Annotated in this window: 49 protein-coding genes and 3 tRNA genes (2 of these 52 only partly in view); 23 read left to right on the top strand and 29 right to left on the bottom strand. The window is 67.2% G+C overall.

Annotated elements, in window-relative coordinates:
• Nucleotides 1-571 carry the 5' portion of a molecular chaperone gene (locus tag POS15_RS10800; RefSeq protein ID WP_284128147.1) on the bottom strand. The gene continues 176 nt to the left of window position 1, outside the view, so 571 of the gene's 747 nt are visible here — the first part of the coding sequence; the start codon lies at nt 569-571; its stop codon lies off the left edge, out of view.
• 8 nt (nt 572-579) lie between these two features.
• On the bottom strand, nt 580-1,104 hold the full coding sequence (locus tag POS15_RS10795; RefSeq protein WP_026069973.1) for a spore coat U domain-containing protein: 525 nt from the start codon (nt 1,102-1,104) through the stop codon (nt 580-582).
• A 273-nt stretch (nt 1,105-1,377) separates the two neighbouring features.
• On the opposite strand from POS15_RS10795, the gene map reads away from it, so the two are divergent.
• Genes map through dapE form a run of 5 tightly spaced genes read left to right on the top strand, consistent with a single transcriptional unit; the run spans nt 1,378 to nt 7,371 of the window.
• Nucleotides 1,378-2,151, top strand: coding sequence for a type I methionyl aminopeptidase (gene map, locus POS15_RS10790; RefSeq protein ID WP_026069972.1), 774 nt, complete (start codon nt 1,378-1,380; stop codon nt 2,149-2,151).
• A 2-nt stretch (nt 2,152-2,153) separates the two neighbouring features.
• A complete protein-coding gene (locus POS15_RS10785; RefSeq protein WP_284128146.1) occupies nt 2,154-4,793 on the top strand; it encodes a [protein-PII] uridylyltransferase in 2,640 nt (879 codons plus the stop codon).
• Nucleotides 4,793-5,872 (top strand): 2,3,4,5-tetrahydropyridine-2,6-dicarboxylate N-succinyltransferase, encoded by a 1,080-nt coding sequence (gene dapD / locus POS15_RS10780; RefSeq protein WP_019184386.1) that lies wholly within the window; start codon nt 4,793-4,795, stop codon nt 5,870-5,872. Before POS15_RS10785 ends, dapD begins: the two co-directional genes overlap by 1 nt.
• 12 nt (nt 5,873-5,884) lie before the next feature.
• Nucleotides 5,885-6,247 (top strand): arsenate reductase, encoded by a 363-nt coding sequence (locus POS15_RS10775; protein ID WP_046272041.1) that lies wholly within the window; start codon nt 5,885-5,887, stop codon nt 6,245-6,247.
• Entirely contained in the window at nt 6,244-7,371 is a 1,128-nt protein-coding gene (gene dapE, locus POS15_RS10770) for a succinyl-diaminopimelate desuccinylase (RefSeq protein WP_046272040.1), read from the top strand. The genes POS15_RS10775 and dapE overlap by 4 nt, the downstream gene beginning before the upstream one ends.
• Before the next feature lie 172 nt (nt 7,372-7,543).
• Here dapE and POS15_RS10765 read toward each other — a convergent pair whose 3' ends face one another.
• Together POS15_RS10765 and POS15_RS10760 are read right to left on the bottom strand one after the other, a co-directional pair.
• The gene (locus POS15_RS10765) at nt 7,544-8,227 is read right to left on the bottom strand and encodes a pentapeptide repeat-containing protein (RefSeq protein WP_284128145.1); all 684 of its coding nucleotides are present in this window, start codon (nt 8,225-8,227) and stop codon (nt 7,544-7,546) included.
• A gap of 220 nt (nt 8,228-8,447) precedes the next feature.
• Nucleotides 8,448-9,326, bottom strand: coding sequence for a tetratricopeptide repeat protein (locus POS15_RS10760; protein ID WP_284128144.1), 879 nt, complete (start codon nt 9,324-9,326; stop codon nt 8,448-8,450).
• A 368-nt stretch (nt 9,327-9,694) separates the two neighbouring features.
• On the opposite strand from POS15_RS10760, the gene asnB reads away from it, so the two are divergent.
• Together asnB and POS15_RS10750 are read left to right on the top strand one after the other, a co-directional pair.
• Nucleotides 9,695-11,386, top strand: coding sequence for an asparagine synthase B (asnB, locus tag POS15_RS10755; protein ID WP_019184380.1), 1,692 nt, complete (start codon nt 9,695-9,697; stop codon nt 11,384-11,386).
• Between the two features lie 88 nt (nt 11,387-11,474).
• Nucleotides 11,475-12,854 carry a cation:proton antiporter gene (locus tag POS15_RS10750; RefSeq protein ID WP_284128143.1) on the top strand — a complete coding sequence of 460 codons (1,380 nt, stop codon included), beginning with the start codon at nt 11,475-11,477 and terminating at the stop codon, nt 12,852-12,854.
• Between the two features lie 97 nt (nt 12,855-12,951).
• Here the strand turns inward: POS15_RS10750 and POS15_RS10745 are convergent, their stop codons facing one another.
• Nucleotides 12,952-15,300: a penicillin acylase family protein gene (locus POS15_RS10745; protein WP_284128142.1), complete on the bottom strand. Its 2,349-nt coding sequence runs from the start codon at nt 15,298-15,300 to the stop codon at nt 12,952-12,954.
• Nucleotides 15,301-15,453: 153 nt separating this feature from the next.
• On the opposite strand from POS15_RS10745, the gene bfr reads away from it, so the two are divergent.
• A complete protein-coding gene (gene bfr, locus POS15_RS10740) occupies nt 15,454-15,942 on the top strand; it encodes a bacterioferritin (protein ID WP_019184377.1) in 489 nt (162 codons plus the stop codon).
• Nucleotides 15,943-16,175: 233 nt separating this feature from the next.
• Here bfr and parC read toward each other — a convergent pair whose 3' ends face one another.
• Together parC and POS15_RS10730 are read right to left on the bottom strand one after the other, a co-directional pair.
• The gene (gene parC / locus POS15_RS10735; protein WP_284128141.1) at nt 16,176-18,419 is read right to left on the bottom strand and encodes a DNA topoisomerase IV subunit A; all 2,244 of its coding nucleotides are present in this window, start codon (nt 18,417-18,419) and stop codon (nt 16,176-16,178) included.
• Nucleotides 18,420-18,477: 58 nt separating this feature from the next.
• The gene (locus POS15_RS10730; RefSeq protein ID WP_284128140.1) at nt 18,478-19,356 is read right to left on the bottom strand and encodes a helix-turn-helix transcriptional regulator; all 879 of its coding nucleotides are present in this window, start codon (nt 19,354-19,356) and stop codon (nt 18,478-18,480) included.
• Between the two features lie 143 nt (nt 19,357-19,499).
• On the opposite strand from POS15_RS10730, the gene POS15_RS10725 reads away from it, so the two are divergent.
• The 4 genes from POS15_RS10725 to POS15_RS10710 are packed head-to-tail and all read left to right on the top strand — an operon-like array spanning nt 19,500 to nt 24,205.
• The gene (locus POS15_RS10725) at nt 19,500-19,943 is read left to right on the top strand and encodes a MarR family transcriptional regulator (RefSeq protein ID WP_019184373.1); all 444 of its coding nucleotides are present in this window, start codon (nt 19,500-19,502) and stop codon (nt 19,941-19,943) included.
• Between the two features lie 5 nt (nt 19,944-19,948).
• On the top strand, nt 19,949-21,433 hold the full coding sequence (locus POS15_RS10720; RefSeq protein ID WP_284128139.1) for an efflux transporter outer membrane subunit: 1,485 nt from the start codon (nt 19,949-19,951) through the stop codon (nt 21,431-21,433).
• 11 nt (nt 21,434-21,444) lie between these two features.
• The gene (gene emrA, locus POS15_RS10715) at nt 21,445-22,626 is read left to right on the top strand and encodes a multidrug efflux MFS transporter periplasmic adaptor subunit EmrA (protein ID WP_046272032.1); all 1,182 of its coding nucleotides are present in this window, start codon (nt 21,445-21,447) and stop codon (nt 22,624-22,626) included.
• Between the two features lie 7 nt (nt 22,627-22,633).
• On the top strand, nt 22,634-24,205 hold the full coding sequence (locus POS15_RS10710; RefSeq protein WP_019184370.1) for a DHA2 family efflux MFS transporter permease subunit: 1,572 nt from the start codon (nt 22,634-22,636) through the stop codon (nt 24,203-24,205).
• 154 nt (nt 24,206-24,359) lie between these two features.
• On the opposite strand, the gene POS15_RS10705 is transcribed toward POS15_RS10710, so the two are convergent.
• The 3 genes from POS15_RS10705 to POS15_RS10695 all read right to left on the bottom strand — a co-directional run bounded on the left by POS15_RS10705 (nt 24,360) and on the right by POS15_RS10695 (nt 25,010).
• A tRNA-Leu gene (locus tag POS15_RS10705) sits at nt 24,360-24,446 on the bottom strand.
• 215 nt (nt 24,447-24,661) lie between these two features.
• A tRNA-Leu gene (locus tag POS15_RS10700) sits at nt 24,662-24,748 on the bottom strand.
• Between the two features lie 175 nt (nt 24,749-24,923).
• Nucleotides 24,924-25,010, bottom strand: a tRNA-Leu gene (locus POS15_RS10695).
• Between the two features lie 128 nt (nt 25,011-25,138).
• On the opposite strand from POS15_RS10695, the gene rnr reads away from it, so the two are divergent.
• The 3 genes from rnr to rlmB all read left to right on the top strand — a co-directional run bounded on the left by rnr (nt 25,139) and on the right by rlmB (nt 29,021).
• Entirely contained in the window at nt 25,139-27,607 is a 2,469-nt protein-coding gene (gene rnr / locus POS15_RS10690) for a ribonuclease R (RefSeq protein ID WP_046272031.1), read from the top strand.
• 94 nt (nt 27,608-27,701) lie between these two features.
• Nucleotides 27,702-28,178, top strand: coding sequence for a GFA family protein (locus POS15_RS10685; protein ID WP_284128138.1), 477 nt, complete (start codon nt 27,702-27,704; stop codon nt 28,176-28,178).
• Between the two features lie 96 nt (nt 28,179-28,274).
• Entirely contained in the window at nt 28,275-29,021 is a 747-nt protein-coding gene (gene rlmB / locus POS15_RS10680; protein WP_019184367.1) for a 23S rRNA (guanosine(2251)-2'-O)-methyltransferase RlmB, read from the top strand.
• Between the two features lie 129 nt (nt 29,022-29,150).
• Here the strand turns inward: rlmB and POS15_RS10675 are convergent, their stop codons facing one another.
• Genes POS15_RS10675 through POS15_RS10665 form a run of 3 tightly spaced genes read right to left on the bottom strand, consistent with a single transcriptional unit; the run spans nt 29,151 to nt 33,837 of the window.
• Nucleotides 29,151-30,590, bottom strand: a complete 1,440-nt coding sequence (locus POS15_RS10675) for a TolC family protein (protein ID WP_284128137.1) — start codon at nt 30,588-30,590, stop codon at nt 29,151-29,153.
• Nucleotides 30,587-32,557: a MacB family efflux pump subunit gene (locus tag POS15_RS10670; protein WP_019185904.1), complete on the bottom strand. Its 1,971-nt coding sequence runs from the start codon at nt 32,555-32,557 to the stop codon at nt 30,587-30,589. Before POS15_RS10670 ends, POS15_RS10675 begins: the two co-directional genes overlap by 4 nt.
• Nucleotides 32,554-33,837 (bottom strand): efflux RND transporter periplasmic adaptor subunit, encoded by a 1,284-nt coding sequence (locus tag POS15_RS10665; protein ID WP_284128136.1) that lies wholly within the window; start codon nt 33,835-33,837, stop codon nt 32,554-32,556. The genes POS15_RS10670 and POS15_RS10665 overlap by 4 nt, the downstream gene beginning before the upstream one ends.
• 157 nt (nt 33,838-33,994) lie before the next feature.
• Here POS15_RS10665 and POS15_RS10660 point away from each other — a divergent pair, with 157 nt between their 5' ends.
• The 3 genes from POS15_RS10660 to POS15_RS10650 all read left to right on the top strand — a co-directional run bounded on the left by POS15_RS10660 (nt 33,995) and on the right by POS15_RS10650 (nt 39,317).
• A complete protein-coding gene (locus POS15_RS10660) occupies nt 33,995-34,723 on the top strand; it encodes a response regulator transcription factor (RefSeq protein ID WP_019185902.1) in 729 nt (242 codons plus the stop codon).
• Entirely contained in the window at nt 34,720-36,135 is a 1,416-nt protein-coding gene (locus POS15_RS10655; protein WP_019185901.1) for an ATP-binding protein, read from the top strand. Before POS15_RS10660 ends, POS15_RS10655 begins: the two co-directional genes overlap by 4 nt.
• Nucleotides 36,136-36,344: 209 nt before the next feature.
• Nucleotides 36,345-39,317: a ligand-binding sensor domain-containing diguanylate cyclase gene (locus tag POS15_RS10650; protein WP_284128135.1), complete on the top strand. Its 2,973-nt coding sequence runs from the start codon at nt 36,345-36,347 to the stop codon at nt 39,315-39,317.
• 6 nt (nt 39,318-39,323) lie between these two features.
• Here POS15_RS10650 and rnt read toward each other — a convergent pair whose 3' ends face one another.
• The 15 genes from rnt to POS15_RS10575 form a co-directional block, all read right to left on the bottom strand.
• Nucleotides 39,324-39,911, bottom strand: a complete 588-nt coding sequence (gene rnt / locus POS15_RS10645; RefSeq protein ID WP_046272216.1) for a ribonuclease T — start codon at nt 39,909-39,911, stop codon at nt 39,324-39,326.
• Nucleotides 39,912-40,023: 112 nt separating this feature from the next.
• A complete protein-coding gene (locus POS15_RS10640; RefSeq protein ID WP_284128134.1) occupies nt 40,024-40,791 on the bottom strand; it encodes a putative DNA-binding domain-containing protein in 768 nt (255 codons plus the stop codon).
• Nucleotides 40,784-41,626: a DUF692 domain-containing protein gene (locus POS15_RS10635; protein WP_026070198.1), complete on the bottom strand. Its 843-nt coding sequence runs from the start codon at nt 41,624-41,626 to the stop codon at nt 40,784-40,786. The genes POS15_RS10640 and POS15_RS10635 overlap by 8 nt, the downstream gene beginning before the upstream one ends.
• Before the next feature lie 16 nt (nt 41,627-41,642).
• A complete protein-coding gene (locus tag POS15_RS10630; protein WP_284128133.1) occupies nt 41,643-42,017 on the bottom strand; it encodes a hypothetical protein in 375 nt (124 codons plus the stop codon).
• A 217-nt stretch (nt 42,018-42,234) separates the two neighbouring features.
• Nucleotides 42,235-42,942: a phosphate signaling complex protein PhoU gene (gene phoU / locus POS15_RS10625; RefSeq protein WP_019185895.1), complete on the bottom strand. Its 708-nt coding sequence runs from the start codon at nt 42,940-42,942 to the stop codon at nt 42,235-42,237.
• Between the two features lie 65 nt (nt 42,943-43,007).
• Entirely contained in the window at nt 43,008-43,838 is an 831-nt protein-coding gene (pstB, locus tag POS15_RS10620; protein ID WP_019185894.1) for a phosphate ABC transporter ATP-binding protein PstB, read from the bottom strand.
• A gap of 19 nt (nt 43,839-43,857) precedes the next feature.
• Complete coding sequence (pstA, locus tag POS15_RS10615; RefSeq protein WP_019185893.1) at nt 43,858-44,724, bottom strand: phosphate ABC transporter permease PstA; 867 nt, start codon at nt 44,722-44,724, stop codon at nt 43,858-43,860.
• The gene (gene pstC, locus POS15_RS10610; RefSeq protein WP_019185892.1) at nt 44,724-45,692 is read right to left on the bottom strand and encodes a phosphate ABC transporter permease subunit PstC; all 969 of its coding nucleotides are present in this window, start codon (nt 45,690-45,692) and stop codon (nt 44,724-44,726) included. The genes pstA and pstC overlap by 1 nt, the downstream gene beginning before the upstream one ends.
• Before the next feature lie 87 nt (nt 45,693-45,779).
• Entirely contained in the window at nt 45,780-46,871 is a 1,092-nt protein-coding gene (pstS, locus tag POS15_RS10605; RefSeq protein WP_284128132.1) for a phosphate ABC transporter substrate-binding protein PstS, read from the bottom strand.
• 302 nt (nt 46,872-47,173) lie between these two features.
• Nucleotides 47,174-48,193, bottom strand: a complete 1,020-nt coding sequence (pstS, locus tag POS15_RS10600) for a phosphate ABC transporter substrate-binding protein PstS (protein WP_046272026.1) — start codon at nt 48,191-48,193, stop codon at nt 47,174-47,176.
• A 123-nt stretch (nt 48,194-48,316) separates the two neighbouring features.
• Nucleotides 48,317-48,628: a hypothetical protein gene (locus POS15_RS10595; RefSeq protein ID WP_284128131.1), complete on the bottom strand. Its 312-nt coding sequence runs from the start codon at nt 48,626-48,628 to the stop codon at nt 48,317-48,319.
• A gap of 76 nt (nt 48,629-48,704) precedes the next feature.
• Complete coding sequence (locus POS15_RS10590; RefSeq protein WP_026070196.1) at nt 48,705-49,916, bottom strand: OprO/OprP family phosphate-selective porin; 1,212 nt, start codon at nt 49,914-49,916, stop codon at nt 48,705-48,707.
• A gap of 180 nt (nt 49,917-50,096) precedes the next feature.
• Complete coding sequence (gene nth / locus POS15_RS10585) at nt 50,097-50,771, bottom strand: endonuclease III (protein ID WP_026070195.1); 675 nt, start codon at nt 50,769-50,771, stop codon at nt 50,097-50,099.
• A 2-nt stretch (nt 50,772-50,773) separates the two neighbouring features.
• Nucleotides 50,774-51,133 carry a hypothetical protein gene (locus POS15_RS10580; RefSeq protein WP_019185886.1) on the bottom strand — a complete coding sequence of 120 codons (360 nt, stop codon included), beginning with the start codon at nt 51,131-51,133 and terminating at the stop codon, nt 50,774-50,776.
• Nucleotides 51,134-51,136: 3 nt separating this feature from the next.
• Nucleotides 51,137-51,919, bottom strand: coding sequence for an enoyl-CoA hydratase-related protein (locus POS15_RS10575; RefSeq protein ID WP_019185885.1), 783 nt, complete (start codon nt 51,917-51,919; stop codon nt 51,137-51,139).
• Nucleotides 51,920-52,088: 169 nt separating this feature from the next.
• Here POS15_RS10575 and POS15_RS10570 point away from each other — a divergent pair, with 169 nt between their 5' ends.
• From POS15_RS10570 to POS15_RS10560, 3 genes are all read left to right on the top strand, one after another.
• Nucleotides 52,089-52,790 carry an FKBP-type peptidyl-prolyl cis-trans isomerase gene (locus POS15_RS10570; RefSeq protein ID WP_284128130.1) on the top strand — a complete coding sequence of 234 codons (702 nt, stop codon included), beginning with the start codon at nt 52,089-52,091 and terminating at the stop codon, nt 52,788-52,790.
• 87 nt (nt 52,791-52,877) lie between these two features.
• On the top strand, nt 52,878-53,681 hold the full coding sequence (locus POS15_RS10565) for a CoA pyrophosphatase (RefSeq protein ID WP_019185883.1): 804 nt from the start codon (nt 52,878-52,880) through the stop codon (nt 53,679-53,681).
• The gene (locus POS15_RS10560) at nt 53,678-54,568 is read left to right on the top strand and encodes a sulfurtransferase (RefSeq protein WP_019185882.1); all 891 of its coding nucleotides are present in this window, start codon (nt 53,678-53,680) and stop codon (nt 54,566-54,568) included. Before POS15_RS10565 ends, POS15_RS10560 begins: the two co-directional genes overlap by 4 nt.
• A 3-nt stretch (nt 54,569-54,571) precedes the next feature.
• Here POS15_RS10560 and POS15_RS10555 read toward each other — a convergent pair whose 3' ends face one another.
• The gene (locus POS15_RS10555) at nt 54,572-55,141 is read right to left on the bottom strand and encodes an N-acetylmuramoyl-L-alanine amidase (protein WP_284128129.1); all 570 of its coding nucleotides are present in this window, start codon (nt 55,139-55,141) and stop codon (nt 54,572-54,574) included.
• Nucleotides 55,142-55,198: 57 nt separating this feature from the next.
• Between POS15_RS10555 and POS15_RS10550 the strand changes: the two genes are divergently transcribed.
• Both POS15_RS10550 and rlmKL read left to right on the top strand, forming a co-directional pair.
• Nucleotides 55,199-55,726: a hypothetical protein gene (locus tag POS15_RS10550; protein WP_266085970.1), complete on the top strand. Its 528-nt coding sequence runs from the start codon at nt 55,199-55,201 to the stop codon at nt 55,724-55,726.
• Between the two features lie 109 nt (nt 55,727-55,835).
• Nucleotides 55,836-56,207: the 5' end (the start) of a bifunctional 23S rRNA (guanine(2069)-N(7))-methyltransferase RlmK/23S rRNA (guanine(2445)-N(2))-methyltransferase RlmL gene (rlmKL, locus tag POS15_RS10545; RefSeq protein WP_026070194.1), read on the top strand. The gene runs 1,773 nt beyond the window's last position; only the first 372 of its 2,145 coding nucleotides appear in the window; the start codon lies at nt 55,836-55,838; its stop codon lies off the right edge, out of view.

Genomic DNA, 56,207 nt, shown 5'->3' with positions numbered 1-56,207 from the left:
GCCCCAGGCCGATGTCGGCCAGCTGCGCGTAACTGTTGCCGCTGTTGTGCACCTCCAGGGCCGGGCGCCCGTCATCCAGGCGTATCAGGCGTACCTGCAGCGCGTGTTCGAGCGGGCCCTCCGCACCGGGCTGGACAAACACCGGCATCGAATAGCGCAGCACGAACTGCATCCCGCTGCGACGCGGATCCACCGTGGGCAGTTCATCGACGATCACCCGGTAAGCGCGCTGCGATGAGGGTGCCTCAGCGTCGCTGCGCACCACGCGGATCAGCTGCTGCTGGCCGGCCGCCAACGACTGCATCGGCGGACTCACCAGCAGGTCGGTGGTGGGCAGGAGCTGGTCCTGGCCGGTGTCCTGGCGCCACTCGAAGACCCGCACCTGCACCTGCACCGGCGTCGTACCGCTGTTGGTCAGCCAGAGCGCATCGGCGTTCTGCCGTGGCGTCAGCTGCAATGAGGTGGGGGCGACCTGCAGGCTTGCGGCGGTGGCGCTCCCCATCAGCAGCCACAGCCAGCCCAGCACCGCGCACCCGAACCGCCCAGGGCGACGCCCTGCGGAAATCGGCATGGCGGACCTCAATAGGTGATGGTGGCGGTGATCGTGTCCTGATAGTTACCCGCAGCGGCGTTGTTGACGCTGGGGTTGGCGATCTGGCCGTAGACATTCAATGTCTGCGCCAGGCCAGTGCCGATGCCCGCCGTCGTATTGGTGCCGGTGGTCGCGCCCCACACATTGGTATGGGCGGCATCGCGATAGAGCTGGTAGCCGACGAAATTGTTCGCCGTCACGCTCGCATCGGTGTTCTTCATCCGGCGGGTGGTCACGTCATTGGCGGTTCCCGCGTTCGCACCGGCATTGAGGGCGACGGTGTACGGGGTCAATGCCGAGCACTGGGCGGTGATCGTGCCCTGGGCGTTGGACGGGGTGGTGGCCGTGGAGAGGGCCGAGCCGAAATCCACATCGGTGGCGGCCGCTGCGGTGATCGTGCAGGCCTTGGTGATGATGATCTTGACGTTGAAGGTCGTGGTATCGGCCGCCAGGGCGGGCGCAGCGAGGCTGGCAATGGCCAGGCTCAACAGGGCAGGACGGAGAAATCGCATGGGCATGCTCCTTGGACGCGGGTCCTTGCTGAACAACACGATGCTGCCGAACGGGTGGGGCGATGGAACGGTGTTGACCCGGTTATAGGTTTCGCCTTGTTGGGAGGCCGTGAGATTTGACAGATTCAATGGCCGTTTTCGGCACAATCCTGCGTTCTGGGACGTGCATCGCAGTCATTCATGGACCTGACCGGCCCGGCCGCCCAAACCGCGGCTGTCAGCGTTCTATCCGATCCCGTTCAGATTGGCCCCGGATCGGCGATAATGGGCGCCATGAGCGTGAATCTGAAAACCCCCGAGGAAATCGAACTGATGCGCATCGCCGGCCGTCTGGCCAGCGAAGTGCTCGACATCGTCACCCCCCACGTCAAGCCGGGCGTGACGACCGAAGAGCTGGACCGCATCTGCCACGACCACATCATCAACGTGCAGAAGGCCACACCGGCCAATGTCGGCTACCGCGGCTTTCCCAAGACGGTCTGCACGTCGGTCAACAACGTGATCTGCCACGGTATTCCCAGTGAAGCCAAGGTCCTCAAGGACGGCGACATCGTCAACATCGATGTCACCGTGATCAAGGATGGCTGGCACGGCGATACCAGCCGCATGTACTACGTGGGCACGCCGTCGGTCATGGCCAAGCGCCTGGTCGATGCGACCTACGAAGCCATGTGGCGCGGCATCCGCGCGGTCAAGCCGGGCGCGACGCTGGGCGACATCGGCCACGCGATCCAGAGCTATGCCGAATCCGAGCGTTTCAGCGTGGTGCGCGAGTACTGCGGCCATGGCATCGGCAAGGTCTACCACGACGAGCCGCAGGTGGTGCATTACGGTCGTCCGGGCCAGGGCCTGGTGCTGCAGCCGGGCATGACCTTCACCATCGAGCCGATGATCAACGAGGGCACCCGCTACAACAAGGTGCTGCCCGATGGCTGGACCGTGGTCACCAAGGACCGCAAGTTGTCGGCGCAGTGGGAGCACATGGTCGCGGTCACCGAGACCGGCGTCGACGTGCTGACCCTCTCGCCCGGCGAATCGCAGGTCTGAGCATGCTGCCGGCGAGCCCGATGCTGGACGCGCCGGCCGAATCCGTCGCCGACCCGGACTGGGCGGCGCTGGCGCGCCAGTCGCTGCAACAGACCGACGCACGGCTGTACCGCCGTTTCGACCAGGGCGACAACATCGAGCGCCTGCTCGCGTTGCGCGCCCGCGCGGCCGACCACCTGATCCGGTTGGCGTGGCACCGCTGCCTGCCGGCCGGGTCTGGACTGGCCTTGTTTGCCGTCGGTGGGTATGGGCGCGGTGAGTTGTTCCCGCGCTCGGATATCGACGTGCTGGTGCTGGGTACGCCGGAACAGCAGCGGCGGCACGAATCCGGGCTTGCGCGCTTTTTCGCGCTGCTGTGGGATTGCGGCCTGCCCGTGAGTCACGCGGTGCGTTCGCCAGCCGAGTGCACCCAGGCCAGCGCCGACCAGACCGTGCTGACCGCACTGATCGAATCGCGCCCGGTGGTTGCCGACGACACCGCGCGCGCGGCCTTGAAGGCCGCGGTGAACGTGGACGGCCTGTGGCCGCCGCGCGAGTTTTTCCTCGCCAAGCGTGAAGAGCTGCTGGCCCGCCATCAGCGCTTCGGTGATACCGCCGACAACCTGGAACCGGACATCAAGGACGGTCCCGGCGGTCTGCGCGATCTCAACACCCTGGGCTGGATGGCGTTGCGTGCCTTCGGCGTGCGCGACCTGGAAGCACTGGTCGGCCTGGGCCACCTCGGCCCGGATGAAGCGGCCGCGCTCAAGCGCGAACGCTGCGCCCTGGCCCGGCTGCGCTTCGGCCTGCATCTGGTCGCCAACCGGCCCGAAGAGCGCCTGCGTTTCGATTACCAGAAGACACTTGCCGCCCGCCTGGGTTTCGAAGACGACATCGAAAGCCTGGCCGTGGAAAAAATGATGCAGGGCTTCTACCGCAGTGCCACCGTGGTGCGGCGGATCAGCGACCGCCTGCTGCAGCGCTTCGAGGAACAGTTCGATGGCGAGGCGGTGCCCGAGCCGGTCAGCGTGGGGTTCTCGCTGCGCCGTGGTTACCTGGCGGCCAACGATCCGGCCTGGCCCGAAGGCGACATCGAACAGGTGTTCGCGCTGTTCTCCAGCTGGGCCTACAACCCGGATGTGCGCGGCCTGCACTCGCTGACCGCCCGCGCGCTGGCCGAAGCGCTGCCGGACCTGGCCGCGTATACCGACGCCAGTCCCGCCGCACGCGAGCAGTTCCTGGCCCTGCTGCGCAGCCCGCGCGCGGTCGACACGCTGGCGCGGATGGCGCGCCTGGGCGTGCTCGGTCAGTGGATCCCCGCATTCGCGCAGGTCTCCGGGCGCATGCAGTTCGATCTGTTCCACGTCTACACCGTGGACCAGCACACCCTGATGGTGCTGCGGAACATCGGCCTGTTCGCCAGCAGCCGCGCCGACGAGCGTTTCTCGATCGCGCATGAGGTCTGGCCGCGCCTGCGCAAACCGGAACTGCTGCTGCTGGCCGGCCTGTTCCATGACATCGCCAAGGGCCGCGGCGGCGATCACTCCGAACTCGGTGCGGTGGACGCGCGTGAATTCTGCGAGGCGCTGGCGCTGAGCAGTTCGGACACCGAACTGGTGGCGTGGCTGGTCGAACAGCACCTGCGCATGTCCATCACCGCACAGAAGCAGGACATCTCCGATCCGGACGTGATCCATCGCTTCGCCACCCTGGTGGCCAGCCGCGACCGGCTCGATTACCTGTATCTGCTGACCTGCGCCGACATTGCCGGGACCAGCCCCAAACTGTGGAATGCATGGAAGGACCGCTTGCTGGCCGACCTGTATTTCGCGGCGCGGCGCGCGCTGCGCGACGGGCTGGAGAACCAGATGCCGGCCGCCGAGCGTGTTGCCGAAGCGCGCGAATCGGTGCGCCAGCTGGTGCGCGAGCGCGGCTACGACGACGCGACGATCGAGCGTCAGTTCACCGTGATGCCCGATGAGAGCTTCATCCGGCTGCGGCCCGAGCAGCTTGCCTGGCAGGCCGCCGCGCTGGTACCGGTCAAGCAGGGCCAGACCCTGGTCAAGGTGCGCCGGATCACCCCGGACGACCACGCGCTGGAGGTGTTCGTGCACTCGCCGGACCGCGATGGCCTGTTCGCCGCGATCGTGATGACGCTGGACCGCAAGGGCTACGGCATCCACCGCGCGCGTGTGCTGGATGGCCCGGTCGATACCATCTTCGATACGTTCGAAGTGACCCCGGCCGACAGCTTCGCCGATGGCGATGCGCTGCGCCTGGAGGCCGGCCTGCGTGAAGCGCTGTCCGGCGACCTGACCCGGCTGCGCCCGTCGCGGCGGGTCATTCCGCGCCAGCTGCGGCACTTCCGTTTCGCCCCGCGCATCGAGTTCCGCGATGTCACCGATGGCGAGACCACCAGCACCCGTTTCAGCCTGGTCGCGCCCGACCGCCCCGGCCTGCTGGCCGACGTGGCGTTCGTGCTGCGCAACCAGCGGCTGCGCGTGCATGATGCGCGCATCGCCACCTTCGGCGAACGCGCCGAAGACATGTTCGTGATCAGCGATGAGCATGATCACGCCCTCACCGAATCCGCCAGACAGCAGCTGCAAGACGCCATGCTCGCCTGCCTGGACCCTGATCGAAAAGCCGGAGACCCCCACTGATGGCCACCAAGCCTGCCAAGAAGACCGCCGCGAAGACCCCGGCGGCCAAGACCACTGCTGCCGCACCCGCGGTGAAGAAGACCACCGCCGCGGCAAAGAAGGCGGTGCCGGCAGTCAAGAAGGCCGCCGCGAAAAAGGCGCCGGCACGCAAGGTCGCCGCCACTCCGGCCGAGAGCGCGGCCAAGCGCAGCGCCAGCCGTGATGCCACCATTGCGCGCAAGTCGCTGCGCAAGCCGGCCACGCCGGGCGTGGAAGAGCTCAAGTTCGGCATCGAAAGCGCCTTCGAGCGCCGCGCGACGCTGACCCTGCACGAGATCGAAGGCTCCACCAAGCCGCTGGTCGGCCGCGTCATCGATGGCCTGGAAACCGGCGAATTCCGCGTCGCCGAGCCCGATGGCCACGGTGGCTGGAAGGTCAACGAATGGCTGAAGAAGGCGGTGCTGCTGTACTTCCGCGTCAACGACATGGCCGTGGTCGACGCGCGTCCGGCGCCGTTCTGGGACAAGGTCGAATCGCGCTTCGCCGGCTTCGATGAAGCCAAATTCCGCCGCGCCGGCGTGCGCGTGGTGCCCGGCGCGATCGCGCGCCGCGGCAGCTACTTCGGCAAGGACGTGGTGCTGATGCCGAGCTTCACCAACATCGGCGCCTACGTGGGCGAGGGCACCATGGTCGACACCTGGGCCACGGTGGGTTCGTGCGCGCAGATCGGCAAGCACTGCCATCTGTCCGGCGGCGCCGGCATCGGCGGCGTGCTCGAGCCGCTGCAGGCCAGCCCGACCATCATCGAAGACCATTGCTTCATCGGTGCGCGTTCGGAAGTGGTGGAAGGCTTCGTGGTCGGCCACCACAGCGTGATCGGCATGGGCGTGTTCCTCGGCCAGAGCACCCGCGTCTACAACCGTGCCACCGGCGAAATCAGCTACGGCTCGGTGCCGCCGTACAGCGTGGTGGTGTCCGGCCAGCTGCCCTCCAAGGACGGCTCGCACTCGCTGTACTGCGCTGTGATCGTCAAGCAGGTCGATGCCAAGACCCGCAGCAAGACCAGCGTGAACGACCTGCTGCGCGGCCTGGCCGACTGAGCCGGGCACGCCATGACCACCACCGTGTATGGATTGAAGAACTGCGACACCTGCAAGAAGGCCACCAAGTGGCTGGACCGTTTCCAGGTGCCGTACACCTTCGTCGACTACCGCGAGCACAAGCCGACGCCGGAAACCCTGATCGACTGGGCCGCCCAGGCGGGTGGATTCCCCGCGTTGATCAACCGGTCCTCCACCACGTGGCGGCAGCTGCCGGAGAACCGCAAAGCGGCGGACTCCGAGGCCGAATGGAAGCTGCTGCTGCGCGAGTACCCGCAGCTGATCAAGCGTCCGGTGGTGGTGAGCGCGGACGGGGCAATGACCCAGGGCTTTTCGGACAACGGTTTCAAGCAGCGGTTCGGAGTGGGCGCGTGAATGACGTCGTCGCGCTGACCTGTGACCTGATCGCGCGCGCTTCGGTCACGCCGGAGGATGCCGGCTGCCAGCCGTTGCTGGCGGGCCGTCTTGAGCGCGCAGGGTTCCACTGCGAACACCTGCGCCTGGGCGAGGTCGACAACCTGTGGGCCACGCACGGCCAGGGCGCGCCGGTACTGGTGCTGCTCGGGCATACCGATGTGGTGCCGACCGGCCCGGTCTCGGCCTGGGCCAGCGATCCGTTCGATCCGCAGATCCGTGATGGCGTGCTGTACGGGCGCGGTGCGGCGGACATGAAAGGCAGCGTGGCCGCCTTCGTGGTGGCCGCCGAGCAGTTCGTGGCTGCCCATCCGGATCACCCCGGCACGCTGGCGGTGCTGCTGACCAGCGATGAGGAGGGCGATGCCATCGACGGTGTGCGCCGGGTGGCCGACCTCTTCCGCGAGCGCGGCCAGGCCATCGACTGGTGCATCACCGGTGAGCCGTCTTCCACCGCGGTGCTTGGCGATCTGCTGCGCGTCGGCCGGCGCGGCAGCCTCTCGGCCACGCTGACGGTGAAGGGCGTGCAGGGCCATGTCGCCTACCCGGACAAGGCACGCAATCCAATCCATCTGGCCGCTGCCGCCCTGGCCGAACTCACCGCCCGGCACTGGGATGACGGTTTCGAAAGCTTCCCGCCGACCAGCCTGCAGGTCTCCAACATCCATGCCGGGACCGGCGCCAACAATGTGATCCCCGGCGAGCTGCAGGTGCTGTTCAACCTGCGCTACAACCCGCACTGGAACGCGCCGGCGCTGGAGCAGGAGATCGCCGCGCTGCTGGACCGCCATGCGCTGGAGTACACGCTGAAGTGGCATCGCAGCGGCGAGCCGTTCTACACCCCGGAAGGCACGCTTCGCCGTGTCGCCCGCGAGGTGCTCGGCGAGTTCGCCGGTGCGCCGCCGGAAGAGAGCACGGGCGGTGGCACCTCCGATGCGCGCTTCATCGCACCGCTGGGCGCGCAGTGCATCGAAGTAGGCCCGGTAAACGCGAGCATCCATCAGGTCGACGAGAACATCCGCGTGGCCGATCTGGAAGCGCTGCCGGCGCTGTACCAGCGCTTGATCGAACGCCTGCTGGCCTGAATCCAGCGGATGGAACCGACGGTCGCGGTAGTGCCGGCCGCTGGCCGGCTGCTTCTTCGGTCTGGCAGTCATGAGAGCCGGCCAGCGGCCGGCACGACCGGGTGCATGTGCTGCGCCGAGCCGCGGTCGGCGGCTACCGTGCGGCAGCAATCGGCCGAGGGTCGGTTTGCTCTTACGCCACGATCAACCCGAACGACGCCAACGCGGCCGCCGCCTGGCGCTGCGAAATCACCGCCTTCTTGAACAGCTTGGCGTCCATCACGTTGAGCCCGCTGATGTCGGTGCCACGCAGGTCGGCACCTTCGAAGCGCGTCAGCCGCGTCTGTGCATTGCGCAGGCTGCCGCCGTTGAACACCGCATCGCGGAAATCGCAGCCGGACAACTCCGCTTCGGAAAAGTCCATGCCGTCCAGCTGCGCTTTGCGGAATGACATCCCGCGCAGGTCGGCGCTGACCAGCAGGCACTCGCGGAACTCCAGCGCCCAGCCGGTCACTTCCTGCAGATGCGCGCCGGTCAGCTTGCAGTCCTGAAACCGCACCGAGGACAGCGTCGCGCGGCGCCAATGACTGTTGTTGAGATCGCAGTGCGAGAAGCGTGCGTCGCTGAGCAGCGCCGAGCTGAAATCGCACTGGCTGCCCCGGCACTTCGTCCACTGGGTTTCTTCCAGCGAGGCGGCCAGCCAGTTCGCACCCGTGACCGAGCACTGGTTGAACTGGAACCCATCCATGTCCAGCCGCGAGAAGTCGCCGTGATCGAACGTGCAGTTCTCGAAGGCGGCCGCGCGCGGATGCGCGGCAATGATGGCCTGCATGCGCTCGCGGGTGAGCGTGTCGTCGCGGAAAATGGCGGTGGTCATGCGGCCATTCTCGGTGATGGGCGGCGCAGGCGGCAGTCTTGAAGGCAGCGGCGGAGTGTGTACAGCGTCACCGGCGCGCATACGTGGTCCCCTCCGACGTAGAGCCGACCGTTGGTGCAGACACGTGGGGCGACACGTGCAGCCGACCAACGGTCGGCTCTACCGCGTGGGGCGACACGTGCAGCCGACCAACGGTCGGCTCTACCGCGTGGTTATCCTGTCAGTCGAAGGTCCAGAACGGGGCTTTGATCCGGTCGCGCCAATACGTCTCCCCGGCCAGGTAGAACTTCTGCGCAGACGCCTTCGCGAACCAGCCGGCGGCTGCGTCCAGATCGCGCGTTACGCCGGCGCGGCCACGGCCCAGCAGCAGGCCGCTGAAATACTGCCCGTACACATTGCCCTGGTCGGCCGCCAGCCGGTACCAGCGCAGCGCTTCCACGCCATCGCGCGGCAGGCCCATGCCGAGTTCGTACATGGCGCCCAGATCCACCTGGGCGTCGGCATCGCCACGCTGCGCACGTCGCTGGATCTCGGCGACCAGCGAATGCACGGTGCCATCCGGCCGCGCTGCGATCGCCTGTGGCAGTCGCGAGGATTCGGACGGCATGTGATGGTAGATCGTCGCGCGCAGGTCCCAGCGCAGCGCGCTGGCCGCGTCACCGTGGTCGCGATGGAACCTGGCCAGCATCAGCATCGCCATCGGGTTGCCGTGCTCGGCAGCGGCGCGATACCAGCGCTCTGCCTTGCGCGGTGAGGCGCGCAGGGCAGTGCCCTGGCGGATGTTCGGGCCGGTGCCATGCAGCAGCTCACCGTGGGTCCAGATCCTGCCCAGGGCCTCTTCGGCCTGCGGGTTGTGGAAGGTCCACGGGGTAACGGCTGCCGCACGCTCGTACCAGCCCACGGCGCGCGGGTCGTTGAAGGTTTCAAAGGTCCTGGCTGCCTCCCAGGCACTGTCGAAGCTGCCATCGGCCGCCTTGGCCTCGACCGACTGCACGATGCTCGCAGGCGTCCGTGCAGGGCTGCTGCTGCAGGCAATCAGGGAAAGGGCCAGGGCGATGCCGCCCAGGCGTGTAGCGATGCGTCCAATGCGAGGGATCATGCCAGCCGGATGGTGCAGAAGGACCGTGATTATCGCGCGGCCCCGAAGCGCCGGGTTGTCCGCGGCGGCCTGTTTGGTTGCCATCGCAACAGTTGCGCCGCCGTCAAAACCCGGTTACGGTCGGTCCATGTCCTCGTTCCCGGCCACCGCTGTCAGCAATACCAACCGCAATAATCTGCGCGCGAATAATCGTGCGCGGCCGATGCGGGACTGCGACCAGGGCTAGTACAAGCAATACGCCCGGACCCCAGAAAACCCGCATCGACCGATGCGGGTTTTTTTGTGGCCCGGGTTTACCCCTTCCGGGCCTGGGTGGCCGGTCGAATGCCTGCAATACGTGTATTCCCCCATCATCAGGAGCTGTTCCCATGTGTTCGATCTTCGGTATTTTCGGCCTGCAGGCCGGCGACGACCTCACCGCATTGCGCCGCCATGCGCTGGACCTCTCGCAGCGCCAGCGCCATCGCGGCCCGGACTGGAGCGGGGTGTACGTCGATGACGGCGCCATCCTGGTCCACGAGCGCCTGGCCATCGTGGACCCGGCCGGCGGTTCGCAGCCGCTGCTCTCCGAAGACGGCGGCCTGGCGCTGGCGGTCAACGGCGAGATCTACAACCACCGCGAACTGAAGGCCGAGCTGGCCCAGCCCTACGCCTTCCAGACCGGCTCGGACTGCGAGGTGATCAACGCCCTGTACCGCGAAGACAGCCCGGCCTCGTTCCTGAACCGCCTCAACGGCATCTTCGCCTTCGCCTTGTGGGACCGTGCCGCGCAGCGCGTGCTGATTGCCCGTGATCCGATCGGCGTGGTGCCGCTGTACTGGGGCCACGACAAGGATGGCCGGCTGGTGGTGGCCTCCGAACTGAAGTCGCTGGTGGACATCTGCGCCGATGCGGCGCAGTTCCCGCCGGGCCACTGGTACGACAGCGCCACCGACACCCTGACCCGCTACTACGAGCGCCCGTGGCGCGACTACGACGCGGTCGAAGGCGTCGAGGCCGACCGGGTCGAACTGCGTGAGGCCTTCGAGCGCGCGGTACACCGCCAGCTGATGACCGATGTGCCCTATGGCGTGCTGCTCTCCGGCGGCCTGGATTCGTCGCTGGTGGCAGCGGTGGCCGCACGCTATGCCCGCCACCGCGTTGAGGATGGCGACCAGAGCGAAGCGTGGTGGCCGCGCCTGCATTCTTTCGCGATCGGCCTGAAGGGCTCGCCCGACCTGGCCGCCGCGGCGATCGCGGCCGAAGCACTGGGCACCGTGCATCACGGCTTCGAGTACACCTTCGAAGAAGGCCTGGACGCACTGCCGGAAGTGATCCGCCACGTGGAAACCTATGACGTCACCACGATCCGCGCCTCCACCCCGATGTTCCTGCTGGCCCGCCGGATCAAGGCGATGGGAGTGAAGATGGTGCTGTCCGGCGAGGGCAGCGACGAAATCTTCGGTGGCTACCTCTACTTCCACAAAGCCCCCAACGCGCGTGAGTTCCATGAAGAACTGGTGCGCAAGCTGGACGCGCTCAACAACTACGACTGCCTGCGCGCCAACAAGTCGATGATGGCCTGGGGCGTGGAGCCGCGCGTGCCGTTCCTGGACCGCGAGTTCCTCGATGTGGCGATGCGCATCGATGCCAGGCACAAGATGGTCGGGCAGGGCCCCGCCGGTGCACGCCGGATCGAGAAGGCGGTGCTGCGCGAGGCCTTCGAAGGTTACCTGCCGGACTCGATCCTGTGGCGCCAGAAGGAACAGTTCAGCGATGGTGTCGGCTACGGCTGGATCGACGGACTCAAGGCGCACGCCGAAGCCCAGGTCAGTGACCGGGTGATGGCCGCGGCGGACAAGCGCTTCGTGCACAACCCGCCGCAGACCAAGGAAGCCTACTTCTACCGCCACGTGTTCGAGCAGTACTTCCCGACCCAGGCGGCGGCGGAAACGGTGCCGGGTGGCAAGTCGATCGCATGCTCCTCGCCGGCGGCCATTGCCTGGGATGCCAGCTTCGCGGCGATGGCCGATCCCTCCGGACGCGCCATCGCCGGCGTGCACGAGCAGGCGCTGGCCTGATCGAGGTGCCACGCCGCCGCGTCGATCGCGGTGGTGTGGCAGCGCGTGCAGCCCGTAGAATCGCCCCTTCAATCGATGGGGATCGATCATGGACTCTGACACCACCGGCATGCGCCGCAGCGGGCTGGCCTGGCGTTATCTGGGCTGGGTAGCGCTGCCCCTGTTGATCGGCCTGGGCCTGGCACGGTTTGCCGGTCCGGCCGTCTCGGCACAGGTGGCCCGTGCCGAGGCGTCGCTGGGGGCCGACTGGGCCGCGCACCTGCATGCGCCGCTCGGTCTGTTCCTGCTGCAGTTGCTGGTCCTGCTGCTGGTGGCCAAGGGTGCGGGGTGGCTGTTCCGCCGGCTGGGTCAACCCGGGGTGATCGGGGAAATGGCGGCCGGTCTGATGATGGGGCCGCTGGTGCTTGGGGCCGTGCTGCCCCAGGTGCATGGCGTGCTGTTCCCGGCCGCCTCCCTCGGCTCGCTCGGCTTGCTCAGCCAGCTTGGCGTGCTGATGTTCCTGCTGGTGGCGGGGGCGGAACTGGATCTGGGCGGATTGCGAGGGCGGCGTCGTTTCGCTTTCGTGGTCAGCCACGCCGGCATCGCCGTGCCCTTCGTGCTCGGCGTGCTGCTGGCGATCTGGCTGTATGGCGCGCACGCACCGCCCGGCGTGGGCTTCACCGGTTTCGCCCTGTTCGTCGGTATTTCATTGAGCATCACGGCCTTTCCGGTGCTGCTGCGCATCCTCGCCGACCGCGGCTTGACCGGTACACCGCTGGGCCAGACCGCGATCGCCTGCGCCGCCCTCGGCGATGCCACCGCGTGGTGCCTGCTGGCGCTGATCGTGGCCGCCGCGCAGTCGCAGGGCTGGGTGCCGGCCACGATCAACCTGGTCTGCGTGGTCGCCTTCGTCGCACTGATGCTGGGGGTGGTGCGGCCGTGGTTCTCGCGCCTGGTGATCGCACCGGGCCAGGAAGGACGCTGGCTGCTGATCATGTTGCTGATGGCGCTGGGCTGCGCGCTGGTCACCGAGATGCTGGGCATCCATGCGCTGTTCGGCGCGTTCGCGGCCGGCGTCGCGGTGTCCGGCAACGCGACGCTGCGGCACACCGTGGCCGAGCGCGTGGAGCCGTTCGCCGTCACGCTGCTGTTGCCGTTGTTCTTCGCCATGACCGGCCTGCGCATGCGCGCCGACGCCCTGCAGGCCAGCGACCTGGTGCTGTGCCTGATCGTGATCGTGGTCGCCACGCTGGGCAAGCTGATCGGCACCTGGAGTGCAGCGCGCAGTGCCGGCATGGACAACCATGACGCGTGGAGACTGGGTGCGCTGATGAACACCCGTGGCCTGATGGAGCTGATCGTGCTCAACCTGGGCTACGAACTGGGCTTCCTTGGCGACCGCCTGTTCGCCGTGCTGGTGATCATGGCGCTGGTGACCACCGCAATGACCGGGCCGTTGTTGAACCTGATCGAGCGTTGTCGACGATGAAGCTGGCGGTGTGCGGTGTACGACCAACGGGCGGCACCAACCCACATCACGGTAGAGCCGACCGTTGGTCGGCTGCCCCGTCACCGCCCACCCCCTGTCACTCCCGCGTCGGCACCAACCTAAGGGTATGCACCGTCGTGCCGGGGAGGAACGGCGTCGGCCTGCCGTTGACCCAGTCCTCATGTCCCGCGCCCCAGAACGGTGACAACGGGTGACCGCTCTGCCCACCGGGCATGTGGATCCATCCCTCGGCCTCGTGCCCGGGCGACACCACCATGCGCTGCGAGGCGCCAAACGCGGGGCCCTGCACGCGGGGCATGTCGCGGTCGCCGGGCAGGCGGTCGGCCGGCATGCACAGCCACGACCGGGCAAAGGCAGGCAGGGCGCGACTGACCGGGTGACAGATCGCGGCGGTATTGCGTTCGCCCCACGTACGCGCGTCCAGCGGGCCTTGACTGCTCAGGTCTGCTTCCAGCGCCTTGGCGGTATCGACCAGCAGTGCATCCCAACTGGAATAGGGGGGCGGCAGCAGATGCGCGGGACGTTCGCTCACCAGCGGCCACAACACGCCCTCGAACTGCCCCAGTCGTGGCTCCAGATAGTCCTCCCCGAGCTGTGCTTTCGCCGGGGCGAGCAGGCCTTCGCCAACGCGGTCGATCAGCATGCCGCGGAAACCGCGGGTGACCCGGTAGCTGACCGAGTCCACCCCCGCACGGCCGTCCCACCGCCGGGTTGCGACCTCCAGCCGCTGCAGGGCAGGGTCGTCGCTGGTGGTGACGACCTCGCGCAGCAGATGCCACCAGCGCGTGAGCAACAGGGCGCGATCGTCGAGCTGGATCGCCAGCAGGTCTGCCTCGGTGAAGCGCTCTTTCGCCAGCAGGCCATCGCGGATCTGCCGACCGCGTGCGCCCAGGTCGTAGCCACCGTTCCCGGCAATGGCCAGGGCGTCCCCATCGAGCACGCGGCCGTTGGCGGTCCACAGCCGATGCGTGGGGGGATCGATCAATGCGGGCGCGCCATCGCTGCGGATTGGCCACGGCGCACAGCGTGCAGGCGCGGTGGCGGTGTTGCCGTTCGGCGGGCAGTCCGCAGCGCGGTCAGGGCGTGTGCCGATCAACCGCCAGGCGATGCGACCGCTGCGGTCGGCGAGCACCAGGTTCTGCGCGGGAATGCCGCTGCGGTCGGCCACCTCGAACGCCTCGTCAAGCGTCGCCGCGCGCGCCATCTCGGCGAAGTCCAGGCGCACCGCACCGGGGAGTTGTGCCGTCCAGCGCAGTGCTTCGCCACTGCCGTCCTGCCGCGTGTGCAGCACCGGACCCCAGGCGGTCTCGCGCACGCGCAATGTCACCGGTGCCTGGCCGACGACGCGGATACGCTCCTCGTGCGTGGTGATGCCCGCCGCATTGGCCGGTACGCTGCGGAAATCGGCCGTGTCGATGTAACTGTTGGTGAAGCCCCAGGCCACGTGTCCGTTGCTGCCCACCACGATGGCCGGCAGGCCGGGCAGCGAGAAGCCACTGACATCGACGCGGCCGTCGGGAGCCTGTGCATCGGGATAGCGCAGCCGTACCCGGAACCAGAGATTGGGGGCGCGCAGTCCCAGGTGCATATCGTCGGCGACGATGGCGCGACCGTCCGCGGTCAGTGCACCGGCCACGGCGAAGTTGTTGCTGCCCAGCACATCGGGGTCCAGATGACCGGCCGTGACGGCACCGGTGGTCTGCGCCGGATCGGCCCGCCGGAGATCGAGGACGGCGGCCTCCGGTAACGGCGCGTTGCCGCGCGCTTCGCCAAACAGCGGCGCATCCCATTCGCTGCCATCGTGGCTGAGCAGGGCATACAGCGCCGGTGGCACCACCGCACGGATCCGAGCCATCGCCAGTTCGTTCTGATTGGTGGGGTCCTGCAGGTCGGCATACATCGCCAGCCCGGTCAGCACGCTGTCTTCGGCACGCCACGGTGCCGGCGCCTGGCGCAGCAGCAGATACGGCCAAGGACGTACCCGAAGCTCGGCAACGCCCTGGTTGATACCCTCCACATAGGCCTGCAGGGCGCCGGCACTGCTGCCCGTGGCAACCTCCAGGTGGGCCCTGGTGCGCGCCCGCAGCCGGTGCACACGCATGCGCTTGTCCATCTCGATCGCCGCCGGGCCGAACAGCTCGGCCAGCTCGCCAGCGGCGGTACGGCGCATCAGGTCCATCTCGAAATAGCGCTCCTGCGCATGTACCAGACCCAGCGCCCGCATCGCATCGGCCTGGCTTGCCGCGTCGATGGTGACCACGCCCAAGGCATCACGGGTGATGCTCACCGGCGCCTGCAGGCCGGCCATGGCCTGCTCGCCTTTCAGGGGGGGGAGACTGCCGCGCAGCAGCCACCACGCCGTGAACACCGCCGCCAGCGCCAGGATCAGCACGCCCCAGAGCAACCGCTTCAGCCAATGCCGCATCCTGCGCATCCCCGTGTAGGTAGGGCTTGATTGTAGGGGAGGCGTGAACGCCCTGTGCACGGCTAGCGAAGCGCAACTGCAACTGATTCCGATTAGACCACCGGATTTTCAGATAGGGCACCATGCGCGCATTGATTCATCAGGAGCACCCCCATGAAAGGCAACCCGGACGTCATCGCCTGCTTGAAGGAACTGCTGCGCGGCGAGTTGGCCGCGCGCGACCAGTACTTCATCCACTCGCGCCGCTACGAAGACCAGGGCCTGTTCGCGCTCTATGAGCGCCTCAACCACGAGATGGAAGAGGAGACCCAGCACGCCGATGCGCTGCTGCGTCGCATCCTCTTCCTCGGCGGCGATCCGGACATGCGCCCGCATGTGTTCGAGCCCGGCGTGACCGTGGAAGAGATGCTGCAGAAGGACCTGGATACCGAATACAGCGTCCGCGACAACCTGGCCGCCGGCATGAAGCTGTGCGAACAGCACCAGGACTACGTCAGCCGCGACATGCTGCTGGTGCAGTTGAAGGACACCGAAGAAGACCATGCCTGGTGGCTGGAGCAGCAGCTGGGCCTGATCAAGCGCATCGGCCTGGCGCTGTACCAGACCAGCAAGATGGATGCGAAGGGCACGGCCGCGCACTGAGCGGGTGTGTCCGGGTATTCCGGGGAGCCGGCCAGCGGCCGGCACTACCGGTGCCACTGCGCGCCAGCCAGCCTTCGCCAGCACGCCGCATCGAACCCTCGTCCGCCCGCCAGCATCCGCCAGCCAGCCGACGTTGCACCAAGCAGAAAGGCCGGGGAAACCCGGCCTTTTCTGTGGGCAAAAAAAACGGCCGGGTTTCCCCGGCCGTTCCGATTCACGTCGACGCTGGAACGTTACTCCACCGCCAGCCCCTCCACCTTCTGCCAGCCACGGGGCAGCAGATGGCCACGGGTGGCGCGGGTGCCCAGGTAGGTATCCAGATCCTTGAACGACAGGTTCATCGTGCGCTGGCCGCTGCGCACCAGCAGCGTGTTGCCCGGCGCCACCGAGACCACCGCGACCACGCGCTCGGTGGCGAGCTTGGCCTTGGGGATGTCGATGATCTTGTTGCCCTTGCCCTTGTCCAGTTCCGGCAGGTCGCTGGCGGCGATGGCCAGCAGGTTGCCCGAGCTGGTCACCGCCACGATGCGGTCGGTTTCCGGGTTGGCGACCGCGGCCGGGGTCAGCACCTTGGAGCCGGAGGTCAGGTTGAGCATCGCCTTGCCGGCCTTGTTGCGGCCGGTGAGGTTCTCGAAGCGGGTCACGAAGCCGTAGCCGTGCGTGGAGGCCAGCACGAAGCGGGTGTTGTTCTCGCCACTGGCCAGGGTCATGAAGGCGCTGCCCGGGGCCGGCGAGAAGCGACCGGTCAGGGGCTCGCCATTGCCGCGTGCCGAGGGCAGGGTGTGGATCAGGGTCGAATACGCGCGGCCCTCGCTGTCCAGGAACGCCACCTGCTGCGTGCTGCGGGCCCGCACCGAGCCCAGCAGCGCATCGCCATCGCGGTAGGACAGGGTCGAGGGGTCCATGTCGTGGCCCTTGGCCGCACGGATCCAGCCCTTCTCCGACAGCACCACCGTCATCGGCTCGCTCGGCACCAGCTCGGTTTCGTCGATGGCCTGCGCTGCGCCACGCTGCACCAGCGGCGAGCGACGGTCATCGCCGAACTTCTTCGCGTCCGCCACCAGCTCATCGCGGATCAGCTTCTTCAGCTTGGCCTTGCTGTCCAGGATGGCCAGGATTTTGTCGCGTTCCTTGGCCAGCTCCTCCTGCTCGCCACGGATCTTCATCTCTTCCAGGCGCGCCAGCTGCTTCAGCTTGGTCTCCAGGATGTATTCGGTCTGCTCCTCGCTCAGCCCGAAGCGCGCGATCAGCGCCGGCTTGGGCTCATCCTCGGTGCGGATGATGTGGATCACTTCATCCAGGTTGAGGAAGGCCACCAGCAGGCCTTCCAACATGTGCAGGCGGCGCTCGACCTTCTGCAGGCGGTGGTTGAGGCGGCGGGTCACGGTGGTGCCACGGAACTGCAGCCACTCGCTGAGCAGGGTCTTGAGGTTCTTGACCTGCGGGCGGCCGTCCAGGCCGATCACGTTGAGGTTGACCCGGTAGCTGCGCTCCAGGTCGGTGGTGGCGAACAGGTGGCCCATCAGCTGTTCGGCGTCCACGCGGTTGGAGCGCGGCACCAGCACCACGCGCACCGGGTTGGCGTGGTCGGACTCATCGCGGATGTCCTCCAGCCACGGCAGCTTCTTGGCGCGCATCTGCGCGGCGATCTGCTCGATCACCTTCGAAGGCGACACCTGGAACGGCAGCGCGTTGACCACGATGTTGCCGTTCTCCTTCAGGAAGGTGGAACGCGCGCGCACGCTGCCGTAGCCGGTTTCGTACATGGTGCGCAGATCGGCGATCGGGGTGATGATCTCGGCGAAGCTCGGGTAATCCGGGCCCTTCACGTGCTCGCACAGCTCGGCGACCGTCGCATCGGGGTCGTCGAGCAGGTGCAGCAGCGCGCTGACGATCTCGTTGAGGTTGTGCGGCGGCACGTCGGTAGCCATGCCCACGGCGATGCCGGTGGTGCCGTTGAGCAGCAGGTGCGGCAGGCGCGCCGGCATCCAGGTCGGCTCTTCCAGCGTGCCGTCGAAGTTCGGGGTCCAGTCGGTGGTGCCCTGGTTGATCTCGCCCAGCAGCACTTCGGCGATCGGGGTCAGCTTGGACTCGGTGTAGCGCATCGCCGCGAACGACTTGGGATCGTCGGTCGAACCAAAGTTGCCCTGGCCTTCGATCAGCGGGTAGCGGTACGAGAACGGCTGGGCCATCAGCACCAGCGCCTCGTAGCACGCGCTGTCACCGTGCGGATGGTATTTACCGATCACGTCACCGACGGTACGCGCGGACTTCTTCGGCTTGGAGGCGGCATTCAGGCCCAGCTCGCTCATCGCATAGATGATGCGGCGCTGCACCGGCTTTAGACCGTCGCCGAGGAACGGCAATGCGCGGTCGAGCACCACGTACATCGAATAGTCCAGGTACGCCCGTTCGGCGTACTCGCGCAGGGGCAGCTGTTCAAAGCCGTGGAACGCGGGGCGGGCAAGATCGGTCATGCGGGATTGTTACCTGTGGCAAGGGACGGCGACGGCTGTCGCCCTCGCAGGCGGACGATTATCCGGATGCGGCCGGGGATGCCAAGCCGCGTGATGGGTTCAGGGGGTGTCCACTGCGTGCCAGATAGCGCCCGGGCGGGCTGCCGAAGTGGCGGCGGAAGACCGTGACGAAGGCGCTGGGGCTGCTGAACCCCAGTTCGTGCGCGATATCGGACACGCTCTGGCCATCGGACAGGCGCCGCAGGCCCTCGGCCAGCCTGGCCTGCTGACGCCACTGCGCGAAGCTGAGCGTGGTTTCATCGCGGAAGTGCCGGGTCAGTGTACGCGGCGAGAGGCCGGCCCACTGCGCCCATTGGTCCAGGCTGCGGCCATCGGCCGGGTTGGCGATCAGCTGCGAGGCGATGCGCAGCAGGCGGCGGTCCTGCGGCATCGGCAGGTGCATGCGCTGGCGCGGGGCATTGCGGATCTCGTCCAGCAGCACCTCGATCATGTGCTGCTGGCGCAGGCTGGGCGCGGCCGCCGGCACCCATTCGGTGACGCGCAGCGCGAGCGCCTGCAGCAGATCGGAGATGGCCACCACGCACGGCGCGTCGGGCAGGTCATGGGCCATCGCGGCGCTGACGATCACCCCCCAGCCGCGCAAGGGACCGCAGATATCCACCGTGTGCGGCTCGCCCGGCGGCATCCAGCCGGCGCAGCCGGGCGGCAGCGACCAGGTGCCGTGCCGGGTGCGGACGGTCAGCAGCCCGGCTTCCACGCAGATCAGCTGGGCACGCCGGTGCTGGTGCCAGTCGATCTCCCGGTCCAGCCCGCGGGCGCTTTCGATCCGGAAGCCGAGTACCCCCAGCCCGTCATCCCGCTCGAACCAATCCAGCACCTGGTTGCGGATCATCTGGGTGGCGGCCGTCTCCCGCTCTGGCCTGAAAGTGTTATCCATTGTCCAGATTGTAATACCCGGCCAGTCCAGGCCGCCATTAAGGTAGTCGCCTGCCCATTGTTCTGATTGCTGCAACACAGCATTTGGTTCCAAATTAAATATTTCTATTGAGAAATATATTTTTTGGAAGAGAATGCTCACCCATGATCTGCCCTGATGCCCATCCCCCCAGCTTCGGACTCCTGCTGCGCCAAGTGCGCGATGGACTGGTCCGTCAGCTAGACACGTCGATGGCCGAGGAAAACCTCGGCATTGGCTTCACCCACTACCTCGGCCTGAAGGTGCTCGCGGCGCGTGCCCCGTGTACCGCCAACGAGTTGGCCCAGGCCCTGGACCAGGTACCCAGCGCGGTCACCCGCCTGCTGGACAAGCTGGAAGCCCTGGACTGCGTGCGGCGCGAACCGCATGCCCAGGACCGGCGGGCACTGCAGATCGTGCTGACCGAGCCGGGTCGCCAGTTGTGGGCCCGCCTCAAACAGCGGGGCGACCAGACCATCGACGACGCCATGCGTGACCTGTCTTCGGACGAACGCGCACAGCTGCTTTCCCTCATGACCCGTGTACGCGACTCACTGGTAACGCCATGACTTCCATGTTTGAACGCTCTCATTCACTGCGCCCGCTGCGGCCGGTGCTGGTCTCCGCGCTGGCGCTTGCGCTGGCCGCGTGTGCCAGCAGCCGCGGCCTGGAGCCGCAGGGCCGCCTGCTCGACGCCGACAGCCTGCAGACCCAGCGCACCCTGGCCGCCAACGGCCTGAGCCAGCCCGGCTGGCCGGCCACCGACTGGTGGCGCGCGCTGGGCGACCCCCAGCTGGATGCGCTGATCGCCGAAGGCCTGCAGCGCAATCCTGGCCTGGAGGCGGCCGATGCGCGCCTGCGCCAGGCGCGTGCCCAGATCGGTACCGCGCGTGCCGCACGCCTGCCCAGCCTCTCTGCTTCCGGGGGCTACACCGGTGTACGCCTGCCCGAATCGATGGTTGGCGACGAACTGGGTGGCAGCTATGCCGGCAGTGGCCAGGCCTACTTGAGCTTCAGCTACGGCATCGACCTGTGGGGCGGCAAGCGCGCCGCCTGGGAAGCGGCCGTGGACAGCGGTCATGCCGCCGAAGTGGACGCCCAGGCCGCGCGCCTGAACCTCTCTGCCGCCATCGCCGAGGCGTACGCGCAGCTGGGCTACGCGTGGACGCTGCATGACGTGGCCAGCGAAGAACTGGCACGTTCGCAGAAGACGCTGGATCTGACCCGCCAGCGTCGTGCTGCCGGCATCGACAGCGACCTGCAGACCCGCCAGGCCGAAGCGCGCATTCCAGCCGCGCAACAGCAGCAGCAGGCTGCACAGCAGCAGATCGACGAAGCGCGCACCGCGCTCGCCGCGCTGGTCGGGCAGGGCCCGGACCGCGGGCTGCAGATCCAGCGCCCGCAGGTGTTGAACCCGCTGGCGCTGCAGCTGCCCGGCGTGCTGCCCAGCGAACTGCTGGGCCGCCGCCCGGACATCGTCGCCGCGCGCTGGCGCGTGGAAGCGGCCAACCGCCAGATCCATGCGGCCAAGGCCGAGTTCTATCCCAGCCTCAACCTGACCGCCCTTGGCGGTGTGGTCTCCAGTGAAGTGGACCAGCTGCTCAAGAGCGGCTCGACGTTCGCCTTCCTCGGCCCGGCGCTGAGCCTGCCGATCTTCGACGGTGGCCGCCTGCGCGCCAACCTGGGCAAGACCGACGCGCAGTACGACCTGGCCGTGGCCGACTACAACCAGTCGGTGGTCAACGCGCTGCGCGACGTCGCCGATCAGGTCAACGCGGTGCATTCGCTGGCCGACCAGGCCAGTGCCCAGGCCCAGGCCGTCAGCACCGCGCGCGCCGCCCATGACCTGGCCGAGCAGCGCTACCGCGCCGGCATCGGCAGCTACCTGGACGTGCTCAGTGTCGAAGAGCAGCTGCTGGTCTCCCAGCAGCGGTTGGCCGACCTGCAGTCGCGCCAGATCCTTGTTTCGGTCCGCCTGAGCCAGGCGTTGGGCGGTGGTTTCACCCCGACCAGCGATGCCGCCACGGTCGCCGCCACCCCCGAATCCTCGCATTCCTGAGAGTCATCCCCATGAGTCAGACCTCCGCTCCTGCTGCCGAGAAGGCAGCTCCCTCCCGTCGCGGCAAGCTGCTGCGCGGCCTGCTGGTCATCGTGGTGCTGCTGTTGGCCGCGTTGGCCCTGTGGTACTTCATGTTCGGCCGCTGGTTCGAAGAAACCGACGATGCCTACGTGCAGGGCAACCAGGTCCAGATCACCCCGCTGATCAGCGGTACGGTGGTCGGGATCAACGCCGATGACGGCATGCGTGTCGAGCGCGGCCAGCTGCTGGTCCAGCTGGATCCGGCCGATACTGAAGTCGCCCTGCAGCAGGCTGAAGCCAACCTCGCCAAGACGGTCCGCCAGGTGCGCGGTCTGTACCGCAGCGTGGAAGGCGCGCAGGCCGAATTGAACGCGCGCCAGGTCACCCTCAAGCGCGTGCGCGAAGACTTCAACCGCCGTAAGGATCTGGCCAGCACCGGCGCGATCTCCAACGAAGAACTGGCGCATGCCCGCACCGAACTGGCCGCTGCCGAAGCAGCCGTGGCCGGCTCGCGCGAAACCTTCGAGCGCAGCAATGCACTGGTCGATGACACCGTGATCGCCACCCAGCCGGACGTACAGGCCGCCGCCGCGCAGCTGCGCCAGGCCTACCTCAACAACGCCCGCGCCGGTATCGTCGCACCGGTCACTGGTTACGTGGCGCGTCGTTCGGTGCAGGTCGGCCAGCGCGTGCAGCCGGGCACTGCCCTGATGGCCGTGGTGCCGACCGAGCAGATGTGGGTGGAAGCGAACTTCAAGGAAACCCAGCTGCGTCACATGCGCCTGGGCCAGGAAGTGGAACTGCGCTCGGACCTGTACGGCGGCGACGTGACCTACAAGGGCCGCATCGACAGCCTGGGCCTGGGCACCGGCTCGGCGTTCTCGCTGCTGCCGGCGCAGAATGCCAGCGGCAACTGGATCAAGATCGTGCAGCGCGTGCCGGTGCGTATCGCCATCGACGCCAAGCAGCTGGCCGAGCATCCGCTGCGCATCGGCCTGTCGATCAAGGCCGAAGTGAGCCTGCGTGACCAGAAGGGCACCGTGCTGCCGACCGAAACCGCCAAGGGCCAGGTGTTCGATACCGACGTCTACGCCAAGCAGCTGCACAGCGCCGACGACGTGATCCACCAGATCATCCAGAGCAACCTGCCGCAGCAGGCCAAGGCGAGCTGAGGCCACCATGTCCGCACAAGCTCCCGCCGCGCCGGGCGCCCCCGCGGCGCCAGGCATGGCCTTCCGGCCGGCCAACGTCGCCCTGTGTACCGCAGGGCTGGCGATGGCCTCGTTCATGCAGGTCCTGGACACCACCATCGCCAACGTCTCGTTGCCGACCATCGCCGGTAATCTCGGTGCCAGTTCGCAGCAGGCCACCTGGGTCATCACCTCGTTCGCGGTCAGCACCGCGATCGCGCTGCCGCTGACCGGTTACCTCAGCCGCCGTTTCGGCGAGACCAAGCTGTTCGTATGGGCCACGCTGGCCTTCACCCTGGCCTCGCTGCTGTGTGGCCTGGCCCAGAGCATGGGCATGCTGGTCGTGTCGCGTGCGATCCAGGGCTTCGTCGCCGGCCCGATGTACCCGATCACGCAGAGCCTTCTGGTTTCGCTGTACCCGCGTGAGAAACGCGGGCAGGCACTGGCGCTACTGGCGATGATCACCGTGGTCGCGCCGATCGCCGGCCCGATCCTCGGGGGCTGGATCACCGACAACTACAGTTGGGAATGGATTTTCCTGATCAACGTGCCGCTGGGCATCTTCGCCGCGCTGGTGGTGGGCAACCAGCTCAAGGGACGCCCGGAGCACGTTGAAAAGCCGAAGATGGATTACGTCGGCCTGATCACCCTGGTGATCGGCGTGGGCGCGCTGCAGCTGGTGCTCGATCTGGGCAATGACGAAGACTGGTTCAGTTCGACCAAGATCATCGTGCTGGCCTGTGTGTCGGTGGTGGCGTTGGCGGTGTTCCTGATCTGGGAACTGACCGACAAGGACCCGATCGTCGACCTGCGCCTGTTCCGGCATCGCAACTTCCGCGCCGGTACGCTGGCGATGGTGGTGGCGTATGCGGCGTTCTTCAGCGTGGCGCTGCTGATTCCGCAGTGGCTGCAGCGTGACATGGGCTACACCGCGATCTGGGCCGGTCTGGCGACCGCACCGATCGGCGTGCTGCCGGTGATCATGACGCCGTTCGTGGGCAAGTACGCCTCGCGCTTCGACATGCGCATGCTGGCCACGATCGCCTTCATCTTCCTGTCCTTCACCAGCTTCCTGCGCTCGGGGTTCAACCTGCAGGTGGACTTCGGCCACGTGGCCGGCATCCAGCTGATCATGGGTATCGGTGTGGCGCTGTTCTTCATGCCGGTACTGCAGATCCTGCTGTCGGATCTGGACGGTCGCGAGATCGCCGCGGGCTCCGGCCTGGCCACCTTCCTGCGCACGCTGGGCGGCAGCTTCGCCGCCTCGCTGACCACGTGGTTGTGGGCACGCCGTACCCAGGAACACCACGCGCATCTGACCGAACACATCTCCGGCTACACCCCGGGCATGCAGGACCAGGTGACCGCGATGGGGCAGGGCGACCTGCAGCATGGCGCGGCCGCGCTCAACAACATGATCAACCACCAGGCGTCGCAGATGGGCTTCAACGACATCTTCTTCCTGCTGGGCTGGATCTTCCTGGCCATCATCGCCTTCCTGTGGCTGGCCAAGCCGCCGTTCGGCGCAGGCGCGGGTGCTGCCTCGGCCGGTGGGCATTGAGGTGTTCGCGGTAAGCTGAAACGAAAAAACCCCGCTGAAAGGCGGGGTTTTTTTGTGGTTCCTGACCAGCGTGGAATGCGCTCCGTGCCTTTCCGGGCGCGGCGGCCAGAAACGAAAAAACCCGCTTGCGCGGGTTTGATCATTTTCCGAGTCATGGTGCCCAGGAGAGGACTCGAACCTCCACGAAGTTGCCCCCGCTAGCACCTGAAGCTAGTGCGTCTACCAATTCCGCCACCTGGGCGACTCAGGAGGAGAATTCTGCGGGAGAACTGTGATCGTGTCAACAGGATCGCGCGGGAAATGTTTCGCCAGTCGTCAGTCGTCATTGGCCGCGTCATCGCGGTGTTGATGCCACGCACATCGTGCGTTGCGCATCGACGCAGGGCAGGGCCGCGCATTGACGAACCGCAGAAACGAAAAAACCCGCTTGCGCGGGTTTGATCATTTTCTGAGTCATGGTGCCCAGGAGAGGACTCGAACCTCCACGGAGTTGCCCCCGCTAGCACCTGAAGCTAGTGCGTCTACCAATTCCGCCACCTGGGCGACTCAGGAGGAGAATTCTGCGGGAGATCCGGAATTGTGTCAACAGGATTTCGCAGGAAATTTCATTTGCCACGCATTGCAGCGTCATCGCGGTCCATTCCGCGCGAATCGTGCGTGGCGCGGACGCCAGAAACGAAAAAACCCGCTTGCGCGGGTTTGATCATTTTCCGAGTCATGGTGCCCAGGAGAGGACTCGAACCTCCACGGAGTTGCCCCCGCTAGCACCTGAAGCTAGTGCGTCTACCAATTCCGCCACCTGGGCGACTCAGGGGGCGAATTTTGGGCATGTCCGTGAGGCTTGTCAACGGTTTTGTGAAATTTCTTCACAATCCTGCACAGGCAGTGCCGCTGACCGGTTCTGCACACCCGCAGCGGTTACTATTGAGGTCAATGAAACCAAAGAAACCGACCCAGGGCGCGAAAGCCCCCAAGTCCCCGGCGCCCAAGAAGGCAGCCGGTCCGTCGGGCAAGCCCCGCGCTGCCGCCAAGAAGGCCGGCAAGCTGCCACCCTGGATGCCCGAATCCCTGAACACCCCTGAGCCGCCGCGTGGCAACAAGCGGGGCCCCAAGCCCGCGCACGCCGGTCCCATCCCGACCCGTCGCCGCCCGCATCCCACCCCGCTGGACGGTGAAGTGCAGCTGGATCCCTTTGCCGCCCGCGAGGCCGAGCGCTATGCGCAGCCGATCGCCAGCCGCGAGGCGATCCTGCAGCTGCTCGACCGCTGCGATGGCCCGCAGACCGCCGAAGAGATCGCCATCCATCTCGGCCTGACCGAGCCGGACCGCGCCGATGCCCTCGGCAAGCGCCTAGGCGCGATGTGCCGTGATGGCCAGCTGGTGCAGAACCGCCGTGGCGGATTCGCGCCGCTGCAGGCGGTCAACCTGATCACCGGCGTGGTGATCGCCAACCCGGAAGGGTTCGGCTTCCTCCGCCCGGTCGAAGGTGGCGACGATCTGTTCCTGCCGCCGTTTGAAATGCGCAAGGTGCTGCATGGCGACCGCGTGCTGGTCAACGTGACCGGCATCGATCGCCGTGGCCGCCGCGAGGCGAGCATTTCGCGTGTGCTCGAGCGCGGCATGAGCCGCCTGATCGGTCGCTTCAGCGTCGAATTCGGCATCAACTATGTGGTGCCCGACGACAAGCGCGTGCAGCGCAACGTGCAGATCCCACCCGACCAGACCGGCGAGGCCCGGGATGGCCAGCTGGTGGTCTGCGAGCTGACCCAGGCGCCGGATACCCGCCGCCCGCCGATCGGCCGCATCATCGCCGTGCTTGGTGACAAGCTGACCGCGTCGCTGGTGGTGGAAACCGCCATCCACGGCCATGAACTGCCGTTCGAGTTCCCGGCGGAAGTGCTGGCTGAAGCCACCGCAGTGCCGATGGTGGTCACCCCGGAACAGATCGGCCATCGCGAAGACCTGCGCAACACGCCGCTGGTCACCATCGATGGCGAGGATGCCAAGGACTTCGACGACGCCGTTTATTGCGAACCGAATGCCGAAGGCTTCCGCCTGGTCGTGGCGATCGCCGACGTTTCCAACTACGTGCGTCCTGGTACGCCGCTGGATGATGAAGCGCAGAAGCGTGCGACCTCGGTCTACTTCCCGGGCTTCGTGGTGCCGATGCTGCCGGAGACGCTGTCCAACGGCATCTGCTCGCTGATGCCCAAGGTCGACCGCATGTGCTTCGTCTGCGACATGCAGGTCAACCGCGAGGGCGAGGTCATCCACTCGCGGTTCTACGAAGCCGTGATGAATTCGCACGCGCGCCTGACCTACAACCAGGTCTGGGAAGCGGTGGGCGAGAACGACCCGGCCGCGCGCAAGGCGATCGGTCCGCTGATGCCGCAGGTGGATCGCCTGTACCAGCTGTATCACGTGCTGGCCAAGGCCCGTACCCGCCGCGGTGCGATCGAGTTTGAAACCTCCGAAGTACGCTTCGTGCTGGACAACACCGGCGAAGTCACCCAGGCCGGGATGATGGTGCGCAACGATGCGCACAAGCTCATCGAAGAATGCATGATCGCGGCCAACGTGCAGGCTGCTCGCTACCTGCTGGCCAAGCACGTGCCGGCGCCGTTCCGTGACCATGAGCGCCCGCCGGAATCCAAGTACGCCGACCTGCTCGAGTTCCTGAAGGAATTCAAGCTGAGCCTGCCGCCGTGGTCGAAGGTGCAGCCGGCCGATTTCACCAAGCTGCTCAAGAAGGTGCGCGACCGACCGGACGCAGCACTGCTGGAATCGGTGCTGCTGCGCAGCCAGAGCCTGGCGGTGTATTCGCCGGACAACCTGGGCCACTTCGGCCTGGCACTGGATGCTTACGCGCACTTCACCTCGCCGATCCGTCGCTACCCCGATCTGCTGGTGCACCGTGCGATCAAGCACGCGCTCAGCGGGGCCGCACCGGAGAAGTTCACCTACTCACCGCGTGAGATGGCGGCACTGGCGCTGCAGTGCTCCGAGCGTGCGCGTCGTGCCGATGAAGCCGAGCGCGAAGTGGACGAGCGTTACCGCGCCGCGTGGATGGAAAAGCACGTCGGTGGCCAGTTCGATGGCGTGATCAGTGGCGTGACCAGCTTCGGCCTGTTCGTGGAACTGGACGAATCCAAGGTCAACGGCCTGGTCCACGTGACCCAGCTGCCGCACGACTATTACCAGTTCGACGCGGTGCGCAAGACGCTCAACGGCGAGCGCCGCGGCAAGATCTACCGTCTCGGCGACCGGGTGCGGATCCTGGTGCTCAAGGCCAGCATGGAAGAGCGCAAGATCGACTTTCGCCTGGTCGAAGAGAAGGACGATTCGCTGCCCGAGCTGCCGCCGCGCGGCCAGCCGGCCAAGCGCCAGAAACAGAAGTATTGATCCACGCGTACCGGCCCTCGGCCGGTACGCGGACCATCCACCCGCCCTCCGCGGGTGGCATGGTGTTTCCCACGGACCCCGTCGGAGCGATCCCATGCCGTCCCTCCCCGAATACAGCGGCGGCTGCCAGTGCGGCGCGATCCGCTTCCACGTGGTCGGTGAGCTGACCCACAGCTCGATCTGCCACTGCCGGATGTGCCAGAAGGCGTTCGGCGCGTACTACGCCCCCCTGGTGTCGGTGCGTGGCAGCGAGTTCCGCTGGACCCGCGGCGAGCCCCGGCGTTTCCAGTCCTCCAACATGGTCCAGCGCGGCTTCTGCGCCGACTGCGGCACCCCGTTGACCTACGAAGCCCCGGATGGGGTGGCGATCGCGGCGGGCGCTTTCGACGAGCCGGCCCGCCTGCCGCCGACGATCCAGTACGGGATCGAAGCCAAGCTGCCCTTCGTGGACCGCCTGGGCTCGCTGAGCGCGTTGCGCAGCGAGCAGGATGCCGAGGCCGGCGACTTCCTGCTGCATATCGTTTCCCACCAGCACCCCGACCACGACACCAGCGACTGGCCACCCCGCTGAAGGCAGGCCGTGAACGCCCCCGTGAACGCCCGGCAGGGCAGGGTGGGCCTTGATGCTCTACCATTACCAACCCCTTTACCGGTCCCGCCCCCCGCAATGAGCAAGCAAAGCCAGTGGATCGTCGGCGTCAACGCCGTCGCCTCTTCGATCGAGAATGATGCCGAGAACGTCCGCGAGGTCCTCATCGAGGCCGGTGCGAAGAATCCGCGTCTGACCGAGATCGAGGAAAACGCACGCCGCAAGGGCATCGACGTGCGCAAGGTGAACACCCAGGCGCTGGACGGTGTGGGCGGTTCGGTGCGTCACCAGGGCGTGGCGGCGCGCTACCAGGCCGCGCGGACCTGGGGCGAGAACGAACTGGAAGGGCTGGTCGAAGCGGCCGAGGGCAAGGCCCTGCTGCTGATCCTTGATGAAGTGCAGGATCCGCACAATCTCGGCGCCTGCCTGCGCAGCGCAGCGGCCGCCGGTGCCACGGCGGTGATCATTCCCAAGGACAAGTCGGCCTCGGTCAACGCGACCGTGCGCAAGACCTCGGCCGGCGCGGCCGACCGCATCCCGGTCGTGCAGGTGACCAACCTCTCGCGCTGCCTGAAGGACCTGCAGAAGCTGGGCGTGTGGATCTACGGCCTGGCCGGTGAAGCCACCGAGTCGCTGTACGCAATCGACCTCAAGGGCAACGTGGCGCTGGTGCTGGGCGGCGAAGCCGACGGCCTGCGCCGCCTGACCCGTGAAAACTGCGACGGCCTGGTCAAGATTCCGATGCCGGGCGATATCGAGAGCCTGAACGTCTCCGTCGCCACCGGCGTGAGCCTGTTCGAGGCCGTCCGCCAGCGCGGCCTGTAATCCCCACGCGCGGGGGTAGAGCCGACCGTTGGTCGGCTGCCGACCCACCCACGTAGAGCCGACCGTTGGTCGGCTGCCGTCCTGCCGCGTAGAGCAGCCGACCAACGGTCGGCTCTACCCCCCCCGGCGTCAGCCTGCGCTGCCGCCCAATGCCTTGAACAACGTCACATCGTTGATCAACTGGCGCTGCCTCACCGACGCCAGCGACAGCTCCGCATCACGCCGGGTCTGCTGCGCTTCCAGCCAGGTTCGCAGGTCGGTGGCGCCGACCCGGTAGCGCACTTCATACATCCGCTCGATCTCGACCGCTTCGTCGTAGGACGCCTGCGAGGCCGCCACCTGGGTGGCAAACTGCGTGCGCGCCGACAAGGCGTTGTCCACCTCCGACAGCGCGGTGTACAGCGTGCGGCGGAAGCCGTTGGCGGCGATCTGATAATCCGTGCCGGCCAGCCGGGTGTTCAACTGCGCCTGGCGCACGTTGAGGAACGGCAGCGACAGCCCGGCGCCGAGCGTGGCGACCGGATTCTTCAGCACGTCCGACAGCGAGGTAGCGCCCGTACCCACGCTGCCGGTAAGGCTCAGCGCCGGGTAGTACTGGGTCGCGGTCACCTTGATGGTCTTCAGGCTGTTGCGCAGCCGCAGCTCGGCCGCGCGCAGGTCGGGCCGGCGGCCGAGCAGATCGGCCGGCAGGCCTTCGGCGATCACCGGGCTGGCCACCCGCTGCAGCTGTTGCGGCTCGTCGGCCACGGACAGCGGCTGCCCATCCAGCAGTACGGTCAGTGCATTGCGCGCGGCAACGCGTTGCTGCACCAGCGCACTCTGCGCGGCACGCTGTGCCTCCAGGCTCTGGGCGGCCTGGCGCACGTCCAGCCGCGAGACCGCACCGGCATCGAAGCGGGCCTGGACCAGTTCGCGGGTGCGCTGCAGGCGCTCCAGGTTGGCCTGCCCTGCGTTGATCGACTGGTTGAGGAAGGCCAGCGTCCAGTACTGCGTGGCCACGTCGCTGATTACCAGCAGGGCGGTGTTCTGCAGGTCCTCCTGGCTGGCCTGGGCTTCCCACTGGGCGATGTCGCGCTGGGTGCGCAGGCGCCCCCACAGGTCGATTTCCCACCCCAGTGACACGCCGGCCGAGCTGCCGCGGTTCCAGTCCGCGCTTTGGTCGATCGGGCGGTTGCCGCTGCTGCTGACACTGCCCGAGGGCTGTGGCCACAGTGCGTTGTCGGCCAGCCCGGCCTGCAGGCGCGCGCGCTGCACCGCCAGCCCGGCCGAGACGAGGTCGGTGTTGGCGGCCAGGGCGCGGTCGATCACACGGTCGAGGCCGGGGTCACCGAACTGGGTCCACCAGGCATCGGTGCGGACATCGGCCGATGTGGCGTGCGGCTGTTCGCTCACGGGCTCGGTGGGGGTGTTCAGGGTGGCATCGCCGCGGCCATAGGTGGCCGGTACTGCCGGCGCGTCGACTTGGTAGCGACCGGTGCTGACGCAGGCCGACAGGGTCAGTGCGGTCACGCAGGCCAGGGCCAGTGGACGCAGCGAAGCGGGGTGCAGCAGAGCAGGAGAAATCTTCATTCGCGCGCCAGCGCCTCCACGGGATCAAGTTGGGCGGCATTGCGGGCCGGCAGGAAACCAAACGCCACGCCGATCAGGCTGGAGCAGGCAAAGGCGGCCACGATGGACGCGGTCGAGAACAGCATCTGGAAGTCTGGCGCGAACTTGCCGAACAGCCAGCCGACCACCAGCGACAGGCCGACGCCGAGCAGACCGCCGAGCAGGCACACCAGCACCGCCTCGATCAGGAACTGCTGGCGGATGTCGCTCTGCCGCGCGCCGACGGCCATGCGCACGCCGATCTCGCGGGTCCGTTCGGTCACCGAGACCAGCATGATGTTCATCACGCCGATGCCGCCGACCAGCAGCGCGATGGCGGCAATGGCACTGATCAGCAGGGTCATCGTGCGGGTCGTCTGTTCGATGGTCTGGCGGATCTCGGCGCTGTTGCTGAGGAAGAAATCCTCGGTGCCGTGGCGCATGATCAGCAGCTTGGAAATCGCGGCCTGCGCGGCATCCATCGGGGTGGCATCGTCCACGCGCACGGTGATGCTGGACACATGGCTCTGGCCCAGCATCCGCGACATCACCGTGGTGTACGGCACCCACACGCTCAGGCTGGTGCTGCCGCCGAAACCGAAGCTCTGCCGCTGCGCCACGCCGACCACGCGCACCGGCACGTTGCCGAGCAGGATCACCTGGCCCACCGGGTCCTCGCCATTGGGGAAGAACTGGGTGCGGGTGTTTTCGTCGATGATCGCCACCTGGGCCAGGCTGCGCACCGCATCGGTATCGAAGAAGCTGCCGGCGACCAGGGTCACGCCCTTGACCCGGAAGAACTGCTCGCCCACGCCGTTGACCTGCGCGGTGGCCGACTGGTTGCGGTAGCGCGCGGTCACCGAGGAGGAGACGCTCGGCGTGGCACTGTCGATATAGCTCTGCCGGCCCAGTGCATCGGCGTCGCTGGCCTTGAGGGTCTGTACGCGGGCCGAGCGCATGTCGCCGAACCCGCGCCCGGGATACACATCGATCGTATTGGTGCCCAGTGCGCTGATGTTCTGCAGGATCTGCTGCTGCGAGCCGTTGCCCATCGCCACCACCGAGACCACCGAAGCGATGCCGATGATGATGCCGAGCATGGTCAGGAAGGTGCGCAGGCGGTGGGCGTTCATTGCCAGCAGGGCCATACGGAACGCTTCGGTGAAGCGGTCGCGCGCGGCCCGCCAGCTGTGGCCCTTGCCGGCGGCCACGGTGGGCTGGCGCTGCGCGCGGTAGCGCGGTGCATTCGGATTGGTGCGGTCGGCAATGATCTCGCCGTCGCGGATTTCGATGATGCGCTGGGCGTGTTCGGCCACGCTCATGTCGTGGGTCACGATGATGATGGTGTGGCCTTCGGCATGCAGCTCGCCGAGGATGCCCATCACTTCTTCGCCGGATCGGGTGTCCAGCGCGCCGGTCGGCTCATCGGCCAGGATCACCTCGCCACCGTTCATCAGCGCCCGAGCAATCGACACGCGCTGCTGCTGGCCACCAGACAACTGGCCGGGCTTGTGGTTCATGCGGTCGCCCAGGCCGAGCCGCTGCAGCAGCTGTTCGGCGCGTGCGGTGCGCACCGGGCCGGGGCTGCCGGCGTACACGGCCGGCACGGCGACATTGCCGCGCGCATCCAGATCGCCGAGCAGGTGGTAGCGCTGGAAGATGAAACCGAAATGCTCGCGGCGCAGTTCGGCCAGCTCGTCCGGCTCCATGCGGCCGGTCTCGCGGCCGGCGACCTGGTAACTGCCACGGGTCGGCCGATCCAGGCAGCCGAGGATGTTCATCAGCGTGGACTTGCCCGAACCGGACTGGCCAACGATGGCCACCATCTCGCCGGCGGCGATGTCCAGATTGACATCGCGCAGCACTGCGATGGTCTCATCGCCCGCCGGAAACTCGCGGCGCAGGTCGCGCAGCCGCAGCAGCGGCGTGCCCGTCGAGGCGCTGCTCATCGGCGCGGCCCGCCCATGCCGGGGCCGCCGATCCGCACCGTGCTGCCGCCGCGGTTGCCGCCACCGGTGCCCTGCAGACCGCCGCCTTCGCCGACGATCACCTTGTCGCCCTCGGCCAGCCCGGACAGCACCTCGGCATTGGCGCCGTTGTTGATGCCGATCTTGACCTTGCGCGGTGCCGGCATGCCATCGGCATCGGCCACGCGCACCATGTACTGCCCGTCGCGGGTCTTCGGGCCGAGTGCAACGGCCGGGATGATCAGCACGTCCTTGGCCTGCTTGAGCATCACCGAGACCTGCGCGGTCATGTCGATGCGCAGCGTGCCGTCGGGATTTTCCACGTCGAACAGCGCGTTGTAGTACACCGCCGTGCTGGAGCTGGAACTGGACGAGCTGGAGCTGCTCGAGCTGTCGTTGGCGATCGAGGCCGGCGCCGGATTGATCTGGCGCAGCGTGGCGTGGAACTTGCGGTCCGGCTCACCCAGCGTGGTGAAGTACACCGGCATGCCGGCCTTGATCTTGACCACGTCCGCTTCGGAAACTTCGGCATTGACCGTGACCAGGTCCAGGCGGGCCAGCATCACGATGGTCGGCGCGGTCTGGTTGGCGTTGACGGTGCGGCCTTCTTCGGCGACCACGGCGACCACGGTGCCGTCCATCGGCGCGGTGATGCGGGTGTAGGCCAGGTTGGCACGGGCGGTGCCCAGTTCGGTTTCGCGGCCCTTGATCTGTGCATCGAAGGACTGGATCTGGGCACGCGCGGTCCTGAGCTGGGCGTCGGCCGCATCGAACTCAGCGCGCGAAGTGGCCTCGGCGGCGAGCATCTGCTGCTGGCGGGCGAACTCCAGCTCGGCTTCGCGCAGGCTGGCCTGCTGCACCGCGCGCTGCGCCTTGACCTGGTCCAGCGAGGCCTGGGCATTGAGCACCTGGTTCTGCTGGGTGGTCGCGTCGATCTCGGCGATCAGGTCGCCTTCCTTGACCGTATCGCCGAGCTGGACCTTCAATGATTTGATCTGGCCGGAGGCCTGCGCGCCGACACTGACCAGCTTGTAGGCGTCGATCACGCCGGTGGCTTCCACGGTCTGTTCGATGTCGCCGCGGCTGACCGGTGACGTGGCCAGGGTGGGGGCGGCCGGCTTGCGCAGCATCCATGCCACAATCGCGGCGATCAGGATGACGACCACGAGCAACAGCAGCAGACGGGCACGGCGGGTTCTGGGCAAACGGGGCTTCACGATGATCGTCAACTCGGCAGGCCGGTGCATCGGCGTTGTCAGCATTGTGAAGATCGTTCACCGCCGGCTCAATGCTCGCCGTGTACCAAGATGTATCCCTGCGGTGCACAGCACATTTCGTTATGTATCTGCATGACCCTTTGAAACAGACGTACGCAAACCAGGAGATGCGGTTCAGCTCCCGACAGGGGATGATCACCGCATGGAGACTGCCAACAGCATGCATAGACTGCTGATCGTCGATGACGACAACGATATCCGCCAGCTGCTCGCCGAGCAGCTCGGCCGCGCCGGTTACCTGGTGAGCACTGCCGGCGATGGCCACGGCATGCGCCAGCTGCTGGAGCGCGAGCACGTGGACCTGATCGTGCTCGACCTCAACCTGCCGCGCGAAGACGGCCTGACCCTGTGCCGGGATCTGCGTGCGCGTTCGAGCACGCCGGTGATCATGTTGACCGCGCGGAGCGAGCCGATCGACCGCGTGCTGGGCCTGGAGATGGGTGCCGACGATTACCTGGCCAAGCCGTTCGAGCCGCGCGAACTGCTTGCCCGCATCCGCAACGTCCTGCGTCGCACCGAGGCGCTGCCGGCCAACCTGGAGCCGCTGGCGATCCGCCGCGCGCGCTTCTCCAGCTGGATATTCGATCTGGAACATCGCCACCTGGTCGATCCCGACGGGCGGGTGGTGGTGCTGTCCGGCGCCGAGTTCCGCCTGCTGCGGGTCTTCGTGGGGCATGCCAACAAGGTGCTGTCCCGCGAGCAGCTGGTCTCGCTGAGCAGCGGCCGCAACTACGAGTCGCAGGACCGTGCGATCGACCTGCAGGTCAGCCGCCTGCGCAACAAGCTGGCCGATGACGGGGGCAGCGATGGCCTGATCAAGACCGTGCGCAACGAAGGCTATGTGCTTGCGGCGGCGGTCACCCTGGAATGACACGCCTGCGCCGTTTCTTTTCCTCGATGGTGGGACGATTGTTCGTCATCCTGCTGCTGGGCATGAGCGTGGCCGCGATCGGCGCGACCATGCTGGCCAGCACCAAGCGCCAGCAGGAATTTGAACGGCAGAACCTCAACCGCATCGCTGATCGCCTGCAGGGCTTCGTGAACCTGCTCGACGGCAATCCGGAACTCCGCGAGCGCCTTCTCGGCAGTGGCGGGCCGAGCGTGCGCCAGTTGCCGGAAGGTGCGCGCATCGGCCGGCCCGACGCGGCGTTGATGGAGATCCTCGATGACCGGCCCGGGCCGGTGGCGAGCAGCCAGGTCGCCTTCACCTCCTTCCGCTCCTGCCTGCCGCGGCTGCCGGAACTGCTGCCGCCGCCGCGCGACAAGGAAAAGATGCGGCATCCGCCGCGTGAGCGTGATCCGTCTTTCATTCCGCCCAAGTGCCGTGTGGTGACCCTGCAGCTGAGCGATGGCACGCCGCTGCGGCTGGCGCTGGATTCCCCGGCGGTTGCGCATAACGGCGTGCTTGCCGTGGACCCGCTGTTCCTGACCCTGCTGGTGGTGGCGATCGCGATCCTTGCCTACATCGTGGCGCGGATGGCCAGTGCACCGCTGCAGCGCTTGGCTGATGCCGCCGCGGCGCTGGGCGATGACCTGCAGGGCGCGCCGATGCCGGTGACCGGCCCGTTCGAGGTCCGCCGCGCCGCGGAGGCCTTCAATGCCATGCAGAAGCGCCTGCAGCGCCACCTCGGTGAACGCACCCAGATGCTGGCGGCGATCACCCACGACCTTCAGACCCCGGTGACCCGCCTGCGGCTGCGGCTGGAGAACGTCACCGACGAGGCCCTGCGTGAGCGCCTGATCGGCGACCTGGGCGCGATGCAGGCATTGATCCGCGAAGGCCTGGAGCTGGCCCGCAGCGCCGAGAGCGCCGAACAGCGGGCCGCGCTGGATCTGGATTCGCTGCTGGAGAGCATCGTGGAAGATGCCGCCGAGGCCGGTGGGGATGTGCGCTTCGAGCAGCCGAGCGGGGCGGTACTGATGCTGCGGCCGCTGGCGATGCATCGCCTGTTCTCCAACCTGGTCGACAACGCGTTGATGTATGGGCAGACCGCACGGGTGCGCGTGAAGCAATCCGGGCAGGACGTCGAGGTCCGCATCCGCGACAGCGGCCCGGGCCTGGCCGAGGACGAACTGGAAGCCGTGTTCGACCCGTTCGTGCGGTTGGAAACCTCGCGTTCGCGCCAGACTGGCGGGGCCGGGTTGGGGCTGACCATCGCCCGCGCACTGGCCGAGAAGGATGGGGCAAGCCTGCACCTGCGCAACCATCCGCAGGGCGGGCTGGAGGCCATCGTGCGCTGGAGCTCGCCGGCGCGGGCCCCGGCCGGATCCCGCGGCGGCTGACGCCGGCTCCCCCAAAACGCAAGGATTTGCCTACTATGGGCATCTCTTTCCAGCGTCTCCCCCATGAGAGCGTACGACTCTGCCAGCCCCCGCGCTGGTGCACGGCCGTTCCCCCCATGCGCACGGCGCCTGCCCAAGGCTGATCCATACGGATGAGCGATCGGGGGGGCAGGAACCGGTGGCGGCCGGCACAACTGAAGTTCCCGGGCATGCCGACCCTGCAGGCGGCTGCGCTGTGGCTGATGCTGCTGTGCGCGGTCCCGTGGTCGCTCTCGGCCCAGGATGGCCCGCCGCCGCTGCGTGACTATGCGATCGATGTCTGGACCTCGCGCAACGGGCTGCCGCACAACTCGCTGCGCGACATCGCCCAGACCCCCGAAGGGCATCTGTGGTTCGCCACCTGGGAAGGCCTGGTCCGCTACAACGGGCTGGATTTCACGGTATTCGACCGCAGCACCACGCCGGGCCTGCGCGACAACGGCGTCGGCGCGCTGCTGGTGGACCGCAGTGGCGGGCTGTGGATCAGTGATTCGCGCGGCAATGTGACCCGGCGCGGCGCGGACGGCCGCTGGCAGGTCTGGGAGCATCGCCCCGATACCCCGCAGGTGCTGATCCAGGCGATGCAGATGGACAGCCATGGGCGGCTGTGGCTGCTGTATGAAGGCAAGGGCATCGGCAGCCTGGGCCCGGACGGCACGTTCGACTATCAGACGCCGCCGGCCGATGTGCCGATGGCGATGAGTTTCACCAAGCTGGTGGTGGATGCGCAGGACCGGGTCTGGGTCGGCACGCTGGACGGCCTGGTCGTGCGCGACACCGATGGCGTGCAGCGCCGCGCGCCGGACAGCTGGGGATTGGGGCGCGGCCTGGTATGGCCGTACCGCGCGCCCGATGGGGTGATGTGGGTGGTGGCCGGTGAGCGCATCTACCGCATGCAGGATGGGGCGCCGCTGCTGCAGCACCGCCTGCCGGGGGTGACCCACATCACTGCGATGCTGCAGGACCGCCACGGCGACCTGTGGCTGGGCACCGAGAACCAGGGCCTGCTGCGCTTGTCGCGGCACGGGCTGGAGCGTTTGCCGACCGGGCTGTCGCTGCCCGGGGGGCGCGTGGTCAGCCTGCGCGAAGACGCCGAGGGCAGCATCTGGGTGGGCGCCAATGGCGGCCTGTACCGCTTGCGCGAAACCTTGTTCAGCAGCTTCACCGAGCGCGACGGGCTCAGCGGCGACTACGTGCGCACGGTGTTCGAGGATCGCCTGCGCCAGCTCTGGATCGGCAGCGCCAGCGGCCTGGACCGGCGCGACGCGCAGGGGCGCTTCAGCCCGGTGCCGCTGCGCAACAACGTTGGCAAGAGCCCCTCGGTGCTGAGCCTGGCGCAGGATCGTGAGGGCAGGTTGTGGGTGGGCACGTTCGGCGACGGCATCTTCCAGATCAACGAACAGGGCCAGCGCCTGCACGTCTACGGCAACGCCGAAGGGCTGCCAGGCGGCAACATCCGCGCGATCAGCATCGACCGCGACGGGGTGGTCTGGGCCGGGACCCAGAAAGGCGTGATCCGCATCGAGGCCGGCCAGGTCGGGCAGCCGGCGATTCCCGGCATGCCGACCGGGCTGATCACCGCGCTGGCGCATGATGCTGAGGGCGGGCTGTGGATCGGCACCATCGAGGGCATCCGGGTGCTGCGCGGCGACCGGGTGCAGGCCATCGACCTGCAGCGCCTGGGCGGCGGGCGCAGCGTGTTCGGCTTCCAGCAGATCGGCGATGCGATGTGGATCAGCACCGACCGCGGCCTGTACCGCTACCAGCAAGGCACGCTGGCGCGGGTCGGCCTGGAGCAGGGCATGCCGGTGGACACCGTGTTCCAGCTGGTGCCCGACCGGGTCGGCAATGTCTGGATCAGCAGCAACCGCGGCGTGCTGCGCACCGACATGGCGATGCTCAATGCCGTCGCTGACGGGCGCGCCGCGCGGGTGGAGGTCGAGCATTACAACGAGATCGACGGCATGGCCAATTCACAGGCCAACGGCAGCTCCGGGCCATCGGCGATCCTGCGTCAGGACGGCACGTTCTGGGTGGTGACCGCTGGTGGCCTGAGCATGGTCGACCCGCTGCGGCTGCAGCGCTTCCGCGAGCGCCTGGCGCCGCCGGCGGTGATCGAGAGCGTGCAGGTCGATGGGGCGCCGCTGCATTGGCAGGGCAGCGACCATAATTCGATTCCCGGTGGGCGCCGCTTGAGCGTGAGTTACGTCGGGCTGAGCTATCTGCTTTCCGAGCGTATCCGCTACCGCACCCGTCTGGATGGCCTGGACAAAGGCTGGATCGAGCGCGGCCAGCAGCGCAGCGTGGAGTTCATCGGCCTGCCGCCGGGCGACTACACGCTGCACGTGTCCGCTGCGCATCCGGGCGGTGCCTGGAGCGACAGTGAAGCGGTGTGGGAATTCACGGTGGAACCGTTCCTGTGGCAACGCCGCAGTGTGCAGCTGGTCGCCGCGCTGATGTTGCTGGCCGGGCTGATCGCGTTGTACCGGTATCTGATCAACCGCTACAAGGCCAGCAATGTACGGCTGGCACGGATGGTGAAGGAAGCGACGCTGGATCTGCAGACGCAGACGGTGAACCTGCAGGCGCTGAATCTGGAGAAGACCGAACTGGCTGACCGGCTGGCAGTGCAGGCCGAGGCCTTCGAGCGGCAGGCCCGCGAAGACGCCCTGACCGGGCTGCCGAACCGGCGCGCGTTCGATGAAGCGCTGGCGCGTGATTTCGCGCGCTCGCAGCGCAGCCACCACCCTCTGTGCTTGGTGGTGCTGGACATCGACCACTTCAAGGAAGTGAACGACCGGCACAGCCATTCGGTGGGCGATGTGGTGCTGGTGGAAGTGGCGCGGCTGCTGGCCTCGGCCTGCCGTGATTCGGACATGCCGGCGCGTACCGGCGGCGAAGAATTCGCGCTGCTGCTCAATGACACCCGCCTGGACGAAGCCGCCCAGGTCTGCGCGCGCCTGCGCGGCTTGTTCCATGACCACCCCGACTGGGCAGGCATCGCGGGGCTGACGGTGACCTTCAGCGCCGGCCTGGTCGAGCTGGATGCCGCCGACCGCACGCCGATGCTGCTCTACCAGCGCGCCGACCGCGCGCTGTACCGGGCCAAGAGCGAAGGGCGCGACAGAACCGCTATCGGTTGATACCGCTCAGGGGCGCGGCCAGCTGTTGGCGACCTTGCAGAACAGCTTGGCGGTCTGCTCGGTGTCATACACCGCGCTGTGCGCCTCATCGGCATCCCAGCCCAGCCCGGCTGCGGTGGCCGCGCGTGCCAGCACGGTCTGGCCATAGGCGATGCCGCCGAGGGTGACGGTGTCGAACACGCTGAAGGGGTGGAACGGGTTGCGCTTGTGGCCGGTCCGGTTGACCGCCGCATTGACGAAGCCCAGGTCGAAGTGGGCGTTGTGCCCGACCAGGATCGCGCGCTGGCAGCCGTACTTCTTCATCGCCACCCGGATCGGGGCGAAGATGTGGTCCAGCGCGTCGCGCTCGACCTTGGCCAGCCGGAAGGGGTGGTCCAGGATGATGCCGGTGATCTCCAGCGACTTGGGATCGATCTCCAGGCCTTCGGCGGGTACCACATGGGCGCTGGCGGTCTGGCCGGGATAGAGCAGGCCGGTCTCGTCCATCTCGATCGGCACCGCGGCGATCTCCAGCAGGGCGTGGCGATCCGAGTCGAATCCACCGGTCTCCACGTCCACCGCCACCGGCAGGAAGCCGCGGAAGCGGGTCGCCATCAAGCGCTGGGCGGCAGCGGGCAGTGCGTCGGCAGCAGCCGGCGCGTCGGAGCGGGGGAGGTCGTCAGTCATCGCCCCAGTTTAGCAGAGCGACCTGTATGCCCCCCCGCGCTCAGGCGCTGCGGCCGCCAGCGTCGGGGGCCGGTCCGATCACCCTGCTGTCGTGACATTGCCGCAGCAGGGCGGCGCCTGGCAGCAGCAGGGCATCGGCCGCCATGCCGTGTGCCTGCGCAAGCTGCTGCAGATACGTGGTGCCGGTGCTGCCGGGATGCTGACCGATCAGCTCCAGCAGCTGCGCGGCCATCGGGCTGACCGCGGCGAAGCGGACCTGCCCATCCGGGTCGCGGCGGACCAGCAACGCGGTCGGCTCGGGGTCGGGCCGCGTCGGCGCGTCATCGGTGCCGAGCCGGTGCACGGGCCAGCGATAGCGCAGCGGCCAGGCCAGCGGTGAGCGCTGCAGCGCCGCGCGCATCGGGTCCAGGCCGGGCGCGGGCGGCAGCGGGGACGCGTCCAACTGGTAGAGAGCCGTTTCCACCCACTCGTAATGGGCCAGTTCGGCCAGTGCCGGATGCGGCAGCGTGGCCTGGCCCTGCAACCACTGCACGAACTCGGCGGCCAGTTCGGTGAACAACGGGGTCTGCGCACGGTGTACTGCGAGATACCGCCGGACCAGGGCGGCCCACGCTGCCTCGCCGAGCAGGCGCACGCAGACCGGGAAGCCGTTGCCCAGCAGCCCGAGCACGTTGTTGAACACCAGCCGCTCATGGAGGCCCAGCCGGCGCGCGTCCAGACCCGGCGGGGCAGGGACCTGGGCCGGGTCGCGCAGGTGCGCGGTGAGGGCTCGCTGCTGCGCGTGCAGGCGCGCCGGGACGTCAGTCATGCCGGCCTCCTGCATGAGCGGCCATCCGCTGGCGGATGGTCTGCAGCTCGCCACGCAGCTCGGCATACGGGGGGAAGTTGAAATCGCGTTCCAGCAGGGTCGGGCGGGGCCCGATGCGCGCATAGGTGCGGCCGAGCAGCGCCCAGACCGGATCGATCACGGCGCTTCCGTGCGTATCGATCTTCAGGTCAGGGGCCTCATCGAGGTGACCGGCCACATGCAGGCAGACGATGCGCGCAGCCGGCAGCCCGGCGATGAAGGCATCAGCGTCGTAGCCGTGGTTGCAGGCGTTGACGTAGACGTTGTTGACGTCCAGCAGCAGGTCGCAATCGGCCTCGGCGAGCACCGCCGTGGTGAAGGCCAGTTCGTCCATGGCCGGCTCGGGGGCAAGGTAATAGGACACGTTCTCCACCGCGATGCGCCGGCCCAGCAGGTCCTGCACCCGGGCGATACGCGCTGCGGTGTGACGCACTGCTTCCTCGGTGAAGGGAATCGGCAGCAGGTCGTAGAGGTGGCCGTCATCGCTGCAGTAGCTCAGGTGTTCGCTGTACAGCGGCACCTTGTGCCGCTCCAGGAAGCGTCCCACCTGGTCGAGCAGGGAGGTATCCAGTGGCGCAGTGCTGCCCAGCGAAAGCGACAGCCCATGGCAGGTAAGCGGGTAGCGCGTTGCCAGTTCGGCCAGTGCATCGCCGGCCGGCCCACCGACGCCGATCCAGTTTTCCGGCGCGCATTCGAGGAAGTCGAGATCTCCCGCGGGCGCATCGCGCAGGTCCTGCAGCAGGGCGCGGCGCAAGCCAAGTCCGGTCGCCGCCGCAGGCAGCGGCAACCGGTCCAGCCCAGTGGCGGGAGCGTCAGTGCCTGGCACCGCACTTGCCTTCGCCGCACTTGCCTTCCGCCGCCTTGCTGTCGCCGGCGGTCTTTGCCTTGCCGCCAGCGGCCTTGCCTTTGTCGGCACCGCACTTGCCTTCCCCACACTTGCCTTCGGCGGTCTTGGCACCGGCGGTCGCGGCCTTGTCGCCCGCCGTGCTGCCGGCCTTGTCGCCGTGCGCACCACATTTTCCTTCGCCACACTTGCCTTCGGCCGCCTTGGTCGCCGCTTGGCCGGCCACCAGGTAGCCCTGGGCCAGGTCGGTCATGCTCAACGCGGACGCCGAGGCGGTCACGCCCAGGCCGGCGGCCAGCGCGGCCGCTGCCAACAGAGACTGCGCGCGGGTGGGTGTGCTCATCGGGTGGATCTCCTTGCAAGGGGCCGGGGCCCGGGATGGCGGCGTGGGGGCAGCAGGTGCGGCCATGGTGGACCGGCCCGGCTCATCGAATCCTCACACAGGATTCAACGTTTCGTGAAGTGCAGCGCCTCATTGCCGGAGCGCCCGGACGCTCCGGCTACAAAAAAACCGCCACCCGAAGGCAGCGGCTTTTGCTTTGCGTTTTTGAAGCGCGCGCTCAGACGTGATCGGTACTGCTCGTCTCGTCGCGCTTCTCGCGCGGCGGCAGGGCCTGCTCGCCATGCACCAGGAACCACACGTTCTCGGCGATGTTGGTGGCATGGTCGCCCACGCGCTCCAGGTTCTTGGCCATGAACAGCAGGTGGGTGCAGGGTGTGATGTTGCGCGGGTCCTCCATCATGTACGTCAGCAGCTCGCGGAACAGCGCGGTGTACTGCGCGTCCAGGCGGGCATCGTCGTCGCGCAGTTCCAGCGCGGCGGCGGCGTCGTTGTCACGGTAGGCTTCGATCGCGCGGCGCACCTGCTGCGCGGCCAGCCGGCCCAGCGCACGCAGGCCCTGGATCTGCGGCAGCGGCGGCACCTTGCTCAGGGCGATCGAGCGCTTGGCCACGTTGGCGGCGTAATCGCCGATGCGTTCGATGTCGGCCGGAATGCGCAGGCCGGCCAGGATCTCGCGCAGGTCGCGTGCCATCGGCCCGCGCAGCGCCAGGCGCATGACGTCGTGGCTGATGTGCTGCTCGAGCGCATCGATGGCTTCATCGTTGGCGATGATGCGCTGGGCCGCGTTCTCGTCGCGCTTCTCGATGACGTCCATGGACGCCTCCAGCTGGGCGACGGCCATCTCGCCCATGCGCACGATCTCGGCCACCAGGCGCTGCTGTTCTTCGTCGTAGCTCTTGACGATGTGGTCGTTGGGAAGATTCATGGTCTGCAATCCGGGTAGCGCCAGGCCATGCCTGGCTGGGACAGTTGGTGAGGGGACAGCACCGATCAACCGAAACGACCGGTGATGTAATCCTCGGTCTGCTGCTTGTTGGGCTGCGAGAAGATCACTTCGGTGCGGTCGTGTTCGATCAGGTCGCCCAGGTACATGAAGGCGGTGTAGTCGGATACGCGCGCGGCCTGCTGCATGTTGTGGGTCACGATGACGATCGTGTAGTCGTGCTTGAGCTCTTCCACCAGCTGCTCGATACGGCTGGTGGAAATCGGGTCCAGCGCCGAGGTCGGCTCGTCCAGCAGCAGCACGTCCGGGCGCAGCGCCACGGCGCGGGCGATGCACAGTCGCTGCTGCTGGCCACCGGACAGGCCCAGCGCGCTCTGGTTGAGCTTGTCCTTCACCTCGTCCCACAGCGCGCCCTGGCGCAGGGCCTGCTCGACGCGGTCGGTCATCTCGGACTTGGAGAGCTTCTCGTGGTGGCGGATGCCGTAGGCCACGTTCTCGAAGATGGTCATCGGGAACGGCACCGGCTTCTGGAACACCATGCCGACCTTGCTGCGCAGGCGGTTCATCGGGTACTTCGGCGAGAGGATGTTCTCGCCATCCAGCAGCACTTCACCACGCGCTTCCAGCTTGGGGTACAGCGCGTAGATGCGGTTGAAGATGCGCAGCAGGGTAGACTTGCCGCAACCGGAGGGACCGATCAGCGCGGTGACGCGCTTTTCCGGAATTTCCAGGTCGATGCCCTTCAGCGCATGGAACTTGTCGTAGTAGAAATCCAGACCGCGCGCGGCCAGCTTGATCGGCGCCGGGGTCTGCAGGTTTTCATGCGAGGCCGGGACCACGATGCGCTGCATCGGCACGGCATTGGAGAGATCGTTCATGGCGATGTCCGTGGAAAGGTCAGTCATGGGAGATACGGTTGCGCAGCAGGATGCCGCGCGCGGAAAGGCTGACCAGCAGCACGAACACAGTCAGCACCAGCGCGCCGGCCCAGGCCAGCACCTGCCAGGATTCATACGGGCTGCCGGCGAACTGGTTCATCACCACCGGCACCGAGGCCATCGGCTGGAACACGTTGCTGTTCCAGTACTGGTTGCCGAAGGCGGTGAACAGCAGCGGCGCGGTTTCACCGGAGATGCGGGCCAGCGCCAGCAGGATGCCGGTCACGATGCCGGCGGCGGCGCTGCGGTACAGCACCTGCACGGTCACCTTCCACTGCGGGATACCCAGCGACAGCGCTGCTTCGCGCATCTGCGAGGGCACCAGGCGCAGCATTTCATCGGTGGTACGCACCACCACCGGCAGCACGATGAAGGCCAGCGAGAGCGCACCGGCGAAGGCCGAGAACTGGCCACCGGTCTGCATCACATACAGGGTATAGACGAACAGGCCCAGCACGATCGACGGCGCCGAGAGCAGGATGTCGTTGACGAAACGGACCACCGTGCCGGCCTTGCGGAAGTTGCCGTACTCGGCCAGCCAGGTGCCCGCGAGCACGCCCAGCGGGGTGCCGATCGCGATCGCCAGGCCGCACATCACGGCACTGCCGAAGAACGCATTGGCCAGGCCGCCTTCCTGCATCGGCGGCGGTGTCATCTTGGTGAACAGGTCCAGGTTGATGCCGGCCAGGCCCTTGGAGGCCAGCGTCCACAGGATCCAGCCGAGGAAGAACAGGCCGAACAGCGCGGTCAGGCAGGACATCAGCAGCGCGACCACGTTGACGATGCGGCGGCGCAGGTACAGCGGTTGGGCGTTGGCGGTGGACATCAGTTGCCCTCCTTGCGGGCCAGGCGCATCAGCATCAGGCGGGCGATCGCCAGCACCACGAAGGTCACGATGAACAGCACGAAGCCGAGCAGCAGCAGCGCCGAGCGGTAGGTTTCAGTGGCTTCGCCGAAATCGTTGGCGATCAGCGCCGCAATCGTGGTGCCCGGTTCCAGCAGCGACGGCGACAGGCGCACGCTGTTGCCGATCACGAAGGCCACCGCCATGGTTTCACCGAGCGCGCGGCCCAGGCCCAGGAAGATGCCGCCGATCACCGCCGAGCGGGTGTAGGGCAGCACGATGTCCCAGCTCACTTCCCACTTGGTGGAGCCCAGCGCATAGGCCGATTCCTTCAGGCGGGTCGGCACGGTGAGGAACACTTCGCGCATCACCGAGGAGATGAAGGGGATCACCATGATCGCCAGCACGAAGCCGGCGGTGAGCACGCCGATGCCCAGCGGCGGGCCCTGGAACAGCGGGCCGATGATCGGCATCGTGCCCAGGTGGTCGTTGAGGAACGGGGTGACGTATTCGGTCATCACCGGCACCAGCACGAACAGGCCCCACATGCCGTAAATGATCGAGGGGATACCGGCCAGCAGTTCGATGGCGGTACCGACCGGGCCACGCAGCCAGCGCGGGGCGACCTCGGTCAGGAAGAAGGCGATACCAAAGCTCACCGGGACGGCGATGACCATCGCGATCAGGGCGGTGACGAGGGTGCCGTAGATCGGTGCGAGCGCACCGAATTTGTTCTCGACCGGATTCCATTCGGACGAGTAGAAGAAGCTCAGGCCCTGCTCCTGCAGGGCATGGCGGCCGCCCCACAGCATGGAGAGCGCGGCGCAGGCCAGGGCGACCAGCACCAGGATGACGGTGGCGATCAGTACCCAGCGGAACAGTGTGTCGTTGCGGGCATCACGCAGGTCGCGGAGGGACGGTGCGGGAACAGGCTGGGCGATGGCATTCATGGCTGAGGCGGGGGCCCGAGTGGTGGTTCGGCAGGGTGGTGCGGCGAGGAAAGCGGGCCTGCGCTGTGCACAGGCCCGCTGTCTGGCTTACTTGAACTCGCTGGTCCAGTAGGCTTCGATCTGGGTGACCAGTTCGGCCGGCAGCGGCACGTAGTGCAGTTCGTTGGCCTGGGCCTGGCCCTTCTCGAAGGCCCACTTGAAGAACGCCAGGGTGTCCTTGCTGCGCTGGGCATCCTTGGGCTGCTTGTGCATCAGCATGAAATTGGTGGCGGTGATCGGCCATGCCTGGTCGCCCGGGGCATTGGTGATGACCAGGTTGAAGTCCTTGGCGCTGGCCCAGTCGGCGCTGGCGGCTGCCGCGGCGAAGGTTTCCGCGCTCGGCTGCACCCAGTTGCCGGCGGCGTTCTGCATCGAGGCGTACGGCATGCCGTTCTGCAGCGCGTAGGCCAGTTCGACGTAGCCGATCGAGCCCTTGATCTGCTTCACGTACGAGGCCACGCCTTCGTTGCCCTTGCCACCCACGCCGTCCGGCCACTGCACCGAGGTGCCTTCGCCGACCTTGCTCTTCCAGTCCGGGCTGACCTTGGAGAGGTAGTTGGAGAAGTTGAAGGTGGTGCCCGAGCCGTCCGAACGGTGGACCAGGGTGATCTTGCCGTCGGGCAGCTTGACGCCCGGGTTGGCGGCGACGATGGCCGGGTCGTTCCAGGTCTTGACCTTGCCCAGGAAGATGTCGGCCAGCAGGGCGCCGCTCAGGCGCAGCTTGCCGGCTTCCAGTCCGTCGATGTTCACCACCGGGACCACGCCACCGATGGCCGACGGGAACTGGCCGAGACCGGCCTGGGCCAGTTCTTCGCTGCTCAGCGGCTTGTCGGAAGAACCGAAATCAACGGTGCCGGCCTTGATCTGGGCGATGCCACCACCGGAACCGATCGACTGGTAGTTGATCTTGGCGCCGGTGGCGGCGTTGTAGTCGGCCGACCACTTGGACACCAGCGGGAAAATGAAGGATGCACCGGCGCCGGAGATCTCGGCGGTCAGGCGATCGCCAGCGGCCGGAGCGGCAGCGGGCGCATCGGTGGCCGGCGCGGCGGCCTGGCCGTCAGCGCCCGGCTTGCAGGCGGAAAGACCCAGCGCGATGGCCAGGGAAAGGGCGGCAATGCTGGCCGTGTGCAGTTTCATGCGTCACTCCATAGCGGGATAAGGGCCGGTCTTTCCGGCGACGCGACTATGAAATGATGTTTTTGTTACAGCTTGATGACGCCGTGACCTGGCGCACGCAAAGCCTTGTCCCACAAGGGCCGCCCCGTCGGGGGCAGGCAACAAAAAGGCGCGGAACCTTGCGGCCCGCGCCCGATGGCGCCGGAAGGGGGAGAGAGGTCCCTCCGGCGCCATTGCACTGTCCAGTAGTTGCGTCGGGGGCGACGCGTACCGACCAACGGTCGGCACCTACCGGTAGGTCACCACCGTCGGTGGTGGCTTGCTCAATACTTCAGGTTCTGCGACCAGTAGGTCTCGATCTGCTTGACCAGGGTGTCCGGCAGCGGAACGTAGTCGAGCTGCTTGGCCTGCGCATCGCCGCTCTTGTAGATCCAGCGGAAGAACTCCTGGGTGGCCTTGGCGTTGGCGACGTTCTTGGGCTGCTTGCGGACGAGGATGAAGTTGGTGGCGGTGATCGGCCACGCATCGGCGCCCGGGGCGTTGGTCATGACCAGGTAGAAATCCTTCGAACTGGCCCAGTCGGCGCTGGCGGCAGCGGCGGCGAAGGAGGTGTCGCTCGGCAGCACGATCTTGCCCGAGGCGTTCTTCATCGCGGCATAGGACATCTTGTTCTGCAGCGCGTAGGACAGTTCGACGTAGCCGATGCCGCCCTTGATCTGCTTCACATAGGCGGCAACACCTTCGTTGCCCTTGCCACCGATGCCGACCGGCCACTGGACCGAGGTGCCTTCACCGACCTTGGTCTTCCACTCCGGGTTGACCTTGGAGAGGTAGTTGACGAAGTTGAAGGTGGTGCCCGAACCGTCCGAGCGGTGCACGACGGTGATCTTGCCGTCCGGCAGCTTGACGCCCGGGTTCAGCGCGGCGATCGCCGGGTCGTTCCAGGTCTTGATCTTGCCCAGGAAGATGTTGCCCAGGGTCGGGCCGTCGAGCTTCAGCGCGCCCGGGGCGATGCCGGCCACGTTGATCACCGGGACCACGCCGCCGATCACCGACGGGAACTGGGCCAGGCCGGCCGCCGCCAGTTCTTCTGGCTTCAGCGGGGCATCGGAGGAGCCGAAATCAACGGTCGCGGCCTTGATCTGGGCGATACCACCACCGGAACCGATGGACTGGTAGTTGACCTTCTTGCCGGTCGCGGTGCTGTAGTCGGCCGACCACTTGGACATGACCGGGTAGATGAACGAGGCGCCCGCGCCGGTCACATCGGCGGCGTTGGCGGCGAACACGGACGACGCGGCGAGGACGGCAACAGCGGCGCGCGATTTGAAGGCGTGGATCACGGGGTGGCTCCTGGGATGGATGAAGGTGCGGGGTGTCCCGCCCGGTGCTCATTCCATAACGGTTCGATGACAGCGCAGCGACTGTCATATGACTGCCTCGTGACACGCTTTCCGGGATGGGTGTCACAACGGCTGCAGTGCCTCCGGAACCGCATAGCGTCGGCCATCGAAGCGCAGCACGTGGCGCTCGCCTTCCACCGGCGTGTCCTGGTCGCGGCAGGTGACGCCATCCATCCAGCTGTGCGTGGTGACCCGGCGTTCGCGCAGAACGAGGTCGGCCAGCCCGTGCCTGCGTTGCGGGCCGACCGAGACGGTGCGCGACACATCGGTCGATTCACCGGCGCAGCGCGTGTCCCATTCGGCCTGGAAGCGACGCAGCACCATCGGTGGGCCGAGCGTGCGCAGCGTGTCTGCCTGCACCGCCAGGAGACGCAATTGTTCTTCGCTGAAAGGAGCACGAAAAAAGGCGCAGCCGAAGCTGCGCCTTTGTGTCACACGCGTACTGCAGGGCTTACCAGAAGAACTGCAGGCGCGCTTCGAGGATGTTCGGATCGTCGTTGACGAACGTACGGGCGGTGGAGCTGTACTTCTTGCTGTCCACCATCACGTAGTTCAGCGCGAACTTGGTGTTGGAGCGCCAGTAGTAGTTCACGCCCACGGTCCAGATGTCCATCTTGCCGCCGAGCACGCCATCGACGATCGGCGGGCGGCCGGCCACCGGATTCGCGTTCAGGTTGCCGTCGTTGAGATCCATGTGGTCGTAACGCGCACCCAGCTGCCACATGCCGCGGCCCGGTTCGTCCGGCAGGCCGGTGGTCGGGGTACCGCCCTTGTAGCCCCAGGTCTCGCCGCTGATGTTCCACAGGCCGCTGACGTAGTAGCCGTCGCTGCTGTAGTTGTCGTGCGAGTAACGCTTGGCCTTGCTGGTGTAGTACTCGGCCTGGGCCTTGAACGGGCCACCGATGTACATCGCTTCGGCACCGATCGTGCTGACGCGGTCGGTATCGACCAGGTTGCCGCTGTCGACCAGGCGCGCGGTGGCCAGGTCGGCGTTCGGACGGGCGCGCACGCGCAGGGTGTCGGCGTCGGTGTCGTAGTCCACATAGCTCAGGCCGAAGTGCAGGACCTGGCCCTTGTCATTGATCGGGGCCCAGGTACCACGCGCGCCGTAGCCGCTGCCGTGGGCCAGGTTGCGGGTCAGCTCGCGGCCGAAGGCGCTGGCGGTGACGGACCAGTTGTTGTCACCGATGCTGTAGGCGCCACCCAGGCGGCGGGCCACGGCGTAGGTGTTGGTGACCGCGGCCTTGGAGATGAAGTCGTTGTTCTTGGTGCTGGAGAGTTCTTCCAGGCTGTTGGGCTGCTTGAACTGGCCGAACTGCACGAAGTGGTTGGCGTTGCCGGCCAGCTTGTACTTCAGGTTGGTGTCCAGGAACTTGTCGGCCTTGGCGTCGTAGCCCACCACCCATTCCACGTTGCCCGGGCCCTTGCCCTTGAGCACCAGCTCGGCGCGGCGCAGCTCGAATTCGCTGTTCTTGCCGTTGCCGGCATCACCGCCGTTGAGGTCGGTCACATCGTTGTCGAACCAGTTGCCGTCGGCCTGGACCAGGCCCTCGAACGTGATTTCCGAACCGCCGATCACATCGATGGCCACTTCAGCGTGAGCGGCCGGAACGAACAGCGCAGCCGCCACGGCCGCAGTAAGAAGTTGGCGATGCAGTTTCATGGAAGGAGCCTTGCAGGCAGGTGGGAAGATGCTGCGCAGGCTAATTAGTGAAGATTGCGTAAATGTGACAGTTTCAGACAAACCGTCATCGCCCGCATCCCAAGCGGCGTCAGGGGCTGCTATTGATGCCCGGCGCAGATGACCGCCGGGTTGCGCCCATATGGCAGTCGCGTGCCCCGTTCAGGCGGCGGTTTTTTCCTTGAACCGGCACAGGTCGCGGATCACGCATTGCGGGCAGTCCGGCTTGCGTGCCTTGCACACATAGCGGCCGTGCAGGATCAGCCAGTGGTGCGCATCGAGCAGGAACTCGGCGGGAATCACCTTGACCAGCAGATCCTCCACCGCGCGCACATCCTTGCCCGGTGCCAGGCCGGTGCGATTGGACACGCGGAAGATGTGGGTGTCCACCGCCATCACCGGCTCGCCGAAGGCGGTGTTGAGCACCACGTTGGCGGTCTTGCGGCCGACACCGGGCAACGCCTCGAGTGCCGCACGATCACGCGGCACCTCGCCGCCGTGCTGGTTGACCAGCATGGCGCAGGCGGCAATCACGTTCTTCGCTTTGGCGTTGTACAGGCCGATGGTGGCGATGTACTGCTTCAAGCCGTCTTCACCCAGCGCAAGGATCGCCTGCGGAGTATTGGCGACCGGGAACAGTTTGCGCGTGGCCTTGTTGACGCCCACGTCGGTGGCCTGCGCGGACAACGTGACCGCCACCAGCAGCTCGAACGGAGAGCTGTACTCCAGTTCGGTCTTGGGGTGCGGGTTGAGCTCGCGCAGGCGCGTGAACATTTCGATCACGTCGGCCTTGGGCATGCGCGCGGTGCGTGCGGCGGTTTTCTTCATCGTGGCCATCATCAGGTGCGCCCGGCCGCTTTCGCCTTGGCGCGCGCGAGGATCGCGGCGGCGGCCGAGGGCAGGGCGGGCTTCTGGATCTCGGGTGTAGGCGGCGGCGCGCGACGCGCCTCGCGCTCGGCGACGCGGCGTGCGAGCCGCTGTTCGCGTTGTCGGTAGCGCTCGCGCGCGTCCCAGGCGCGCTGCAGTTGCTGCTGGGCGTTCTGCAGGCGCTGCGGCAGCTCAGGATGGTCGGCCAGCAGTTGCTCGTCGCCCGGCTGCGGGACGTAGTCCATCAGGCCAGCGTCCAGCGCGGCATCCCACTGATCATCAAGGACGAGCGCCAGCAACTGTGCCGGCGAAGCGGTATCGGAAGGCGACATGGCTCAGCGGTTCTGGAACACCGGCGGCCGGCGCGCCAGGAACGCGCTGGTGCCTTCGCGCATGTCCTCGGTGGCGAACATCAGCCCGAACTGCGCGCTCTCATATTCCAGGCCCTCGCCGAGCGAACACTCGCCGCCGATATGGATCGCATCGAGGATGCCGCGCAGCGCGAGAGGCGCGGCCGAGGCCAATTGTGACGCCAGTGCCTGGACGCGGGCATCCAGCTCCGCAGCCGGGACCACCTCATTGACGATGCCCAACTGCGCGGCACGCGCGGCAGTGATCGGGGTGCCCAGCAGGCACAGCTCCAGCGCAGCGGCGCGGCCGCACAGGCGCAGCAGCCGCTGGCTGCCGCCAAAGCCGGGCATCAGGCCCAGATTGATCTCCGGTTGCCCCACCTTGGCGGTCTCGGAGGCCACCCGCAGGTGGCAGGCCATGGCCAGTTCCAGCCCGCCGCCCAGCGCAAAACCGTTGATCTTGCCGATCACCGGCTTGGGCATGCGCTCGATGCGGCGCATCAAGCGCTGGCCCAGCAAGGAGAAATCACGACCCTGAACCGCGCTGAGTCTGTTCATTTCGGCGATGTCCGCCCCGGCCACGAAGGCCTTGGGACCTGCGCCGGTCAGCACCACCACGCGCACGGAGGGGTCGGCCGCCGCTTCAGCGAATGCGCTATCAAGGGCTTCCAGGGTCGCCCGGTTGAGCGCATTGAGTTTGTCCGGGCGGTTGACCGTCACAGTGCGCACGGCGGCATCGTCCATAATCGAGATAAGGGCGTCGGCCACGGCAGGACTCCTGAAAACGTTAAAAAAAAGTGATTGTTGAACTTCTTGAAACGAAGTCAGGTCAGAGCCTGCGTCGTTAGTGGCGGTTCAACGTTGCGGCGGCTATCCTAACCCGTCGCCTCAGGGCGGCCCAACGCGTCCTGAGTTACCACCCCTGGAGAAAAGTTTGATGAAGTTGCGTTCTATCGCGGTCGCCGTCGCGGCCCTGGCCCTGACGGGCAATGCCTTCGCCCAGGACACCTCGTCCGAAAAGGGCAAGCTGAGCTATTACTTCGGTTACGACTACGGCAACAACCTGGCTGAACTCACCGCGCGCGGCGAGCAGCTGGACATCAACTCGGTGGTGAAGGGCCTGCAGGATGCCTACGCCAAGAAGCAGCCGTCGATCACGGCCGAGCAGTTGAAGCCCGCCGTCGAAGCCTTCCAGAAGCGTGAGCAGGGTCGTGCGCAGGCCGCCAAGGCCGAGTACGACAAGGCTGCCGCCGAAAACAAGACCAAGAGCACCCAGTTCCTGGCCGCCAACAAGGCCAAGGCCGGCGTGCAGTCGCTTCCGAGCGGCGTGCAGTACCGCGTGATCGAAGCCGGCAAGGGCGCCAAGCCGACCCCGGCCAGCACCGTGCAGCTGGAAGTGGCCGGTCCGTACCCGTTCGGCACCCGTCCGGCTGAAGCGCGTCCGGCCCAGCAGATCCCGGGCATCAAGGTCAGCGAAGTCGAAATGAAGGCCATGCGTGAAGCCCTGCTGCAGATGCCGGCCGGCTCCAAGTGGGAAGTGACGCTGTCGCCGGATCAGGCCTATGGTGCCGATCCGCGCACGCCGTTCCCGCCGAACGTCGCGGTGCAGTTCGAAATCAAGCTCGTCAGCGTCAAGTAATTGCTGCAACATCAAGAACGCGCCGGTGGAAACACCGGCGCGTTTTTCGTTTTCGTGCAATCGCGCTACTGTTGACCGGTCCAATCGATGGAACATACCCCGCATGCCGTGCCCACTCCCTGCATCGGAATCTGCGCACTGGACCGCGCCGGTGTCTGCACGGGCTGCCTGCGCACCATGGATGAAATCACCCGCTGGCGAACCATGAGTCGACCCGAACAGCATCACGTGATGCAGCACACACTGCCGCTGCGCGAACAACTGCGGCAATCCCTGCGCGGTTCGCTGGCCGAACATGAGCGCCTGCTGCGCGCGCTGTATCCGCTGGACCAGCCCCCGCCCGGCGATGGCTGGAACCGCAGCGAACTGATCGATCTGTTACCGCCCGGCCCCCCGGTTGAAGCGGCCGTGCTGGCCGGCATCATTCCGCGCGAGGGCGGCGCCCAGGTACTGCTGACCCGGCGGACCGATACGCTGCGCCATCATGGCGGGCAGGTCGGCTTTCCCGGCGGTCGCATGGAGCCGGAGGACCGCGATGCGGTCGCTGCTGCAATCCGCGAAAGTGATGAGGAAATCGCACTCAAACAGGACCAGGTGCAGGTGCTCGGGTATCTGGATCCGTTCGTGACGATTACCGGCTATCGGGTCATGCCGGTGGTGGCCGTGATCGATCCCGCCTTCGTGGCCGTGCCCGAGCCGGGTGAGGTTGCCGAAGTGTTTGAGGTGCCGCTGTCCTACCTGATGGATCCGGCCAACCTGCACCACGTCGAGATCGACCACCGCGGGCGCATCCGTCACGTACTCGAATACGGCTGGCCCGGGCAGCGGATCTGGGGCGCGACCGCCGCCATTCTCTACAACCTGCGTCGCCGCCTGGAGCAGACCGAATGACCACGCCGCTGATCGATGTCGCCACCCTCGCACACGCCATGGATCAGGGCGCGACGCGCCTCATGGATGCACGTGCGACGCCCAGTGCCCCGCCCGCGTTGCGGGTGATGGACGCACGGTTCTCGCTGGCCGATCCGCCCGCCGGTGCGCAGCTGTACGCGCAGGGCCATCTGCCCGGCGCGCTGTACGCCGATCTCAACCGGGATCTGTCCGATCTCGGTCGCACTGGCCATGGCCGGCACCCGCTGCCGGACAGCGATGCATTCGCTGCCCGCTTGGGCGAGTGGGGCATCGGGCCGGAGACCGAGGTCGTGGTCTACGACGCTGGCGACGGCAGCATGGCCGCCGCGCGCCTGTGGTGGCTGCTGCGGCTGATCGGGCATGCGCAGGTGCGGGTTCTTGATGGAGGCTTCGCCGCCTGGCAGGCCGCTGGCCTGCCGGTAACGGCGGAGCTGCCGCAGGTGACCGCGTTGCCGCCGTATCCGGGTCACTTCGACCGCAGCCAGATCGCCTCCGTTGAAGAAGTCCAGGCGCGTCTCAAGCACGCCCCGGGCTGGTTGATCGATGCGCGGGCCGGTGAACGCTTCCGTGGCGAAGTGGAACCCTTGGATCCGGTCGCCGGCCATGTACCTGGCGCGGTGAACCGTCCCTTCGCGTTGAACGTGCATGAGGGCCGGTTGCGCCCTGCGGACGATCTGCGCGCCGCACTGCAGCCGCTGCTCGGCACGCATGCACCGGACGAGGTCGTGCTGATGTGCGGCTCCGGCGTGACCGCCTGCCACCTGCTGCTGGCGATGGAAGCCGCCGGGCTGGGAGGGGCACGCGTCTATGCCGATTCGTGGAGCGGCTGGGTCAGCGACCCGTCGCGTCCCGTCGCCACCGGCTGATCATCACCCACGCAGTTCCTGCAACGGCACCGCCGCCAGCACCCGCGGCCACGGGAACAACGGACCCGGATCGCGCTTGCGCGGCACCCGCCGTTCCGGATCGTCGCTGGCCACTTCTTCGCGCGTATCCAGCCACTCATGGCCGGCGATATGCGCCAGCGCCGGCAGCGTGCCGCACAGGTGCTGCAGCAGATCGATCAGCGCCGCGATCTGCGCATCCGGGTAGGGCTCGTCCATCGCCTGGTGGCGGGAATCCCACCAGTGCGGGTAACGCCCGGTGTTGACCAGTTCGATGCCGATCGAACGCGGATTGAAACCCGTGACCTGATGCGCGATGCGGTCCAATGACACGTACTGGACAATGCGCCCGTCGCGGTCGATGTAGTAGTGCCCGCTGTTGCCCGTGCCGCTCTCATACAGCACGCGCTCGCCGTACTCGCGCGCCATCGCCAGGTCCGGCAGTTCGGTACAGTGGATGACCACCAGATCGATGTCGTCGTGGGTGCGGGGCAGCAGCCTGTCCTGGTAGAGCAGGGGCTGTGCATCGATGGCGGGCGGGGCGCGGTCGGGCATGCGGCGATGCTAGCATTCGGGCATGAACGCTCCTATCGATTCCCGCCCGGTGTGTGCATGAGCCGCGGCCACTGCATTCTCTCCCATGGCTTTGAAAGCGGCCCGGACGCCATCAAGGTGACCGCCCTGGCCGACGTGGCCGAGCGCCTGGGCTGGACCCACGAGCGCCCGGACTACACCGACCTGGACGCCCAGCGCGAGGTCAGCAGCCTCGGCGATGTGCGCGCCCGCCTGCAGCGACTGGTCACCCTGGCCACCGCCCGCGCCGCGCAGGGCCCGGTGGTGCTGGCCGGTTCCAGCCTGGGCTCGTACATCTCGGCCATCGCCTCGCTGCAGGTGCCGGTCCGCGGGCTGTTCCTGATGGTGCCGCCGACCCGCATGGGGCCGATGCCGGCGCTGGATGCGGCGCGGGTGCCGACCAGCGTGGTGCATGCCTGGCACGACGAACTGATCCCGCCCGCCGAGGTCATCGCCTGGGCCCAGGCCCGCTCGGCGCGCCTGCTGATGGTGGACGACGGGCACCGCCTGGCCAACCACGTGGAGGCGTCGACCCGGGCCTTCGAGGAATTGCTGGCCTCGCTGTAAGCCGGGCGATCCAGCCCGCCTCACGTACAATGGCCCCCCGGGACCCCGTGCCCGGCTGCTTGCCGTGCCCGTGGGCACCCCCTCTCCGCTGACCTGCGATACCGATTCCGTGAAATTCTTTGTTTCCTGCGCCAAGGGCCTGGAGTATCTGCTCGCCGACGAACTGTTGGCGCTCGGCCTGGACAAGGCCACCGCCACCATTTCCGGCGTCAACGCCGAGGGCGAGCTGGCGCAGGCACAGCGCGTGGTGCTGTGGTCGCGCCTGGCCAGCCGGGTGCTGTGGCCGCTGGCCGAGTTCGAGTGCCCGGATGAGGGCTCGCTCTACCAGGGCGTGTCGGCGATGGCGTGGGAGCAGCACATCAGCCCCGAGCTGACCCTGTCGGTGGATGCGCATGTGTCCGGCACCGAGATCACCCACGCGCGCTTCGCCGCGCAGCGGGTCAAGGATGGCGTGGTCGACAGCCTGCGCGCGCAGGGCCTG

It is taken from the genome of Stenotrophomonas sp. BIO128-Bstrain (assembly GCF_030128875.1).
Classification (GTDB): domain Bacteria; phylum Pseudomonadota; class Gammaproteobacteria; order Xanthomonadales; family Xanthomonadaceae; genus Stenotrophomonas; species Stenotrophomonas bentonitica_A.
This window is presented reverse-complemented; position numbering and strand designations above follow the sequence as displayed.

What these genes read in the sequence shown, in the direction of transcription:
- POS15_RS10795 (WP_026069973.1), bottom strand. Translation starts at nt 1,104, where the DNA reads ATGCGATTTCTCCGTCCTGCCCTGTTGAGCCTGGCCATTGCCAGCCTC.
- map (WP_026069972.1), top strand. Translation starts at nt 1,378, where the DNA reads ATGAGCGTGAATCTGAAAACCCCCGAGGAAATCGAACTGATGCGCATC.
- POS15_RS10785 (WP_284128146.1), top strand. Translation starts at nt 2,154, where the DNA reads ATGCTGCCGGCGAGCCCGATGCTGGACGCGCCGGCCGAATCCGTCGCC.
- dapD (WP_019184386.1), top strand. Translation starts at nt 4,793, where the DNA reads ATGGCCACCAAGCCTGCCAAGAAGACCGCCGCGAAGACCCCGGCGGCC.
- POS15_RS10775 (WP_046272041.1), top strand. Translation starts at nt 5,885, where the DNA reads ATGACCACCACCGTGTATGGATTGAAGAACTGCGACACCTGCAAGAAG.
- POS15_RS10765 (WP_284128145.1), bottom strand. Translation starts at nt 8,227, where the DNA reads ATGACCACCGCCATTTTCCGCGACGACACGCTCACCCGCGAGCGCATG.
- POS15_RS10760 (WP_284128144.1), bottom strand. Translation starts at nt 9,326, where the DNA reads ATGATCCCTCGCATTGGACGCATCGCTACACGCCTGGGCGGCATCGCC.
- asnB (WP_019184380.1), top strand. Translation starts at nt 9,695, where the DNA reads ATGTGTTCGATCTTCGGTATTTTCGGCCTGCAGGCCGGCGACGACCTC.
- POS15_RS10750 (WP_284128143.1), top strand. Translation starts at nt 11,475, where the DNA reads ATGGACTCTGACACCACCGGCATGCGCCGCAGCGGGCTGGCCTGGCGT.
- POS15_RS10745 (WP_284128142.1), bottom strand. Translation starts at nt 15,300, where the DNA reads ATGCGGCATTGGCTGAAGCGGTTGCTCTGGGGCGTGCTGATCCTGGCG.
- bfr (WP_019184377.1), top strand. Translation starts at nt 15,454, where the DNA reads ATGAAAGGCAACCCGGACGTCATCGCCTGCTTGAAGGAACTGCTGCGC.
- parC (WP_284128141.1), bottom strand. Translation starts at nt 18,419, where the DNA reads ATGACCGATCTTGCCCGCCCCGCGTTCCACGGCTTTGAACAGCTGCCC.
- POS15_RS10730 (WP_284128140.1), bottom strand. Translation starts at nt 19,356, where the DNA reads ATGGATAACACTTTCAGGCCAGAGCGGGAGACGGCCGCCACCCAGATG.
- POS15_RS10725 (WP_019184373.1), top strand. Translation starts at nt 19,500, where the DNA reads ATGATCTGCCCTGATGCCCATCCCCCCAGCTTCGGACTCCTGCTGCGC.
- POS15_RS10720 (WP_284128139.1), top strand. Translation starts at nt 19,949, where the DNA reads ATGTTTGAACGCTCTCATTCACTGCGCCCGCTGCGGCCGGTGCTGGTC.
- emrA (WP_046272032.1), top strand. Translation starts at nt 21,445, where the DNA reads ATGAGTCAGACCTCCGCTCCTGCTGCCGAGAAGGCAGCTCCCTCCCGT.
- POS15_RS10710 (WP_019184370.1), top strand. Translation starts at nt 22,634, where the DNA reads ATGTCCGCACAAGCTCCCGCCGCGCCGGGCGCCCCCGCGGCGCCAGGC.
- rnr (WP_046272031.1), top strand. Translation starts at nt 25,139, where the DNA reads ATGAAACCAAAGAAACCGACCCAGGGCGCGAAAGCCCCCAAGTCCCCG.
- POS15_RS10685 (WP_284128138.1), top strand. Translation starts at nt 27,702, where the DNA reads ATGCCGTCCCTCCCCGAATACAGCGGCGGCTGCCAGTGCGGCGCGATC.
- rlmB (WP_019184367.1), top strand. Translation starts at nt 28,275, where the DNA reads ATGAGCAAGCAAAGCCAGTGGATCGTCGGCGTCAACGCCGTCGCCTCT.
- POS15_RS10675 (WP_284128137.1), bottom strand. Translation starts at nt 30,590, where the DNA reads ATGAAGATTTCTCCTGCTCTGCTGCACCCCGCTTCGCTGCGTCCACTG.
- POS15_RS10670 (WP_019185904.1), bottom strand. Translation starts at nt 32,557, where the DNA reads ATGAGCAGCGCCTCGACGGGCACGCCGCTGCTGCGGCTGCGCGACCTG.
- POS15_RS10665 (WP_284128136.1), bottom strand. Translation starts at nt 33,837, where the DNA reads ATGCTGACAACGCCGATGCACCGGCCTGCCGAGTTGACGATCATCGTG.
- POS15_RS10660 (WP_019185902.1), top strand. Translation starts at nt 33,995, where the DNA reads ATGGAGACTGCCAACAGCATGCATAGACTGCTGATCGTCGATGACGAC.
- POS15_RS10655 (WP_019185901.1), top strand. Translation starts at nt 34,720, where the DNA reads ATGACACGCCTGCGCCGTTTCTTTTCCTCGATGGTGGGACGATTGTTC.
- POS15_RS10650 (WP_284128135.1), top strand. Translation starts at nt 36,345, where the DNA reads ATGCCGACCCTGCAGGCGGCTGCGCTGTGGCTGATGCTGCTGTGCGCG.
- rnt (WP_046272216.1), bottom strand. Translation starts at nt 39,911, where the DNA reads ATGGCGACCCGCTTCCGCGGCTTCCTGCCGGTGGCGGTGGACGTGGAG.
- POS15_RS10640 (WP_284128134.1), bottom strand. Translation starts at nt 40,791, where the DNA reads ATGACTGACGTCCCGGCGCGCCTGCACGCGCAGCAGCGAGCCCTCACC.
- POS15_RS10630 (WP_284128133.1), bottom strand. Translation starts at nt 42,017, where the DNA reads ATGAGCACACCCACCCGCGCGCAGTCTCTGTTGGCAGCGGCCGCGCTG.
- phoU (WP_019185895.1), bottom strand. Translation starts at nt 42,942, where the DNA reads ATGAATCTTCCCAACGACCACATCGTCAAGAGCTACGACGAAGAACAG.
- pstB (WP_019185894.1), bottom strand. Translation starts at nt 43,838, where the DNA reads ATGAACGATCTCTCCAATGCCGTGCCGATGCAGCGCATCGTGGTCCCG.
- pstA (WP_019185893.1), bottom strand. Translation starts at nt 44,724, where the DNA reads ATGTCCACCGCCAACGCCCAACCGCTGTACCTGCGCCGCCGCATCGTC.
- pstC (WP_019185892.1), bottom strand. Translation starts at nt 45,692, where the DNA reads ATGAATGCCATCGCCCAGCCTGTTCCCGCACCGTCCCTCCGCGACCTG.
- pstS (WP_284128132.1), bottom strand. Translation starts at nt 46,871, where the DNA reads ATGAAACTGCACACGGCCAGCATTGCCGCCCTTTCCCTGGCCATCGCG.
- POS15_RS10590 (WP_026070196.1), bottom strand. Translation starts at nt 49,916, where the DNA reads ATGAAACTGCATCGCCAACTTCTTACTGCGGCCGTGGCGGCTGCGCTG.
- nth (WP_026070195.1), bottom strand. Translation starts at nt 50,771, where the DNA reads ATGGCCACGATGAAGAAAACCGCCGCACGCACCGCGCGCATGCCCAAG.
- POS15_RS10580 (WP_019185886.1), bottom strand. Translation starts at nt 51,133, where the DNA reads ATGTCGCCTTCCGATACCGCTTCGCCGGCACAGTTGCTGGCGCTCGTC.
- POS15_RS10570 (WP_284128130.1), top strand. Translation starts at nt 52,089, where the DNA reads ATGAAGTTGCGTTCTATCGCGGTCGCCGTCGCGGCCCTGGCCCTGACG.
- POS15_RS10565 (WP_019185883.1), top strand. Translation starts at nt 52,878, where the DNA reads ATGGAACATACCCCGCATGCCGTGCCCACTCCCTGCATCGGAATCTGC.
- POS15_RS10560 (WP_019185882.1), top strand. Translation starts at nt 53,678, where the DNA reads ATGACCACGCCGCTGATCGATGTCGCCACCCTCGCACACGCCATGGAT.
- POS15_RS10555 (WP_284128129.1), bottom strand. Translation starts at nt 55,141, where the DNA reads ATGCCCGACCGCGCCCCGCCCGCCATCGATGCACAGCCCCTGCTCTAC.
- POS15_RS10550 (WP_266085970.1), top strand. Translation starts at nt 55,199, where the DNA reads ATGAGCCGCGGCCACTGCATTCTCTCCCATGGCTTTGAAAGCGGCCCG.